Origin of the sequence: Rosenbergiella nectarea (assembly GCF_900111105.1) — a bacterium.
Taxonomy (GTDB): Bacteria; Pseudomonadota; Gammaproteobacteria; order Enterobacterales; family Enterobacteriaceae; genus Rosenbergiella; species Rosenbergiella nectarea.
In genome coordinates, this window is record NZ_FOGC01000003.1 from 204,536 (window position 1) to 262,206 (window position 57,671).

Consider the following 57,671-nt stretch of genomic DNA (forward strand, 5'->3'; position numbering starts at 1 on the left):
CGAATCATATGATTGAGGATCCATGTCGACGACTCACACTCCACGTATGGCGCTTGCCATTCCACTCGGGCTAATGGCCGGCCTAGGCCCACTTTGTATTGACCTCTATTTACCCGCGCTACCCCAACTGGCCACTGACTTAGCGGTCCCTACTGCAAGCGCACAGCTTAGTCTTACTGCCGGTCTGCTGGGGCTAGGTTTCGGTCAGCTTCTGTTTGGCCCCTTGAGTGATAAATATGGGCGGTGTAAACCCTTATTAATTTCGCTATGTATTCTACTTCTTGCCTCCATTGCCTGTTCATTCGCTCAAACACTGCCTCAGCTCTTAACCGCACGCTTATTTCAAGGTTTGGGAGGGGCTGGAGGGGCGGTCTTATCACGAGCAGTCGCTCGCGATCGGTTTAGCGGCCATGAATTAACACGCTTTTTCGCTATGCTACTGTTAGTCAATGGATTAGCCCCTATCCTAGCGCCAATTATTGGAGGGTTTCTCACCGCCTATATGAGCTGGCGCGGGATCTTTCTGGTCTTAGCAGGGATTACCGTTGTACTACTTTACTTAGCCAAAACCAGAATCGAAGAGAGTTTAGTCGTTGAAAAACGTAGTCAAGGCTCGTTATTCAGTGCGTGGAAATTATTGATTGATGTGATCCGTCACCGTCCGTTCATGGGCTTTTGTTTAACACAGGGCTTTATGATGTCCGGGATGTTTGCCTATATCGGTGCTTCGCCCTTTGTGTTGCAAGAAACTTACGGCTTATCCCCCCAAAACTTTAGTTTATGTTTCGCGTTAAACGGCTTCGGGCTGATCCTCGCCTCACAAATCAGTTCTCGACTGTGTCCTAAATTTGGCGAATATACGATTTTACGTTGCGGCTTGATCATCGCTTTTATCGCATCGAGTTGCTTACTGATCAGTGGACTTTTACACGCCAGCTTGCCGGTGTTCCTCGTCGCGCTATTCTTTAGTATTGCCAGTAACGCGATAATCTCTACAACGGCATCGTCACTCGCCATGCAAAGCCAAGGTCACCGTGCAGGCAGTGCTTCCGCCGTCATTGGTGTGACCATGTTCACCTTAGGGTCTATCGCCATTCCCATTACCGGTATTGGCGGTTCTTCAGCACTCGCAATGGGAGCAACGATTTTTGGCTGCTTTATGATGGCAATCATTATGTTTATCTTTGTTGCGAAGAAACCAGAAATCGTGCAAAAAAGACATTAAATTCACTCTCCCTTCTCTATCCGAGGGGAGATCATAGCGTTTCCCTAACGCTCAACCCGCTTATCAGAGGTTTTGCCATGTCTCTACAGCAAGAAATTATTCAAGCCTTAGGCGTCAAACCCACCATCAATCCTGAAGAAGAAGTTAGACGTAGTGTCGATTTTTTAAAAAATTATCTTACGCATTATACTGGCTTACGTTCTTTGGTGCTCGGGATCAGCGGAGGCCAAGACTCTACACTCACTGGAAAGCTGTGCCAATTAGCCATCAATGAATTGCGTGGTGAATTAAACGATCAACGCTATCAGTTTATTGCGGTGCGTCTGCCCTACGGCACGCAAGCCGACGAGCAAGATTGTCAAGATGCCTTAGCGTTTATCCAACCGGATAAAACGTTGGTAGTCAATATTAAAGAGTCAGTGCTCGCCAGTGAACGCGCGTTGAAGGAGGCGGGTATTATCGTTTCAGATTTTGTTCGCGGTAACGAAAAAGCCCGTGAACGGATGAAGACGCAGTACAGCATCGCGGGAATGACCCAAGGGGTAGTGGTCGGTACCGATCATGCAGCCGAAGCGGTGACGGGGTTCTTTACCAAATACGGTGACGGTGGTACAGATATTAATCCATTGTTCCGACTTAACAAACAGCAAGGCAAACAGTGCCTAAAATATTTAGGTTGTCCAGAACACCTCTACCTCAAGCACCCCACTGCCGATCTCGAAGATGATCGCCCTGGTCTTCAGGATGAAGTCGCGCTAGGCGTTACTTATGCTGATATCGATGCCTATCTAGAGGGGAAAACGATTGCCACTGAACGTGCGGCGATTATTGAAAACTGGTATACCAAAACTGAACATAAACGTCGGACCCCGATAACCGTTTTCGATGACTTTTGGCAGAAATAATAATACTGCGGAGATAAACTCCGCAGTAATAGTCATTAGTCTTGCTGAGGTGCCGCATCTGGCGCTGGGTGTTTGAAATTTTTCATTTTTTCATAATTTGCTTGATACTGTTTCTTCTGATCAGCGGTCAATAGATTATAGATTTTACTGTCCGTCTCTAGGCGATTTACCATACGTTGTTTGTCTAACGCTGCGTGACTATCGGCCAGCGATTGAGCTTTTGCTGCATCAAATTTTTCGGCTGTGATCAGGTCAAACGCCGCTTGACGGTCCGCTTTAGAAGGATGAGTCAGATTTTTACGCCCTTCAGCAAGAATACTATGAATCTGTTGTTTTTGAGCATCAGTCAACACAATCCCTTTCATAAGCATCATTTCCGGTGCGCCATGAGGACGCTTTTTCATATGGGAATGTTCATTGGGGGTTGCACTTAATGGAGCCGTCTCCGCGTAGACCATTGATGCTGAACCCATCAATAAAGAACTCGCTAATAATAATGATGTTACTTTACGCATCTTAGTTTCCTTAAATTATCGACAACCACGAGAATGTCGTGAACACGGAAGTAATCTTAAGAGATCCATTGTCAAGCAACGCGCAGTTCAGTAAAAACCTGCAAACATTCGCCCTGCACATTCCACCCTCTTGCAACCATTGCAAAGTCCAGCACATAATTCTGTTAAGATTGCGTTAATAGCGCCAATTATCCTGCATCGCCCTGATTAAAATAATCCGTCTGCTGTGCCGGCGGCTCTGGTTTAAGCGTGATGGTATTCGAGGTTGCACGTTTTTTGCCATTATCCACCGTCACCGCGAGATGATACTCATTCTTCGCACCGGGCGTGTCATCCCATGCAGGCAGGATAATCGTCCACCCCGTTATTTGTTGGGGATTAGCGGGTGGCGTTAAACTGAGTTCCCGCGTATCGCCTTGCCACTCGACATGTTTAATCGATTTATCAGGCGTAGCTTGCACCACTAGGGCAATAGAATCCCCCGAATTAAGCTGCCATGGCGGAGTGGCCAGATAGACCGAGAAGGTTTGACGCTTACGATAGCTCATCACTGGCAGATTATTTCGGGTCACAACATCATACCGACTCCCAAATAGCGAACGCGCCTCAGCCACGGCATAAGGGGACAGTTGTTGCGAGAGAGATTGGCCAAAATGATAGTTGAGATTGAGGCCGAAGACATCTTGACTGGTTCCACCAGAGCCTTCCTTATGGGAGGCTGACACCGTCACCAAGGGGATCGGCGTATAGGTTACTCCCACTGACATGCTGCGTGGATTATTGTAATAATTCCCATCATTGAAGATATCGATACCTTGTCCTAGGTATTGTTGCCACGAAACGGTCACCCCCAGCTGCTGATAGAACGGTAGATAGCCTTGGCTTGTAATATCATAGCCGCGTGCCATACGCTGAGATTGACTCGCGGAGATGTTTTTCCACCCCGATAATGGCGTGTAATAATTCGCTGAGAAACGCAGGAAATGACTCCATAGCTCTGTGCCAAGAGAACCTCGTTGCTGATTATGGGTAAAGAGTTGATCTAAAAACGCGTTATAGCCAAATAACCACTGATTGTTGGAGAAGCGTTGCCCTAGCCCTGCACTGCCTACCGTGCCTAACGTACTTTCGTTAACGGAGAGTTGGCTAAAGGTCAGACGTTGTCCGTTATCACTGAGGGGGGTGAAAAGCGAACCCGTCGATCCCGTGAATTTACCCTCCATGTCCACATTGAGGCTTAAATTCGCCTGACCAAAGGGAGATAAGAGATGTTCCCCTGTACTGTCGACCTTTTCCGTAAGTTTATCCCTGACATGATTGAACGCCCACTCGCTGGCGCTGCGTCCAGTGCTCGTTTCGTCGTCTGAATTTTGCAACGACTTTCCTAAACTGGTGGCGATATCGGTAAGCCGCTGGTCGACTTGAGAGGTGGACGATTGAGACGAACCTAAATCAGGTAGTGCGGCGGTATAGGAAGAATTCTCCATGGTAGAGCTTGACGCCGACGGATGTAGCATACTGCCTTGCGCACGACTGACGACGAGCAATGGAGAAAGCACCAGCAACACCTTAGTTAAGGATGCAGTGTCACGCTTAATGTAAAACAATAGGAGCAACTCCTCATTCAATGAAGCGGAGAGATAGGTCCCTTAAGTATATAAGTCGAGAGGTAGATCACAATATCATCTCATTCCGAAGTTGTAGTGCTCATTTCCATCGATAACCTCATTGCACACTCTGTTAAGGCGGTCATCGTAGGATCGTGAAAGCCATAACGTTGGAAAGTGTCTATCATCTCTTGTAAGTAAGTGATATTCCTACCCAGAGGGCCTTGAGCGCGTGCAATCGTTCTCGCTTTAGAAATAATACTTTCCTCTGTTTTAAACAGAACATGTTGTGGATTCGCGACAAAGACTAAGGCTTCAATAATTTCACCACTCTCGAGGGTAAGAGACTGCCATGACGGTTGATAGCATCCGGTCAACATCTCTCTTTTCCACAGCAAAGCCAGCTCTGTTTCCCAATTTTCACAACATAATTTACACGCGCGGCCAGTTGTTCCCCCCCCCCTTTCACCAGCGCCAGCATACGCCCAGGCGCCTCGGCGGTGCGCCTTCCTGCGATCAAACTTAAGCAAAAATCTCTCGACCATCCTCCTAGATAAGCAGTCACAACACGATCATAATCTCATAGCGGATTCCACATTAACGAACCGTAGCCAAACACCCATAGCGGCCCTTTACTCGGCTTATTCATCAGAAAGGTCTGTAACGAAGCAGTACGTTGTTCTGCAGAAAGCAATAAACTCTCTTCGATAGGGCCAAAAGAAGATTGGCAGTCAGCACTTTTCAAAAACTCTCGGGTTAGCACAACCACACCTCTCCGCTATTAACACCCCCCTTCATGACAAAGTCCGTGATCAGAGTGAAGGCTCAGGCGTTGTAAAATTCGCAAAAAATCATTTCCTATTACTCACGAGAAGGATTTACTGAGCGCGTATCTTAAAAGGATTATTCTAGCCTCTATTTCACCTTTACTGAAACAAACCGGTAAAAACAAAGGTTATAATGACTTTATTACGACATTAATCCTCACCATAACTTCGCTAGGCTAATTTTAAAGGTGTTTATTATCAATCTATTGAGAGGAATATTTGGTTTTTCGAAGGCTTCAAGCTAAGTAAAGCAAAGTAAAACAAAGTGATCTCATTAAAATATTTGCTATAGTTATTATTCCCCCTTTAGGAATATTCTATTGGCGAGTCGACTCTCGCTACACACAGCATAAGGAGAACGGATGCCTGGAAAAGAAAGAACACGTCATAAAGAGTTTAGTTTGGTGCTTCCCATTTTGGCCATCGGTCTATTATTAGGATTTGGGCCCCCAGAGAGCTTACTATTAACCACTGGAATGAATATCATTGCTTTAGTTGCGATTCTCTCCAGTGCCTTTAGCGTCGTTCGTCACGCAGACGTACTCGCACACCGACTCGGTGAACCTTACGGCTCTCTGGTGCTTACTCTTTCAGTCGTGATTTTAGAGGTGAGTTTAATCTCTGCATTAATGGCGACGGGCAGCGCTGAACCCACCTTAATGCGCGATACGCTCTATTCAATTATTATGATTGTGATAGGGGGATTGGTAGGCTTTGCTTTATTGTTGGGCGGGGGGAAATTTGCCACACAATACGTTAATCTCGCCGGCGTGAAGCAGTACCTGATAGCGATCTTCCCACTCGCTATGTTGATTTTGATTTTTCCTAATGCCTTACCCGGTGGTAACTTTACCACGGGACAATCGCTATTGATTGCGGCGCTTTCTGCCGTTATGTATGGCGTTTTTCTGTTAATTCAGACCAAGACGCATCAAAGCCTGTTTGTTTATGAACATGAAGACGATAGCGACGATGGTGACCCTCATCACGGTAAGCCATCTGCTCACAGTAGCACATGGCACAGTATCTGGTTAGTGGTACACCTTATCGCCGTTATCAGTGTGACTAAGCTCAATGCCCCCGTCTTGGAAAACTTACTCCACGCGTTGCATGCTCCTCAGCAATTTACGGGCTTCTTGATTGCGTTGTTAATCTTATCACCTGAAGGATTAGGGGCCATTAAAGCAGTACTGGCTAACCAAGTGCAACGTGCGATGAATCTGTTCTTTGGATCAGTCATTGCAACGATCTCGTTAACCGTACCTGTCATTACGATTATTGCAACAATAACGGGGAGTGAGTTACATTTTGGATTAGACGCGCCGCAAATGGTGGTCTTAGCAAGTGTGTTGATCCTGAGCCAGATCTCTTTCTCAACCGGTAGAACTAATGTCTTAAATGGCGTGGCACACCTTGTTTTATTTGTCGCCTATTTAATGACCGTAATGTTGTAATGCATTGACGTAAAAAAAGGGCCTTTAGGCCCTTTTTTATTAGTTACTGGTATCTAATTCTGGAAAAGATTTTACCAAGTCATCAATTGCTTTCATCTGCTGTAAGAAAGGTTCCAACTTATCTAAAGGTAATGCTGAAGGGCCATCACAACGAGCTTGTGCCGGTTGAGGATGCGCTTCGATAAATAATCCTGCAATTCCGACTGCCATGCCAGCTCGTGCCAGCTCAGCAACTTGGGCACGACGCCCACCTGATGCCGAACCAAACGGATCACGGGTTTGTAATGCATGGGTTACATCAAAGATTACCGGAGAGTTATTAGTGACTTTCTTCATCACATTAAAGCCCAGCATATCCACAACCAGATTATCGTAGCCAAAGTTACTGCCTCGGTCGCACAGGATCACTTTATCGTTACCCCCTTCGGCGAATTTATCTACGATATTTCCGATCTGTCCTGGGCTGACGAATTGCGGTTTTTTCACGTTAATCACTGCGCCGGTTTTCGCCATCGCTTCGACTAGGTCGGTCTGACGGGCTAAAAACGCGGGAAGCTGGATCACGTCAACGACTTCAGAAACCGGCTGTGCTTGGCTCGCTTCATGAACATCGGTAATGATCTTGACGTCAAACGTCGATTTCAGCTCTTGGAAGATTTTCATCCCTTCCTCTAGGCCAGGACCACGGTAGGAATGAATAGATGAGCGGTTAGCTTTGTCGAAAGAAGCTTTGAAGACATAAGGGATCCCTAACTTCTCCGTTACCTTGACATAATGCTCACAGATTTGCATGGCGAGGTCACGAGATTCCAGAACATTCATCCCCCCGAACAATACGAACGGCAGATCATTTGCTACACGGATATCACCGATAGACACAACTTTTTGGACCATACTTTTATCCTTTACTTGGCTGATTGCAGAGGTCACTAATGTAAAGTGACCGACTTATATTCGATAGTATGCATTTGCACTTTAATCATTTCACTGACCGGATCTTCGGGGCATTGTTCCACAAAGTAGGCAAGATCAGTCAACGCAATATGTTCACATTCGAGTTGAGCATAGATTAATCCGCGATCTCGAATTTCGTAAGGGTCATCGGGATCGAGCGCCACTAACACCTTACTAATTTGCAGCGCTAACTCCATCTGGTTCTCTTCCATTAATGAAACTTTAAGCGTTTCAAGTAATTTCCGAATCACCTCTTCAGAGGTTGCCGGCTCCAAATCAATATCGTCGATACCGGAAGTGGGTCCAATGGTTCCCTTCACCCAAACATCCAAGGTGTGTTCATCAAGAGTATCGCCGTTGAAAGGATTGATTAACCACATTTCTCCATCGACCCAGTCCGCGCGTAAAATCAGCTGTGTCGGGAAAATGACCGGAAATAACGGTATCTCAAGTTGTTCACTGAGATACAGCAAGATTGCTCCGAGCGATACGGCACTCCCTTTGCGACACTTCAACACATTATCTAACCAAAGAGCCTCTGAGAGACGATACACACCACTGATGCTGGCAAAGCCCCACTGTTTAAAGAATAAATCGAGCAAGCGGTCCAGTTTCAAATCAGGGTTAGGCTCAACGGCTAAATAATCCTTTGCTTCGCAGAGCAATGATTCCAATTGCTCACGCACCCAGGTTTCTGGGAAATCGTCGCGAACTTGCGCCGTCAGCGCAATCATAGCCTCAGATAACGATCGCTGTGCAGCGGTCATCGTTTCGACGGGAGTCATCATTTTCTCCCTATTGATAAATAAGCCAAGCAACGCAAGGCTCTACTCTGTCGAGATATAGTTTTCAAATAATTCATGATTCACAACAATTTTTTCGATACTTGAGCGAATTTGCCATAAGTCACCCGTGGATTACCACCATAATCAACCCGTGTCGCCACGGCGTCAAATCCTGCCGAGATAAAAAGCGCTTGGACGTGTTGATGCTGCTGCCAGCCATGCTCAGCGAGAAGCCACCCTCCTGGTGCTAACCATTGCGAGGCCTGCTGAATAATAAGCTGTAAGTCAGCGAGCCCATTTTGCGAAGCCACTAAGGCGCTGCGAGGCTCGAAATTAACATCACCTTGCGTCAGATGGGGATCATCAGCATCGATATAGGGCGGATTGGTCACAATCATATCGAAAGCGATTGGCGATAACGCCTCGAACCAGTGACTCAGTTGAAACTGACAATTCTCAATGGCGAGACGCTGCGCGTTACCACGCGCTAAGTCAACCGCGTCAGGGATACGATCCACCCCAATAAAGTGAGATTCTGGCCGCTCACTGGCCAAGGCTAACGCTATCGCGCCTGTCCCCGTGCCGAGATCCAACACCTTAACCGGCGTGGCGGGAAGAAGACTGAGTGCCTGTTCAACTAACACCTCTGTGTCAGGCCGAGGGATTAACGTCGCTGGAGAAACCGTCAAGGGTAAAGACCAAAACTCACGTTGTCCACACAGGTAGGCGATCGGCTCCCCTTGGCCGCGACGCGCGATAAGCTCAGACAAAGTGCTATGCTGCTCAATCGTTAATGCATAATCATCAAAAGCGATTAACCAACTTCTGGGCTTATCAAGTACATGGCTAAGAATAACCTCAGCATCTCGCTTTGCGCTGTCACTGTGCGGCAATAATGGGAGTACGTCGCGTAGCCAGTGACGGATCTGCATTACTCTTGACCTGCTAAGGCCGCCAGCTGATCGGCTTGGTGCTCTTGTACGACAGGTTCGATAAGGCTTTCGAGTTTCCCTTGCATCGTCTCGTCTAAGCGATAGATGGTAAGATTGATACGGTGATCAGTGATACGACCTTGCGGGAAATTATAGGTTCTAATTCGGTCAGAACGGTCACCGCTGCCAAGCAGATTGCGACGCGTAGAAGCCTCTTCTTCATGGCGTTTCGCCATTTCAGCGGCATGAATTCTCGCCCCAAGTACAGAAAGAGCTTTGGCTTTGTTCTTATGCTGTGAACGCTCGTCCTGACACTCGACCACGATACCCGTCGGTAAGTGCGTAATACGAATCGCCGAGTCAGTGGTGTTAACGTGCTGACCCCCAGCTCCCGATGAACGGAACGTATCAATTTTTAGATCCGACGGATTGATATCTGGAAGTTCCGCTTCGGGGATCTCTGGCATCACAGCAACGGTACAGGCCGAAGTATGGATACGCCCTTGTGATTCCGTTTCCGGAACACGTTGCACGCGGTGACCACCGGATTCGAATTTCATCCGCCCGTAGACGCCAACCCCTTCAATCCGAGCGATAATCTCTTTGTATCCTCCGTGCTCGCCTTCGTTGGCACTCACGACTTCCACACGCCAGCGGTTCGCTTCTGCATAACGGCTATACATTCTGAATAAGTCGCCAGCAAACAGTGCCGCCTCGTCACCGCCGGTTCCGGCACGGACTTCCACGAAGCATGAACGCTCATCGTCAGGATCTTTCGGTAAGAGTAAGACTTGCAGCAATTGCTCAAGCTCTTCACTTTGCGCTTTCGCCTCTTTAAGTTCTTCTGAGGCCATTTCGCGCATTTCGGGATCGGCTAACATTTCATTGGCCGTTTCAATATCTTCTTGTACCTTACACCACTGACGGAAACAGTTGGTCACGTCAGTCAGTTGAGCATATTCCCTGGAGAGTGCCCGAAAACGCTCTTGGTCGGCGATAACACCTGCATCACCGAGCATCGCTTCGACTTCCTCATGACGTTCCTGTAAGGCTTCAAGTTTGGCAACAATAGAAGATTTCATGTATGAATTATTTGTCCAATAACAAAAGGGGAAATAGCCTGATCCTAGCTTAGGCCTAGGCTATCACGCAGGATTTGTAAACGTTCAGCATCGCCTTCACGCGCGGCTTGCTGAAGAGATTTTGTGGGTGAGTGAATCAAACGATTAGTGAGCTTGTGGGCCATCTCTTGCATCACCTTCTGCGGATCTTGACCTTGAGAAAGTGCTGATAATGCCCGTTGCATTAACTCTTCACGGATATCTTCTGCTTGATGCCGATAATCACGGATCACATCGACGGCATTTTGTGCTTGCAGCCAAGCCATGAACTCACCGCTCTCTTGCACCACGATGGTCTCTGCTTCAACGGCGGCGGCTTCACGTTGTGCCATATTGTGTTGAATAATCGCTTGCAAGTCATCCACCGTATAGAGATATGCGGAATCCAATTTGCCGACTTCCGGCTCGACATCGCGAGGAACAGCAATATCAACGATCAGCATAGGTTGATGACGTCGTTGCTTTAACGCACTTTCGACCATCCCTTTCCCGATGACCGGCAGCGGGCTAGCCGTGGAAGAGATAATTATATCAGCGGACGCAATGTGTTCAGGTAACGAACCAAAATCAATCACTTCGGCATTCACTTCTTCCGCTAGACGCTGTGCTCGTTCACGGGTACGGTTAGTGATCATCAGGCGTTTGACCTGATGTTCGCGCAGATGACGCGCGACCAACTCAATGGTTTCACCCGCTCCCACTAATAAAACGGTAACTTTCTTTAGTGATTCAAAAATTTGTCGCGCCAAGGTGCAGGCGGCAAAGGCCACGGAGACCGCGCTACTGCCTATCTCGGTTTCAGTCCTCACGCGTTTAGCAACTGAGAAGGTTTTTTGGAACATACGCTCCAGTTCACCATTAATGACGTGGCCCCGCTGTGATTCGGCGTAAGCTTTTTTAACCTGCCCGAGAATTTGCGGCTCGCCCAGCACTAATGAATCGAGCCCACTCGCGACACGCATCAAGTGACTCACGGCAGCATTATTCTGATGCCAGTAAAGGCTATTGAGGACTTCGGTTTCGTCAAGATGATGGTAATTACATAACCACTCGATCAACTGTTGTTGAATATCGTGCTGTTCATCAACACTCAAGTAGAGTTCGGTGCGGTTGCACGTGGATAAGACTACGCCACTGTGCACTGACGGCTGAGACAGTAAGCTGTCTAGTGCGTTGTCTAAGATATCAGGGCCAAACGCCACCCGTTCGCGAAGCGCGACAGGAGCAGTTTTGTGATTTATTCCAAGTGCTAGCAGCGTCATAATGATGTGATTACTTTTACCCTACAAACCTTACAGGCATTTTGTGCGGCCATTCTACAAGATGCTTACTGTCATGAAAAGCCATACAAAAGATAAGTGTGTAATAAGATTCTTTTCTGCCATGTGTTATGCTGAATATAGCATTGATCGTTAAAGTCCGCCGTCATAGACGGCCCCGTCAAGGAGAAAAGCGTGCGAGTTATTCCTGCAAAGCGTTTAAGTGTGGTGATCCCGGTGGTCACTCTGTTGTTAAGTGCCTGTGTTTCTCATCAAGCTCCTCAAGGGCCGGGAAAAAGCCCTGACTCGGTGCAATGGAAACAGCATCAAGCCCAAGTCCGCACCGTGACGCATTTTGAGACTCGTGGCGCCTTTGCCTATCTTTCAGATAAACAAAAAGTTTACGCGCGTTTTAACTGGCAGCAACAAGCGACCGACCGCTACCGTCTATTACTCACCAGTCCTATCGGCAGCACCGAGTTGCAACTCGACCAACAAGGTAATACCGTCCAGCTAGTGGACAATAAAGGCCAGCGTTACATGAGCCACGATGCCCAGGCGATGATTACCAAACTTACCGGAATGCAGATCCCCTTAGATAATTTACGTCAGTGGATGTTAGGTCTACCGGGTAATGCCGATCACTTCACCTTGAACGATAATTACCAGTTACAGAGCGCGGATTACAGCCAAAATGGGGTTACTTGGCATGTCTCGATCAGCAGCTATAACAATACCGTCTCGCCAGCACTGCCTGCGAATGTCGAGTTAACGACTGAGGGGCAACGGATTAAATTACGTATGGATAGCTGGACGACACAATGATCGAACGTTGGCCCTCCCCTGGGAAGTTAAACTTATTTCTCTTTATCACTGGTCAACGTGATGACGGCTACCATAGCCTTCAGACCTTATTTCAGTTTCTGGATTACGGTGATGAAATGACCTTCGCGGTGGATCAGCACGCTCATATTCGACTGCTGAACGAGATTGAAAATGTTCCCTGCGAAGAAAACCTGATCTATCGCGCCGCCCAATGTCTTAAGACTCAAGCCATTGCCGATAAGCGTTGTGAGGAGACCGTGGGGGTCACCATTGGAATTAATAAGATACTGCCAATGGGAGGCGGCCTAGGCGGTGGATCATCCAACGCCGCGACCACGCTTATTGCACTCAATCAATTATGGCATCTCAACTATTCGTTAGCGCAACTCGCCGACTTAGGTTTGGCGCTTGGCGCTGATGTGCCCATTTTTGTGCAGGGCTATGCTGCCTTAGCCGAAGGGATAGGTGAACAACTGACACCGGTACAACCTGTGGAGAAATGGTATCTGGTCGCTCACCCAAACGTGAGTATCCCTACCCCGGTTATTTTCAACGATCCCGAACTGACCCGTAATAGCCCGGTACGTACTGTAGAACAATTAATGCATTCCCCTTGGTCGAATGATTGTGAAGCCATTGCAAGAAAACGTTTTCGTAAGGTTGATGAACTACTCAACTGGCTGCTAGAATACGCTCCGTCAAGACTGACGGGCACCGGTGCTTGCGTGTTTGCTGAATTCGACAGTGAAGCCGCTGCTCGCCAAGTCCTTACCCTCACTCCACCTTGGATGACCTGTTTTGTTGCAAAGGGCGCTACTATTTCCTTATTGCATCGACAGTTATCGGAGTGATTGGCGGCAGGTAACTGGCTCACCCGTTTCAGAGCCTGTACCTGCTGTTACTTACCTATACCTGTGAGATTGCCCGATTACGGTGGGCATTCTTTGGACCCAAAGCCTGAGGTTTAACTCGTGCCTGATATGAAGCTTTTTGCTGGTAACGCCACGCCGGAACTAGCGCAACGCATTGCCAATCGTTTATACACGACTCTAGGAAACGCCGCTGTAAGCCGTTTCAGCGATGGAGAGGTCAGTGTTCAGATTAACGAAAATGTACGGGGCGGAGATGTTTTTATCATCCAATCCACCTGTGCGCCGACCAATGACAACCTTATGGAACTGGTCGTCATGATCGATGCACTGCGTCGCGCCTCGGCCGGCCGTATCACTGCCGTAATCCCTTACTTTGGGTATGCGCGTCAAGACCGCCGCGTGCGTTCTGCACGTGTACCGATTACTGCCAAAGTGGTCGCAGACTTTCTTTCGAGTGTTGGCGTTGACCGTGTACTAACCGTTGACCTGCACGCCGAACAAATCCAAGGTTTCTTCGATGTGCCGGTGGATAACGTGTTTGGTAGCCCAATTCTACTCGAAGACATGCAGCAGCTGGGTATGGAGAACCCGATTGTCGTTTCTCCAGATATTGGGGGTGTTGTCCGGGCTCGTGCTATCGCGAAATTATTAAATGATACCGATATGGCAATTATTGATAAGCGTCGCCCACGCGCCAACGTCTCACAAGTCATGCATATCATTGGTGACGTGGCGGGTCGTGACTGTATCTTAGTCGACGATATGATCGATACCGGTGGAACCTTATGTAAGGCAGCAGAAGCACTGAAAGAGCGTGGCGCAAAACGTGTATTCGCTTATGCCACCCACCCGATATTCTCGGGTAATGCATTAGAGAACTTACGTAATTCAGTGATTGATGAAGTGGTGGTCTGTGACACCATTCCGTTAGCGCCAGAAATCCAAGCGTTGCCAAATGTAAGAACGCTTACCCTATCGGGAATGTTGGCTGAAGCGATCCGTCGTATCAGTAATGAAGAGTCTATCTCTGCGATGTTCGAACACTAATCGCGTAAAAATGGGCCTTTCGGCCCATTTTTTTAAATCCATTATGGATGACGACGCCGATGCGGATGACGTTGGTGAAACCGCAGTAAATAGTATTTTTCGCACACTTTCTCACGGCCGCTTATTTGCGCGCCCATCAGCCAGAAAAACGCACCCAGAAAAATACCCAGCACAGAACCGGTCGCCCAGCTCTCCGTAAATATCGACCCTTGCGCTTGACTCAGTAAAGCAATCAACAGACTACTGACCGATAGCACCAGCCCTACCACCATTAAACTATTGCCTAACAACGAAGTATGTACGCGTTTCATTCGCTTCTCCTTAGCAAAACTCTTACGTTAATTGACAAAAGTTTAAATACTTATGACGTTATTATCTTTAACCGCGATCACAATCTGTGACATTTTTAACACTTTGTGCGGGGTGGCAAAACGCGCTTGCGGGAATGTTTTTGAACTTTCTATAACCCTTGCAGTACACTAGCGGTTTTGCCGCGCATAGGATGATCCCAGTGAGTACCATTAAATTAATTGTTGGTTTAGCGAATCCCGGTGCCGAGTATGCCGCCACGCGTCACAACGCTGGGGCTTGGTATACCGACCTACTGGCCGACCGTTTTCGCCAACCGTTAAAAGAAGAAGCGAAATTTTTTGGCGCGACGGCGCGTCTCTCAATCGCTGGGGAAGACATCCGCCTGCTCGTCCCGACAACTTTTATGAATTTAAGTGGTAAAGCAGTCGCCGCCATGGCGAATTTTTACCGTATTCAACCGCAGGAGATCTTGGTGGCTCACGATGAGATGGATCTCCTCCCTGGCGTCGCCAAGTTCAAACAAGGCGGTGGCCACGGTGGCCACAACGGTTTGAAAGATATCATTAGCAAACTGGGGAATGTTGCCGATTTCCATCGCTTACGTATTGGTATCGGGCATCCAGGTGACCGCAATAAGGTGACGGGCTTTGTATTAGGAAAACCGCCGCTGAGCGAGCAAAAGTTAATCGATGATGCGATTGATGAAGCCGCACGCTGTACGGAAGTATGGTTAAAAGAAGATCGCCTACGCGCCATGAACCGTCTCCACAGCTTTAAAGCAAGTTGAGTGCGCTGCCCTCTTTGCCAAAAGTTGTGTATAATGCGACAAATTTTCTGCTATCCAGCGCGCTGTCGCGCAGCATAATTAACGTAATAAGGTAGTCAAGCATGGGATTCAAATGCGGTATCGTGGGCCTGCCAAATGTCGGTAAATCCACTCTTTTTAATGCACTGACGAAAGCAGGTATCGAAGCGGCTAACTTTCCGTTTTGTACCATTGAACCGAATACCGGCGTGGTCCCCATGCCCGATACTCGTCTCGATCAACTTGCTGAGATTGTGAAACCCCAACGTACCATCGCCACCACCATGGAATTCGTCGATATCGCCGGATTGGTAAAAGGCGCGTCAAAGGGTGAAGGTCTGGGTAACCAATTCTTGACTAACATCCGCGAAACCGAAGCCATTGGCCACGTTGTTCGCTGTTTCGAAAACGATAACATTATCCACGTCTCTGGGACAGTTAACCCTGCTGACGATATCGATGTCATCAACACCGAACTTGCGCTATCCGATCTCGATACCTGTGAGCGTGCGATTCAACGCCTACAGAAGAAAGCGAAAGGCGGCGATAAAGACGCAAAAACTGAGCTAGCCGTATTAGAAAAATGCCTGCCGCATTTAGAAAATGCCGGGATGTTACGCAGCCTTAGCCTCGATGCGGATGAGAAAGCCGCTATTCGCTACTTAAGCTTCCTGACGCTCAAACCGACGATGTATATCGCTAACGTTAACGAAGATGGCTTCGATAATAACCCGTATTTAGATCAGGTTTACGCGATTGCTGAGCAAGAAGGTTCCGTCGTTGTTCCGGTCTGTGCCGCCGTCGAGTCCGATATCTCTGAGCTTGAAGACGACGAGCGTGACGAGTTTATGGCAGAACTGGGGATTGAAGAGCCGGGCTTAAACCGTGTGATCCGCGCGGGTTATCGCCTCCTCAACCTGCAAACCTATTTCACTGCTGGGGTAAAAGAAGTGCGTGCGTGGACCATCCCGGTCGGCGCAACCGCCCCGCAAGCTGCAGGTAAAATCCATACTGACTTCGAGAAAGGCTTTATCCGTGCGCAAACCATCGGTTTCGACGATTTTGTCGCCAATAAAGGTGAACAAGGCGCGAAAGAAGCCGGAAAAATGCGTGCGGAAGGAAAAGAATATATCGTGAAAGATGGCGATATTATGAATTTCTTGTTTAATGTCTAAGTAAAATTTGTTGTCTCATGAGGTTTCGCTGAATCTCATAACAACAGAAAAACCCTATATAATCCACGTAATTGCGTGGATTTTTCATTTCATGCTGTCTTAATTCATCTCGTAACAACGCTATCAAATGAGTACATTGATGAATACGATATTTTTCCGTCTTCATTTTAAGTGAGTACAATAACGGTATAATAATTAAACAAGGCCCCGTTATGCCCATTGATATGCAATGCCGCACTGCTAAGCCGAAAGAAAAATTCTATCGACTCAATGATTTCAATGGTCTCTACCTCGAAGTGAAACCCAACGGCAAAAAGGCATGGCGCTATCGGTTTACACTCAACGGCAAATCCAGCATGTTCGCGCTGGGTGAGTACCCAACGGTCGAACTTGCCGAAGCTCGCGAGAGATGTGAGCAAGCGCGTAAACAAGTCGCGGATGGAGTTAGCCCGACACAGGCTCGCCAGTTAGATAAGATCCGCAAGGTCAACGACGCATCCAACACCTTTGAGCTGATCGCTAAAGAGTAGTTGCAGATGAAAGACTGGGCCGCAATTACCAAAACGCGCCGACTGGATATGTTTGAACGAGCGGTTTTTCCCGCAATTGGTAAGCTGCCAGTCAGAGAGATCACTCCACATCACATTCTTAAAATTCTTCAGGAAACGGCTAAGCGCGGCGCTCCGACCGTTGCCGGTGAAGCCCACCGCACCATTTCATCCGTTTTTGAGCTGGCGGTGGCGACGCTCAGAGCAGATAGCGATCCTGTCTGGCCGGTGCGTAAGGCGATTCCGGCTAATAAGACACAGCACAAACAGGCATTGAGTCCGCAGCAAATAGGGAAGCTATTAAGCTGTTTTCACAACAGTCAGGGCTCGTATCAGGTTAATTATTATCGCCCTGTTTATTTTTCAACGGAATAGCATATTTATCGCATTCATTATCGGCGGCGCGATATCCCCAATAAAATCTAATAACGGGAGATCGGCCTTCCTCAGCTATTTTACGAGGTGGTACGACCCACTCGCTTTTATCATCATTCCAATGAGAGTCATAATAAGTGTTTTGCTTTAACCAAAAGCCTTCATCTTTGTCGAATAAACCTAGTCGTTTATTTAAACCTTCACATAATGACTCTTCAGCACGGTTATACCACTCACCTTCAGAATTTACGCCATGAACAAAAATAACTAAGCCGGGCAACTGTAAGGGAGGCTGAACCTCAGCCCGTGTTTTTACATTTTTATGCGAAGTCATCGAATATGAATATGGCATCCCATTATCAGTAACATGGACATCTGTCTTTCTGGTTGGCTCTGATAAATTAGTATTCATTTTCCTATGCCTCCTACCGATCATTTGGGCTCCAACTTCCGGTCACACTGAATATTTATTTGTTTTACCTTAGAGATATCGACCATGGGTAATTCTTTCTGATAAACAGGCCCCGTCACCCCAGGATAGGCTGGATTTGAATCTTTGGTTGCTGGATTAAATGTCCACTTATTTACAGAGCCATTTGTAGAGCTCCTATGACCATACCAAAACTTAATCATGTAAAAACCTTCATCAGTCACCAGCATGTCATAGTCTTTTGTATTACCGTTAGGATCCTGCGTATTTGAGCCATAAGTCACCGAACGCATTGTTTTCCCACCATCAGTTGTTACTGAAACAATATTCAGACACCCTTTATCAGACCCCATGCAAGCAGCTTTGTTATTATTTCTTGTCATAGGGAAAGCCAGATAGTCATCGCGGGTTGACAACCAAAATAGTCGTCCTTTAAATAAATAACCTGAAGAAGGTGCTATCTGGGTATGAATCCCTTTCGCCTTGTTGTTATAAAATGTTTTACCGTTTTCACAACGGGTGTATTCTTCCAGCGTAAAGTAACGGTCTTTATCAATCCGATAAATTACCTGTGGGGGTCCGAACACCTCGGGTTGCTGTTTTTTCTTTTCCGGCGCTGGCTGTGTATTAGTCATAGCAGGAAAAGGATTCACAAAAGCAACACCTCCACCATAAGGGCCGGCCACACATCCACACAGAACAAACACACTGTATATAAAGCACATCCGCATAATTAGATTCATCATAATTCTATTCCTTGATTTATTTTTTCAATACGATTTTCAGTCCATCAACCGCTTTTGACATTATTAATGATGAATTGCCTGAGCTATCAGTGACACCAGATAAAATCTTTCCATCCGGCATATGAATATCATAGTTCTGATTTACCAGCGGTTTACCTGTAACGGGGTGGGTAATAACAAATTTCTCATCAAACGTTGATGGCTCAAATGACTTCATCACGCCCTGCATACTACTGGAGCCCGCTTTCTTGATACCCGTATTCTTGATAAGTAGTTTGCCAGGCCCACCAATCTCAACATTTCCGCCTTTGATTTTGATATAGCCGCCGCCGCATATCAGCGTCAGCTCATCCTGTGCCGTCACGACCAGTTTCTTGCCGCTAGAAATATGCGTGTCCTGTGTGGACCAGGTGGTGATATTTCCGCCCTGCGCCTGAATATCAATATCGTTGTTCGAGCTGAATAGTTTTGCACCCTCACGGCTGTACAGACTGAGTTGCTTACCCGCAGCCAGCGTGAAATTCTTCTGGGCCCCGATATCCAGTTGTTTGCCTGCAGTCAGCGTCAGATTATCACTGGCCGATAGCTGCATATCTTCACCACTCACCAGCGCCATCCCTTTCGGTGCACTGCCCAGGATGACCTCTTCATGCAGCTGTTCGATTTTCTGCTTGAGGAGTTTTTGTTGACGGCTGACATCAGCAGCCAGTGCCTGGGCTTTCTGTGCGCTGGCAGCGAGCGATTCCATTTCCACTAATGCTGCTGACAGCCTTGCGAGTGCCGCCCCCATCTCCAGCACTTGACCCTGTGCTTTCGTCTGACCATCAGCGCTGATAAATATCCCTTTCTGTGCCCGAATGGCGCCCCAGCTGTCGGTTCTTAGCTCAAATCCCTCACCGCGCTGTTGCTTATCGCTGTCCACCAGATGCCCGAGATTCAGCTGGCTCTTGCCGCCGTACTCCGTGGAGACCTTGATATGCTCCTGACCGCGGCTGTCATCCAGGCGGATTTTGTTGTTCGCCGGGGTGCGCAGCACGTTACGTTTGTAGTTGCGGAGGGTGACAGGGTCACCGTGTGCCGAGTCGTGCAGTACGCCGGAAATGTATGGTCTATCCGGGTTACCGTCCTCAAAGCCAATCGCCACTTCGGTGCCCGCCAGCAGTGGCAGGTGCAGGCCGTAAGTGTCGCCGGCATAGGGGCGAGACTGGCGGACCCACAGGCTCTCGAACCCGGTCTCCCAGTTATCACGGTCAAACAGCATATTGACGCGATAGCGGCCGTCTTTATCGATGTGGCCGTAGATGTCGTTCTCGGTGGTACTGGTAACGCGGGCCGGTAAGGTGCCGGCCATCACCGGGCGTGAGCCAGGGTCAGGGCGGAAACAAAAATCCGTGCTGTCCGGGATCCCGTCAAACCTGACGCCAAAATCTTCATCACGCCGCGCATGGCTGTGTATCGCCGTGATGATCACGCCTTGAGCAAACACCTCTGCCACGTCGTCACCACCGGTGACTTTCAGCACCTGCCCCGGAGAGAGGGTCGGACAGCTGGTGATGGCATGGATCTGCGTCTGACCATTCAGATAACGTTCATGACGAATGCGAGCATAGAAGGCTCCAGACTCCGGGGGCGGATTGCGGTCATAGGGACTGCCCGCTATTAAATAGTGATCCGCATAGTGATAGGCATCACCATAGGTGGTGGTATCCCCGCGGGTCGCATCGACCTGGGTGTTCAGGTCATCCGTGGCCTGGCGGTAATTATAATCACGGGTGCTGACCTGTTTTTGCACCACGCGATGATGGCTCTCCATGCCCCAGACCGAGTCCGCGCCTTTTGAATGCTGTCCTGATGGCGGAATCGACGGCAGGATCAGGCCTTTCTCGAAACCCTGCTGGCTGTCGTAAAACTCCACCACATCAATGTTCAGGCGCGTATCAGTGGTAAAGCGGAACCAGATACCGACCTCGCCCAACAGACGGGTAATAAAGTGCAGGTCATCCTCGCCGTACTGCATCACCTGCTCACGGCGCGGGTACTCTTTTGTCAGTGAGAACAGAAAATCCTGACCGCGCATGGTGTGACGCTCACGCAGAATTTTTTCCACGATCTGCGGCACCGACATATCCTGATAAATCGCGTTCTGATGCGAGCGGTCAAGCAGCGCCAGGCGTGGCTGCAGCGTCAGGGCATAGTGAGTTTCATCTTTTGAGGTGTTGAGACGTTCAAAGCCGCTCACCACCCCCTGAAGGATGCGCACGGCCTGCTGTATTTTGATGCCGTAACCCTGGTCAACCGGGGCCTGCAGCGTCAAGGAGGCCGCTTTCCTCAGCATCATTTCTTTGCTGAGGGCATGGTCAGAACTGGTGAATTCAATACGGTAACTGAACGGCGTGCTCAGGGACTCTGAGCCTTCAAAGGCCAGCACATCGAGTACAGACTCGCAGTCTTTCACTGCCAGCAGGTGGTGGTTATGGCTAAATCTTAGTGGAAAATGACTGCTCATCCCGACACTCCTTGTGCAAGATCGAACGCGAGTCCAATCCCCTCTTCCTCACTCCAGCTAAGCGTCAGGCGTTGGGGTTTCTGCTTCGCTGCCATGTGGGTCAGCAACTGCTGATTCAGCACCGGCAGGATTTGTTGTTTGAGCAGTCAGTTAATTAACCTGGCAGAAATAAAAAGTATCTATATTTAAACAATTTATTACCCTGATAATATCTAAATGAAACTCTATAGATTTGATTGATATCAATATTTAATAGATTTAAATCCCCATCCCCCACGAAAATAGAGTGGCCCCGTTCATTTGGTCACCTTAGTAGAGGTGATGTTCTCGCCTCAATACAACACGGGGGACTTAACGAATAAGGTATTTTAACGTACCTCTACCCCTGATTTCAGTCTTAAATGTGTACAGCAAATTGTCGATAAGGACGGCTCACCTGGTCAAGCAAGTGAGTGATAAAATTTACCTTAACGCAATTGCCTCACTCAATAATACCCACTAAGCCTTTCATCATCGGAACCGTTTCATTGAGGAATTGCCTCGTAGCAGGATCACTGCCCTTCTTATAATTTCCCCGTTCCCACGCTAAGCGATAGAGTCTTGGTGCAATATGCATTACACTGCGCGCAGTGAAGAAAGTCAGAAATAAGGTAGGACAACATGGCATTAAACGGCACCATCACCACCTGGTTTAAAGAGAAAGGCTTTGGCTTTATCAAAGATGAGATGGGTGATAACCGTTATTTCCACGAGGTTAAAGTCGCTAACCCCGAGTTAATCAAAAAAGATGCGGCGGTCACTTTCGAACCGACCACCAATAATAAAGGCCTGTCGGCCTATGCCGTAAAAGTGATCCCGCCGAGTAAATATCTATTTATTGCCGGTGAGCGTGTCAAACTCACGGCAATCAAAAACTATCGGTTGTACACCGAAGAGGTTCCGGCGAACCAAAGCATCGACAAAGCGAACACTATTTTAAGTGTTGGGATGTTAATGAACACCATTCGCCCTAAAACCGATCAGAGCCCAGATGCTACCCGTACTTTGCGTAAAATCGCTATCACCACCTTCCAAGGGGAAACTTTGGTCTTTAGTGAAGATGAGGTCGATATTGACGAGACGGTGAAACTGCTCAAATTCAAATAACCCCCCCCCCCTCTCTGGCCGACCCTAAAACCCTAGGATTGACCGTAGTAGGCGTGCTTGCCATGTTTTCGTAGATAGTGTTTGTCGAGTAACGTGGCTTGCATAGCCGATAACCGTGGCTGTAACTGCTGGCTGAAGAGTGCCATATAGGCGACCTCTTCTAGCACAATAGCCGTTTCCACCGCATGGGCCGGATCCTTGCCCCAAGTAAAGGGCCCATGGGAATGGACTAAGATACCCGGCATCTCGTCAGGTGGATACTGATGGGCGCGTAGCGTTTCCGCGATCACCGCGCCGGTTTGCCACTCGTACTCCTCGCGGATTTCAGCGTCCTGCATCGCCCGTGTACAGGGGATCTCGCCATAGAAATAATCTGCATGAGTGGTACCGAACGCCGGTAAATGACGCCCTGCTTGCGCCCAAATCGTGGCATGCCGCGAATGAGTATGCACAATACCACCCAGCTGGGGATAGGTAAGATACAGATAGCGGTGCGTGGGTAAATCAGAGGAAGGGCGATAGCGCCCCTCCACTACTTCGCCACTCTCCAGACTCACCACCACCATATCTTCCGCGGTCATGGTTCGATAATCGACGCCAGAAGGCTTTATCACTACCCACTGTCGCGTCTCATCCACCCCACTAACGTTTCCCCAGGTTAAGGTCACCAGATTATGCTGGGGTAAGGCTTGGTTTGCCGCAAACACTTGTTGCTTTAGCGCGTCAAGCATAAGGACTCCTCTCTATTCAACGTTGAAAACGGAAATAAGCGTCGTTCCAACGTAACTGGTCGCGGAAACTTGCTAGGGTGGTGTGCTGATCGATTACCGCCATCTCAATCCCGTAGAGATCGGCTAAGCGACGTGTATCCTCAATGGTTAAGGCCTGACTAAATACGGTATGGTGCGCCCCGCCGGCAATCATCCAGGCTTCAGAGGCCGTCGGCAGATCGGGCTGAGCGCGCCATAGCGCATTGGCGACCGGTAACTTGGGTAGCGCATGCGGGGTCTCGATCGCCTCGACTTGATTGACCAGTAGTCGGAATCGATCGCCGAGATCAATCAGGCTAACGTTGACCGCCGGACCCGTTGCGGTAGAGAAGATTAAACGTGCCGGGTCGGCCTTACCGCCAATGCCTAAAGGTTGAACATCGAGAATTGGTTTATGTGGCGTGGCAATCGTCGGGCAGACCTCAAGCATATGCGAGCCCAGCACTAAATCATTACCCTCTTCGAAGTGGTAAGTATAATCTTCCATAAAAGAGGTTCCGCCCGGTAACCCTATGGCCAGCACTTTCAGCATTCTGACTAAGGCGGCCGTTTTCCAATCCCCTTCGCCGGCAAAACCATATCCTTGTTGCATTAAGCGTTGCACCGCCAGTCCGGGCAGTTGCGCCAGTCCGTGTAAATCCTCAAAGGTCGTAGTAAAGGCGTGAGCCTCACGCTCTTCAAGAAACTGTTTGATGCCCAATTCAATACGGGCGGCATCGATCACATTTTGCCGTTTATCCCCCTTAGATTGCGCCGCTGGGGTGAATTGATAGGTCGCTTCATACTCCTCGATCAAGGCATTGACTGCCCCTTGGCTCACCTGATTAACCCCCGCCACCAGGTCCCCCACGGCCCAAGTATTCACAGAGTAGCCAAAGCGGATTTGTGCCGCGACCTTGTCCCCTTCAGTGACCGCCACCTCACGCATATTATCGCCGAAGCGTACCACTTTAAGAGATTGGGTATCTTGCTTAACAATCGCGGTTCGCATCCACTGCGCGAGGCGCTGTTGGGTTGCGGGTTGCTGCCAATGGCCAGTGACTACCTGATGTTCTCGCTGCATTCTCGCGCCGATAAACCCAAATTCCCGCCCACCATGCGCCGTTTGATTGAGATTCATAAAGTCCATATCAATCTCGCCCCAAGGTAAGGCGGCATTATATTGGGTATGCAATTGTAGCAGCGGTTTATGCAGATCCACTAAGCCATTAATCCACATCTTCGCCGGTGAAAAAGTATGCAGCCAGACCACGATCCCTGCACAGTGAGTAAGATAGTTGGCCTCGCGCGCCAAGGCAGTCACTTCTTGTGGCGTGGTGACCAGCGGTTTTAACACTAACTGGCAAGGTAATCTTTCGGACTGATTAAGCGCATGAACCACCTTTTCACCCTGAGTAAATACCTGCTTTAAGGTCTCTTCGCCATAGAGGTGTTGGCTACCGATCACAAACCAAATTTCATACTGCTCAAAAATATTTTTCATCATTCTCTCCTGCTACGCGGCATCATGTTTGCGCGGATTACGATAGTGTGACTCTACGCTCACCGCCCACTGGCGGTAGCGTTGAAAGAGGTGCTGATAGGCTTCGACATTATCGGGTTGCGGTGATAGCGTTTTCTCAATCCCGCTGGCCATCACGCGTTGAGCACTGGCGATATCGGGATAATGACCCGCTGCTACCGCGCCAAAGATCGCAGCACCCAAGGCACAGCACTGGTCGGAGGCAACGATTTGTAATGGGCGATTCAACACATCGCAGCACACCTGCATAATCGCCGGGTTTTTGCGTGCAATACCGCCCAGCGCCATAATATGGTCGATGGCCACCCCTTGGTCGATAAAACAATCCATAATGGCGCGCGCACCGAAAGCTGTGGCAGCGATCAATCCCCCAAACAACGCGGGTGCGTCCGTCGCCAAGGTTAAGCCGGTGATCACCCCTTTCAGACGCTGGTTGGCAACCGGCGTGCGTCGACCGTTAAACCAATCGATAATGAGGGGCAGGTGGTCAAGCTTAGGATCTCTTTGCCAAGCGTCAGTCAGGTCACTAAGTAGGCGTTGCTCATAGTGTTTAATGTCTGGCACTAAAGCTGGCTGTTGGACGGCCAACTGCTGCAGGGGCCAGCGCAATACGCGCTCGAACCATGCATAAATATCGCCAAAGGCCGATTGGCCTGCCTCTAACCCGATCAATTCAGGTACCACACTTCCTGGAACCTGACCGCAAATCCCCTGAATCGTTTTCTCACCAAGTTGCGACGGCTCAATTGTGACAATGTCACATGTTGAGGTACCAATGACTTTGACAAGCGTATTAGGCTTGGCTCCTGCCCCGACGGCTCCCATATGGCAATCGAAAGCCCCGCCACTGATCACCACTTGCGTGGACAATCCCAGCCTTTCTGCCCAGTCTGCACTGAGCGTGCCGACGGCCTGCTCAGCCGTAGCGGTATCATGATAGAGTGGAAATTGAAGATGTTGAGATAATGTGGGTTCGATTGTCTCGAAGAACTGTTGTGGCGGTAATCCCTGCCAATCGTTATGCCATAACGCTTTATGGCCTGCACTGCAGCGGCCCCTTACCAGTTTTTCGGGGGTTAATTGGTTTGTTAACAGTCCAGGGATCCAGTCGCACAGTTCCACCCACGATGCCGCGTGCTGTGCGACCTGTGGATCGTGGCGCGTAATATGGATAATTTTGGCCCAAAACCACTCGCTAGAATAAACGCCCCCTGTGTACGCGGTATAGTCCACCGCCCCGGCAGCCTGACACTGCGCGGTGATCTCTTCGGCTTCTTGCACAGCGGTATGATCTTTCCAGAGCAAGAACATCGCGTTGGGGTTATCCGCAAACTCAGACCGTAAAGCCAGAACCTGACCACTGGCATCGATCGGTGCCGGTGTCGAGCCGGTGCTATCGACGCCTATGCTGATAACGCTTTGCCGTTGAGCGGGTGTCAACTGCTGCAAAGTGTCAATTATCGCCTGCTGTAACGACTCAATGTAGTCGTTGGGATGATGACGAAATTGTCCATGTGCAGGTTGGCAATAGTGGCCTTGCTGCCAGCGTGAATAATAGGCAACGCCACTCGCGACTTCTGCGCCATTCTCACACTCTACTGCCAACGCCCGTACTGAATCACTCCCAAAATCAAGACCTAAGCTTATAGGCATGATCGGCTCCCCTTTTGCTAAATTCTTTATTCACCTTACGGGACGCCGAGTACCAGGAGTAAGGGCTTGGATGCTGAGGATATGGAGAAAAACGCTATCACCCGATGAAATGTGACGGAGTCCTAATTTTTGCTAAGAGGCATACCCCCTTCTCGGTAAACCTTTCTACTATGCGATAACCCTGATGCAAAAAGATTATCGGTAACCGCCCTATTTCATGGCTAAGGATTAATGATGTTACGGACACTTACCCAGCGTCACACAGCGGAACCCCAGCTCGATCCACTGTTACCAGGTTATTCGTTTAATACCCATCTCGTTGCTGGGCTTACACCGATTGATAAAGAGAGTTATCTGGATTTTTTTATCCACCGTCCTGAGGGAATGAAGGGCTACATCATCAATTACACCTTAAAGGGTGAAGGGATCATCTTAGAAGGAAACACGTCTCACCCTTGTCGAGCGGGCGATCTGTGGCTCTTTTCGCCTGAGGCGGTCCATCATTATGGACGTCACCCTGATGCCCCCTGCTGGCACCATCAATGGGTCTACTTTCGACCGAGAGCCTATTGGCGAGAATGGCTTAAATGGCCATCATTAATGGCACATACTGGCTTCTATCGCCCGCAAGAGAAAGACGGAGAGATTTATAGCACCCTTTTTGCACAAATCATTGAAACAGTAAGTCTTGGTGGACTCTATTCTGAAATGCTCGCGATGAATCTCTTGGAGCAATTATTAATCCGCCGCCAACAATCCGTGACCGACCCGCTGCAGCGACAACTGGACCCTCGCATTCATGCCGCTTGCCAATATATGAATGAGCACCTGAGCGATAATCAGTTGGAAATTAGCGATGTCGCCGAGAGTGTCTGCTTATCCGCGTCACGCTTATCACATCTTTTTCGTCAGCATTTAGGCGTGAGTGTCTTAAAATGGCGGGAGGACCAACGTATTAATCAAGCAAAACTATTGCTAAGTACCAGTCAATTGTCTATTGCCGCGATTGGTAGCAGTGTAGGATTTGATGACCAGCTTTATTTTTCACGGGTATTTCGTAAATGTACCGGTAGCAGTCCCAGCGAGTTTCGAGTGAATCGTAGCCACCAACTGTTAAGCAAAGAAGAAGGCCAGCGCTCATTACGCTGGCCATCCTAAGTTAGACCCCGATATTTCGTAGCTTTTCGCCACGCATCAAGCGTCGCTCGATAAATTCTAGCGTAACATTCTTGGTTTCAGGGATGAGCCAAAGGGTGATAATGATAAAGGCAATATTCATTATCGTGTATAGCCAGAAGGTTCCTGCAGCGCCAATGGCATCCAGTAGGGTCAAGAAGGTTGCGCCGATAATCATATTGGCGACCCAGTTGGTGGTAGTCGAACAGGTGACGCCAAAGTCGCGACATTTCAGTGGTTGAATTTCTGAGCAGAGGATCCAGACAACGGGTGCGGCGCTCATCGCATAACCGGCAATACAGAGCATGGTCATGCCGACAGAAAGCCAAGGTAACAGCGGTGACGCATGACCTTGCTCGAATAATTTTAAGCAATAACCCAAGACAAAGGTACCGAGCGACATCACACAAAAACCGATAATTAAGGCCGGCTTGCGCCCCGCTTTGTCCACCATGAAAATAGCGATAAAGGTAGCAAACATAAAGGTCAGCCCTACCACTAAGGTCGCAATCATCTGCTGCTCAGTGGTGGTAAAGCCCGCCATCTTAAAGATCCGCGGCGCATAGTACATAATGATATTCATGCCCGTGAATTGCTGCATCGCTTGCAGCAACATACCGAGGAATACCACGCGGCGTACGTTACGGTTTGCTAAAAACAAGCGCCAGCCACCTTGTTTGATGCGTAAGCTTTCGCGAATTTCATCTAGCTCATGACGCGCCTGGGCGGAACTGTCGCGTAACAATCGTAACACCTTTTCAGCTTCACTATCTCTGCCCTTTTCCGCTAACCAGCGGGGACTGTTAGGTAAGAAGACCACCATAATAATGAGTGCTACTGCCGGGAAGGCCAACACCCCGAGCATCATCCGCCAGTTTCCTGAGTAGCTAAATGCGGTATCAGATAAAAAGGCCAGTACAATCCCTAAGGTGACCATTAATTGGTACATGCTAATCATCTTGCCGCGAACATGCTCGCTCGCCATCTCCGAGAGATAGAGCGGAGCGGTATAAGAGGCGATACCCACCGCCACCCCTAATAGCACACGCGCGATCAATAACAGTTCGATATTGGGTGCTAATGCAGAACCGATTGAGCCGATGGCAAACAAAATTCCACCGATCAATAAGCTGTATTTGCGTCCTAGATGAAAAGATAACCAACCATTACCCAGCGCGCCGATAGCCGCTCCCAACATCATGCTACTGACGACCCACTCTTGTAACCGATTACTGAGCGTAAAATGATCAGCAATGAACGGCAGCGCGCCAGCGATTACCCCGATATCTAATCCAAACAGTAGGCCAGCCACTGCGGCCGCCACAGAAACAAATAGGGTCATTCGACGCGTCTCCTGCCCCCCTTTTTTAGTCGTCTCAGCAATATTCATGATTTATGCCTATAGCGGTTATGAAAACGTCTCCACCTTAAGCCAATCTGCAACGGCTGATCAGAGCAAGAAACTGCGAAGATATGGACAAAACAGCTGTCACTTCACGTTTTGTGATCTCCCTTGGAGTTCGGCAGATTACGAAAGGCTATAGGATCCACCACACTGACTATTTGCTGTGCCCGGTTTGGCTTTTTGCTAGACTAACGGCAAGCATAAAAAGGGGATGATATGGCTTCACTTAAAGACGTTGCTCAGTTGGCAGGAGTATCAATGATGACGGTATCCCGGGTGATCAATAATGCCCCGCGTGTTACTGCTATGACCCGTCAACGCGTAGAAGAAGCCATTAACACGCTACATTACGTGCCCGACCTGTCGGCACAGAAAATTCGCGGGCAAGCCAATAGGCCCCGTACTCTTGCCGTACTGGCTGAAGATACCGCCACCACCCCTTTCTCTGTTGATCTATTGTTAGCCATCGAGCACACCGCGCAGCGGCTCGGTTGGAACAGCTTCATCATTAATGTTTCTGCGGTGGGTGACAGGCAACGCGCCGCCCGCGAGGTGTTGGCACACCGGCCTGATGGCATTATCTACACCACTATGGGGCTTCGGAAAATCCGGCTCCCCGAGGCATTACTTGGGCTACCAGTGGTATTAGCCAACTGTATATCGGATGATACGCACCTCGCCAGCTATATTCCTGATGATTATCATGCGCAGTATCAAGCCACTCAATATCTACTCGCACGTGGCTACCAACGTCCTCTCTGTTATTGGTTACCCGAAAACGAGCTTGCGCCGACGGCCAGGCGGCAAGGCTTCGAGCAGGCGTGGTTTGACGCCGGTAAAAACTTGGACGAGGTGACCCAATGCCATATGCCGAAAGGCGATGAGGGATATTTACAGTTGGCTGAAGTACTGGCGACGCATCTCACGCCCCCTTCACTCGCCCACGATGTACTGATTTGTGGTAATGATCGGGCCGCATTCGTGGCTTACCAGCAACTGCTGACAATGGGAGTCAAGATCCCGCAAGATATCGCGGTGATCGGTTTCGATAATCTCGTGGGGGTAGGTCATCTATTTTTGCCGGGATTAACCACCTTACAGCTGCCCCATTACCAAATTGGCGAGCAGGCGGCTCGCCATCTTATTGAACAGTGGGACAAACCTGGCGTTCATTCGCTGGCCTGCCCACTGTTAGAGCGTCACTCTATCGCCGACCGTAACGGCCAGTAGTGCAGCGTATCAACTGCCACGTCTCCGCCTTGACTAAACAGCTTAAGCTGGCGGTCACCCTCGGTGGGGTAAATCCGGCTACTGAGAACCGCTTCACCGTCATTGATAAACACCTCGATCGAGGAACGATCGATATAGATCTGCCACTGCATCGCGGTGGCGTCGCTTATCTCGACTCGCCGTGAGTCCACTAGTCCCTCCGTCGAATAGTCACGCGTCAGTGATAAACGTCGTTCGGCAACCTGATAACTTAAGGTGAGGCCCTGACCTATTTTCAGACCAAAGGCCGTGGCGCTAACTCGCTGGAGATCCCAATGAAGACTCACTTCTGCTGCCTCTACTGACTCTTGCAGCAACTTTTCCTCGATAAGTAACTGAGGTGGCCAGTAGCTACCCTCGCCGCGTAGATTCTGTAGCTCGCGAATTGGACGCTGCCGCAGTAGTCCCTTTTCTTCCGTCAACTCACGCGGCAGCGTAAAACATCCACACCATCCCTCGGCCTTAGTTGGCATCGGTGACTCCCACATATCCATCCACGCCATGATAATCCGGCGGCCATCCGCGGCGACAACACTTTGCGGTGCATAAAAATCGTGGCCATGATCGAGCTCTTTAAAGGCTTGCTGATCGGTAAAATCGCCTCCCGCAGACCAGTGTCCGGTAATTATCCCACTCTGAAACAGATTCATAAATCTGTCGCCCTGTGCGGCGATCCCCTGAGGGGAACAGAGCAGATAATGATGCCGCCCCAGAGCAAAGAAATCCGGACACTCCCACATATAGCCCTCACCGGCGTCAGCCTGAGCTAAAACACGGTCGAAGGTCCATGCTGTCAAGGAGTCGCCGCGATAGAGCAACACTTGCCCCCGCTGCTGCGTGTCGCGTGCGCCTATCACCATCCACCAGCTTCCTGCCTCATGCCACACCTTCGGATCGCGAAAATGCATAATACCTGCTGGGGGCTGTAGAATGACGCCTTGTTTAGTGAAAGTGATGCCATCTTGACTGGTAGCTAAACACTGAACTTCACAGATCTGACTGTCGTCTCCGACCTCGCCCAACCAACGATGCCCAGTATAAATTAACGCTAATTGGCCATTATCGACCACCGCACTGCCAGAAAAACAGCCATCGCGATCCGCTTCGCTGTCTGGGGCTAAGGCTATCGGCTGATGATGCCATTGCACCATATCATCGCTGGTGGCATGGCCCCAGTGCATCGGCCCCCACTCCACACTAAAGGGGTGATGTTGATAGAAAGCATGATAACGTCCGTTGAAATATACCAGTCCATTAGGGTCATTCATCCATCCGGCACGAGGGGCAAGGTGAAATTGGGGGTAGTACTGGTTGCGGCGCAGAGGATATCGCGCGTCTAACGCCTGTTGGCCCTGTTCTAACGTATTCATAGCAAGCTCCTAAACTGAATTACTGCCATTGTTAACGTTAACCTGCCGAACTGCAAAGAGATCATCATCTTAAAATGTGCGTTAAGTCACATATGTTAACGTTAACCAAGGATAAGTGTGATGAAGATTACGCTTTCGCACTCGGCATATTCTCAAAGCGTCAAAACAGCGTATCACTATCCCTAATCGACGCATTTGGGAGTCTATGATGGTGCTTTCAATCCCTTTTAAAAACCCTAATTACCGCATTGCCTCGGGCTATTCTGCCCTTTTCTTTATTTGCTGGTCGCTATGGTGGTCGTTATATGCCATCTGGTTGAAGCAGCGTATCGGCCTTACCGGCGCGGAGCTGGGAATGCTCTATGCCCTGAATCAAACCACCAGTATCGTCTTTATGCTCGGTTACGGCGTGATACAAGATAAGTTGGGTTTACAAAAAACCTTGATGTGGGTGATCAGCGCAGCACTGGTGCTAACTGGCCCCTTTATGACCTTTATCTACCAACCTCTGTTGCTCAATGCATTCTACGTTGGGGCAATCATTGGTGCGCTATTTCTCGGTATTGGTTACTTGGCTGGCTTTGGATTGGTGGAAGCATTTTCTGAAAAGATCAGCCGTCATTTCCATTTTGAATACGGTACGGCAAGGTCATGGGGTTCGTTAGGTTACGCCTTGGGGGCGTTTGTGGCGGGTATCCTGTTTAGTCTTGATCCTAACCTTAACTTTTGGCTAGTTTCACTGTTCGGCGTGGGCTTCGCTTATCTTAATTTTCGTTTTACCCCACCCAGGCAGGTGATCCAGCAGCAGAAAACGATTACTCGCCAAGATTTTACCGCCGTGCTTAGCGATAAACATTTTTGGCTGTTCGTCATATTCGTTATTGGGACATGGTCATTTTATAATATTTTTGACCAACAGCTATTCCCGATTTTTTATACCCAGCTTTTTAGCTCGGCGACCTTGGGGGCAAAAGTTTATAGTTACCTGAACGCGTCACAGGTGATCCTTGAAGCCTTATTTATGGCGATCACCCCGCTTTTAGTTAACCGTATCGGCGCCAAAAATGCGTTACTATTGGGCGTAATGATTATGGCGGTAAGGATTTTCTCCTGTGCGGTCAGCGTCAATCCCTATCTGATTTCAGCGGTAAAATTGCTTCATGCTTTAGAAGTCCCGCTATGTGTGATTGCAGTATTTAAATACAGTACGCTCTACTTCGATAAACGCCTCTCATCAACGATTTTTTTGATCGGCTTTCAAGTGGCCAGTTCGATCGGCGTAGTCGTCATCTCTTTTCCGCTCGGTGCGTTACACGACCAGTATGGTTACCAACACCTGTTTTGGATCATCTCAGCAATAGTCAGTGTCATGCTGCTGTTTGGAGGGATATTTTTAGGGAGACGCAAATCGCCGCCGCTAAGGGATAAGGAAGTGACACTGTAACGAAAACCACCCCATATTCATGATGACTCTGGGGTGGAGCTCACTCTTAACTATTCTTTTTCACAAACTCTGATTTCAATTTCATCGGCCCAAAGCCGTCAATTTTACAATCGATATTGTGGTCACCTTCAACTAAGCGGATACTTTTGACTTTAGTCCCGATTTTAAGGGGCGTGGAGCTACCTTTCACTTTTAAGTCTTTGATGACGGTCACCGCATCGCCATCACTCAGTAAATTACCATTAGCATCTCGAACGATGAGTGTCTCATCATTTTCTAGCGAGGCAGTGGTAGACCATTCGTGACCACACTCAGGACAGTTTAGTGTACCCTCGTTTTCCCAGGTAAAAGTCGATTGGCATTGGGGGCAAGGAGGAAGTGCTTGCATGAAAAACCTCATTCAAAAAATAAAAACCCTATACTTTGTGGGTATAGGGTAACTCTTTTTCATCACAAACACATTAAAATAAACGACGAGACCGTCGCTTAGAATTGCTTAGTGATTTCAGAGTAGTAAGGTAGCGCAGTCATCGCGCCTTTGGCAGTGGTGGCTAATGCCCCGCAGACCTGCGCCAAAGCGAGTACGCTCTCAAGTTGCGAGCTTGATTGCGGGAATCCCCGCGTTGACAAACCGTAAAGTAGCCCCGCGACAAAGGCATCGCCAGCCCCAGTCGTATCGACGCTCACCACCGGTTTTGCTTCGTGATAGCTTAGGCTCCCTTGATAGAATGCAGTCACGCCTTCTTTACCACGCGTAATGACGAGAAGCTCAGGTTGATAAGCGTCCACAACCCGTGCAATACCTTGCTCAAGTTGATGGCTGCCACTGATAAACTGCAATTCATCTTCGGAAAGTTTAATCACATCGGCGAGGGTCAGCGCTTGCGCTAAGGTGTCGCGTAGTACTTGTTCGTTAGGCCAAAAATCTTCACGAATATTCGGGTCGAAACAGACTTTTCCACCGGCGCGGCGGATCCGCGCCATCGCTTCGAGGGTCGTGGCACGACTCGGCTCACGGCTCAGTGCGATTGAGCAACAATGTAACCACTCTTCTGCTTGAAAGCCTGGCAAATCTTGATTCACTAAAAACAGGTCAGCACTCGGTTTTACCATAAACGTGAAAGAACGCTCGCCGTCCTCGTCCAGCCCCACTACGACCGTCGACGTTCGTTGTTCCGTGTCAAAATGCATATAGTCAGTAGAGACTTGCTCTTTTTTTAGCGTATTTTGTAGAAATTTACCAAAGGGATCATCCCCTACTCGCCCGATAAAAGCACTGTTACCCCCTAAACGGGCGATACCCACCGCGACGTTGGCAGGCGCGCCACCGGGGCATTGCAATAGACGACCTTCACTTTCTGGTAGTAGATCGATTACCGCATCGCCTAGTACCCATACTTTCTTACTCATAGTGACTCCATCAATCGTTCTAACAGTAATCAAATTAATGTGATAGATTAGCGGCCTTTTTCAATTTAACCAGGATAATCAATTCATCGATGGCAAGATTTTGGTCAAAAGAAGCTACTCTATGGGGTTTTGCCCTTTACGGTACAGCGGTAGGCGCAGGAACATTGTTTCTCCCTATCCAACTCGGTTCCGCTGGGACGCTGGTCCTCTTCCTCACTGCCCTTGTTGCGTGGCCACTGACCTATTGGCCGCATAAAGCCTTAAGTCAGTTTATCCTCGCGGCTCCTGCGCGTGAACCCGGAGATGGTATCACTAATGCGGTAAAATATTACTATGGAAAGCGTGTGGGGAATGTCATTACCTTCCTCTACTTTATCGCTTTCTTTGTAATTATCTTAATTTACGCCGTCGCAATCACGAATTCTCTTATAGAGCAAATCTCTACCCATTATCCCCTGTCACATCTTGCTAGAATAGGCTTGAGTTTCTTGGTGGTCGTGCTATTGAATTTGATCTTCTTGATGGGACGCCAAGCAACGATTCGCGTGATGGGCTTTTTGGTCTTTCCAATACTGGCTTACTTCTTCTTTTTGTCATGCTATATGGTTAAAGATTGGCATCCAGAGTTACTGTCACTTAATGGCGAATTCTCGACGGCCAGCCTGCACCAAATATGGTTGTCACTGCCGGTAATGGTCTTCGCGTTCAGCCATACGCCGATTATCTCAACCTTTTCGGTGGCACAACGTGAAGCCCACGGCGACCAGGCCATCTCTAGTTGTGAACGCATTATGCGTTGGGCATATTTGGTCATCAGCCTGAGCGTATTATTTTCGTTTTCAGTTGTTATCTATCTATCCCTAACGCGTATATTCACGAGGCGAAGGATAAAGGATTAACGATTTTATCAGCACTGTCGATGAAGCCGGACTCACCTGCTTGGTTAGCGTTATCTGGGATTGTCGTTGCCATTGTCGCGATGTCGAAATCGTTCCTGGGGACTTACTTCGGGGTGATTGAAGGGGCAACAGAACTGACACGTACTACCCTCAAACAAATGGGTGTTACCCGTAGTCATCGATTTAATCGCGCGCTTTCGGTCTGTATTGTGTCACTGATTACGTTTGGGGTGTGCAGTATCAATCCTAATGCACTATCGATGATTTATGCGATCAGTGGTCCATTGATTGCAATGATTCTGTTCATCATGCCTACTCTTTCAACTTGGTTAATAAAAGAATTAAAACCCTATCGCAGCGTAGGCAATTTTATTACGCTAATTGTGGGGATCCTTTGTGTATCGGTGATGTTCGTTCATTAATCGATCAGGGCGGCCACTGGCCGCCCTACTTATCTAAAACAGCCCCAAAGGCTTCACGCCATAACTCACGAGTAGATTTTTTGTCTGATTAGATGCAAATAAATACGAAGTAAAAACCCCGTTAAGCCCACGACTTAGCCAGCCTACTCTAAATCGCCTTTACAGATTTTTGCATTTTTGTGCCGATTTGTGTCTCTCGTTTGACACAAAATTGACACACCTAAAATCTAAGCGAAGGATGCTACCACAAGTAGAAACATTTCCCTATCCGTCAAGATGGTAATCCTCTCCCTCTCCTCTCGGTATCTCCTTCACCATAAAAGTCACCACTCCTAACACTCTGGCATCTTCTTGAGCGTAATCCTATCAGCTATAAATCCAACGAGACTTCTTGCTAACTTTATTGAAGGCTTTTCAATTAGAAAATTTAATAAATATGCCAGTAAAATACTAATGATTATGGATGTAATAAATAAAACAGAATGGGGTAGAGTATTAAACAAGAAACCATGTTTATCAGTAATAAACATCATAACTGGGAAGTGAACCAAATAGATTGAGTATGAAACATCACCTAGGAATGATAACGGCTTAAAGTTACAATATTCACTGAGATATTCAGAGATAACTAAAGAAGTAACAATCAACACCGCTAATGTCATCCCACCCTCAACACCGAAAACTTGAGGACCAACAACGAATGATGAAATTGAACTTATAGCAAAGATAAACAAGAAAACTCTAGACACCGGTAAGGATTTAAATGTGTGAATTTTTTTTAAAACCTCATGCAAAAGCATACCTATTATAAACTCAATAAATATAGTGTTGCTTAGAATTTTCAGAATGCCTCCCCACCAACTAAAACTGATGGTTCTGAGTGAAGCCTGCGAAGACCATGCAAAACTTTCGTTGAAAAACATCTGTAGAGATGTCATCAGCGAGAGAATTATAAGAATGCAAATTGAAACTCTATGCCTATAGCTTATTATCATAGATAGCATAAATATGATGTAGAAAGTTATCTCATAAGTAAGTGTCCAGGGTGGACCCAATGGGCTATATCCAAAACTTGGCCCCGGTGAATTAAAGTTTTGGAGACAGAAATACAATGCACAAACAGTTTTATCCGCATTATCCCACTTATATACAATAAGCGTTGAAAGCAGCCATACAACAAATAGACATGGCCAAATTCTAAAGACTCTTTTTATTGCAAATGTTATAGGCGGTTCATAGTGCTGGCTTGTTATGAAAGCTATTATGAATCCGCTGATGATAAAAAAAATATCAACACCTAGTGCTCCTGGGATGATTTTTGAAATCGAGCCCCCTAACAAAAATGAGTTGTGAGCGATGAGAATCAGTATCGCCGCCATCCCCCTTAGATACTGTATTGAATAGAGCTTCAATCTACCCCCTTTTTTTGTTCACCAAGTAAGAATTTATACACTGTAAAGTATTAATAATGTTTTTTCCAACATTTGGACCACTAGCTACTGCTCATTATCGTCAGGAAGTAGACTCCTACTGACACCATCGTTTACTGATCTACTTTGATTAATTGCAAAAGAGAGTCCCTATGATTGATTCGTGCTTCAACGTAATTTATTGCGGGGGATGGGAATGCCACGGCTACCTCTTACTGTTCAGCGTATTCACTTTCATCTGGAATAAGTGTAGCAAATTCTTTAAGCGCTGACTGCTTATCTGCTTCTGACAGTAACGAGTCGGCTAAAGTAAGTAGTGCTTTGCGCTGAATGAATCAGAACGATTGTTCTGGAAAAACTCTAAAGCCGTGGCCAATTTTTGTTGACCACTACACACGGACTTCACCAAGCTATCTAGACCTAAAATGAAATTTGTAAACTAATGAATTAAAAGGATATTAATTCATTAAAATAGGCCTAATGGTTCGATACCATAACTCACGAGTAGATTTTTTGTCTGTTGGTAATGGTCCAGCATCATCTTATGGGTCTCACGCCCTATCCCTGACTGCTTATAGCCGCCAAACGCCGCGTGTGCTGGATAGAAGTGGTAGCAGTTGGTCCAGACCCTACCTGCTTGTACCGCGCGTCCTACTCGGTAGGCACGGTGAGTATCTCGCGTCCATACCCCTGCCCCTAAGCCATAAATCGTATCGTTGGCGATGGCAATGGCTTCTGCTTCATCTTTGAAGGTGGTAATACCAATAACGGGTCCGAAGATCTCCTCTTGGAACACCTGCATACTATTGTCGCCTTTCAGCAGAGTCGGTTGAATATAGAAGCCGGATCCTAACTCTCCTGATAAGGTTTCAGCGTGTCCACCGGCAAGTACTTCAGCTCCTTCTTGCTTTGCAATATTCAACCAAGAGAGAATTTTTTCGAATTGTTGTTGTGATGCTTGCGCGCCGACCATCGTCTCCGTATCCAGCGGGTGACCTCGTTTAATGGTCTGCATGCGTGTCATCACCACCGCCATGAAACGGTCGAAGATTGAGGCTTGTACTAACGCGCGCGATGGACAGGTACAAATTTCGCCTTGATTTAAAAAGCCCAGCACTAAGCCTTCTGCGGCTTTTTCGATAAAACTTTCTTCAGCATCCATGATATCCTCAAAGAAGATATTCGGTGATTTACCGCCAAGCTCGACAGTAGAAGGGATAATATTTTTGGCCGCAAGCTCCAATATATGGCGACCGGTGGCAGTCGAGCCAGTGAAGGCGATTTTCGCGATTTGTTTATGACCGGCTAATGCCTCACCGGCTTCCCGGCCGAAGCCATGGACGATATTCAATACCCCTTTAGGCAGTAGATCATCCACTAACTCCGCAAACAGCGTAATCGATAAGGGTGTTTGCTCTGCGGGTTTCAGTACCACGCAGTTTCCCGCCGCAAGAGCTGGAGCTAATTTCCATGCCGCCATGAGCAGCGGGAAGTTCCACGGGATAATTTGTCCCACCACCCCTAGGGGCTCATGAAAATGGTAACTTACCGTGGTTTCATCAATTTCCGCACAACTGCCCTCTTGGGCTCTCAGGCACCCAGCAAAATAACGGAAGTGATCGACCGCGAGTGGGACATCAGCCGCTAAGGTTTCACGCACTGGTTTACCATTATCCCACGTCTCATTCACCGCGAAACGTTCGCTAGCCTGTTCCAGCCTGTCGGCGATTTTCAATAAAATCTCAGAACGCTGCTGAACAGAGACTTTACTCCATCCCGTAAACGCTTTAGAGGCTGCTTCTACCGCTAAATCGATATCTTCAGCCTGTGAACGAGGAAACTCACCAATGACTGATCCATCTATTGGAGAGGTATTCGTAAAGTAGTCGCCCGATTTAGGGGGGATGAATTGACCATCGATATAATTAGCGTAACGGTCTTTTAATTCAATTAATGATGCCTGCTCTTTCGGTGTCGCGTAGCGCATAAAACCCCCATACACATGTTGAATAAGTGTTAAATTATCCTGGGTAATGCGTTTTGTCACAAACTAAAGGTTTTTTTGTGAGTTAGTTAAGAATTTTTTGACGAATTTGCTTACAGACTAATCTTATAAAGCATAAAAAAAGAGTTCTATTCTGGCACTTTCACTCTACACTGAAGACTAAGTAGTTCATTGAGTACTAACAGGAGGTTGATATGCTGGCTTCAGCAATAAATATGTTCCGTTCAAAAGCTGGATTCGTGCAACAATTCATCAGAAATCCTCGCGCAATTGGCAGCATAACCCCCTCATCTCTCATACTTTGCGAAACGATGGCGCAGTGCGCCGATTGGCCAAAAGTCACACGTGCAGCAGAATTAGGCGCAGGTGACGGCGTGTTAACGCGCGTGTTGCTGCAACATCTGGCCACGAATGCTTCACTGGATGTCTTTGAAATTAGCCCACCCTTAGTTAAAAAATTGCGTCAAATTCAAGATGACCGCATGTCAATCCATTCGCACTCTGCAGAACACCTGACTGGACATTATGATGTGATCTTTTCCGGGCTACCACTGTTATCCTTACCGGCGAAAATTCGCCACGCTATCCTAGGAAAAGTGCATGAGACTCTGGCGCCGGGCGGTGTATTCATACAGTTTCAATACACCTCCCTAACGCAACCCGAGCTATCTCGCTATTTTATTTGGGAAAGACAACGCGTGTTAAAGAATGTCCCACCTGCCTGGGTGTACCGGTGCCAACGTAACTGGTCCGATAAAACCCTAGGCTAATTCCATCAATATTTAGCGACGATATCCTGCACGCGCATACGCAATAGTGAGCCACCAATCGATACCTTGACCAATGACTCCATCATCAAAATCGTACTCAGGATGGTGGCACATTGGTTTATCACCTAGTCCGAGGAAGCCGTAGACCCCTGGTGCGTAGTCGAGGTAGAAGGCGAAGTCCTCAGAAGGTCCAACCGGGCTATTCGCTAAATAGCAGGACTCACTGCCTCGCCATGACTGCAGCGCTATCACTAATTCCCCTGCTAACTGCGCATCATTGATTACCGCGGGACAGCCTGCAAGATAAGTGATTTCCCCCCTTCCACCAAAACCTTGAGTTATGCTATCGAGTAACTGCTGCATACGCTGCTTCACTTCAACTCGGACTTGCGGATCATAAGTTCGTACCGTTCCCGTCAGGGTCACCTGATCAGGAATGATATTGTGAGAACTCCCGCCCTGAATGGAACCAAAGCTAATGGTCGCCGTCTGTAAGGGGCTAATAGACCGGCTGACGATCGTTTGATAATCCGCGATTAAGCGCGCAGCCATAACAATAGGGTCGATACAGCGCTCAGGGACTGCACCGTGCCCGCCTTTACCCAGTAACGTTAAGCTGAAAATATCACTGGCGGTCAGGGTTGCCGCTTGGTTAACTTCTATGATTCCGCGTGGACGACCCGGCATGTTATGCAGGCCATAAATTTCTTCGAACGGAAAGCGCTGATGAAGTCCATCATTTAGCATTGCCGGGGCGCCAAGTAAATTCTCCTCCGCACACTGGAAAATAAAGACTAGCGTTCCGGCAAAATCACGGTGTTGGCCCAATATCTTCGCAGCCCCCAGCAACATAACGGTATGACCATCATGGCCACAGCCGTGAAATCTCCCCGCAACGGTTGAACAGTATGCAACCTGAGACGCATCGTGCCCCTCTTGCATCGGTAACGCATCCATGTCCGCGCGCAGCGCGATCATTTTACCGGGCCGATTACCTTTGATAAGCGCGACAATACCCGTTTTACCGATACCTGTATGGATTTCGTCCATATTGCACTGTGTTAAGTAGGCTTCTACGGCAGCAGCAGTGGCCACTTCTTCGAAAGCAGCCTCAGGATGCTGGTGCAAGGTATGACGTAGTGCCACTAACTCATTGATAAATCCAGTTTCATATTGCATCTTACTGCTCCTCTTCGTCGTCGAACTCTTCAGTCTCGATTAGCTCCTCTGCCATAGCCTGCACAGCGCCACGGGTCGTCATGGCAAGGGCACGATAAAATCCGGTCTGCGCGTGTGCCTCTACTTTTCCTAAGAATGCGCCACACCAAGGTAGCAGTAACGTCTCAAATAAAATAATAATGGCTTGATTTTCATCGTCCGCAGCATGGTCTTCTAACCATGAGGCCGCAAGGAGGAGTAAACCAACATGGTCTGCAGGCGTATCAGAAAGAGGCATACCACGAGTGGTTAAGAAGTTTTTGACCTCGGCTTCAGCGGGACCTTGTGGCCATTGATGACCAAAGGGAGTCACTGCCGGTGATTCCCCCCTGAATAATGCGTCGTAATCGGCACATAAACTGTCACGCTCGTAGGGACGTTGTAGCTGCGCCAAGAGTTCATCCTGCTCGAGAGGCCAGTGTTGATTAAGTTTACCTTGTGCGAGAAGATCCCAGAGTGGCTCGACCACAGGATCGTTTGGGTGGCGATAGAAAAGCGTGCCTAAGATTCGACAAAGTAAAGAGAATTCATTCATGAGTTTGGCCTATGATTAGCAATTGCGTTGAGCAATTGTAACATGAAGGCAAACACCTGCAGTGATTCGTGATCACTAGACATAAAAAAAGGCCATCCTAAGATGACCTTTTTTATTCGTCAGAATTTAGCTTCTGATTTTGCGGTAGATCCACAGCACGACGATTGAGCCGATAACCGCGACCACAAAGCTTCCGAAGTTGAAGCCGTCAACGCGACCCTGCCCGAAGAACGTGCTGATCCAGCCACCAACGACCGCACCCACAATCCCAAGAATAACGGTGACGATAAAACCGCCGCCATCTTTACCTGGCATAATCCATTTCGCAAGGATCCCTGCGATCAGACCAAAGATAATCCACGAAAGAATACCCATTTACTGCTCCTTATCTGACAAACATCAATTTAGTTATTCACAAAGTGATTAATGAATATTTTTAAACACTGTCAAAATTATTATAGGCAACAATTTTAACAGTGGCGAATAAAAATTGATAAAAACTTTATTATTTATGATGTTAACTGTCTTGGTAAGCTTCAGTTACCTTCCGCAGATAGCGTGGCGCTTGGGCTGCAGGGTGTTCGCGCTGTACATAACTGATAAATTGCTCTGGCGTCATGTGGTTAATTTTGGCAATCGCCCGCTCACGACTTGATGAAAAAATACGCATCAACGCCCCCGCACCATTCGCATAAGACACAATGGTGGCGTAGCGAAGCGTCACCGGATTTTTAATTCCCGATAACTCATTTTCTTGTAGCAACTTCAAATAAGCTGTACCAATTTGTATATTCTTTGCCGGATCTTTAAGTTCATGTCCACTCGGTTGCCCACGACGGCCAGTCGCTTGATAGACAGCACGCCCCGCGGTCGAGGCTTTTATCTGCATCAAACCGATAGCGTTGGAGTGACTGACCACTTTCGGGTTTCCACCGGATTCGACACTAATAATGGCGCTGACGAGCTTCGGGTCAACGCCATAATGACTGGCGGCATCTTGGGTATAACGGGACCAATGATCGTTGGTGATCACTTTCCCCGGTTTGGCGATCGATTGAGGATCAAGTAGAAATTTAGAGCTTTGGACAGAAGATGTTTCAGTGGTCTGTGTCGGATGCTGTGAACAGGCTGACAGCGTGAGGACCGTCAACAGCAAAAGTTTGCTTTTCACGTCATGGAGTTCCTAGATAATGAATTGCGAGCTATGTTACTCAGCAGCAAAAATTTAAAAATGGCAGTTTGTCTTAAAAAAACGACATCCATTGCCTCATTAATCAGAATTTTTTCATGATTTTAAGGGTTTTTAGCATAAAAAGCAGAAAGATCCTAATTTTGATTCCCCATCATCAAATTTTTTAGAGAGTTCTTGCCTTCAATGGATGACTCACTCATCATAAATTTTTACCCAAAATTGAGTACACGTATGTCGACTTCTCGCACTATACGCCTGATAGCGCCCTCGGGTTATTGTCAACATCAATCGGCCGCCGAACGCGCCCTTGAACGGCTCAGCGGCGACCATCGGGTCGAGAACACTTCGGTAATCCAACGTCGGTCACAACGCTTTGCCGGCACCGATGCTGAACGACTTAAGGACATCAATGAATTGGTCACCCTGACTGAACTCCCAGATATTGTTCTTGCGGTACGAGGGGGATATGGAATGAGTCGACTGCTGCCGGATATCGATTATCCAGGGTTACACGCGCGGCTGAGTCAGCAACCTGCTTTACTCTGTGGTCATAGCGATTTTACCGCGTTACAGCTCGCTCTCTTAGCCAAAACAGGATTAGTGACATTTAGTGGTCCAATGTTAGCAGGTAATTTCGGCGCAGAAACGCTGTCAGCGTTTACCGATACACATTTTTGGTCGCTACTTTCCCAGCCTGAATACAGTCTTAACTGGGAAGATAATCACGATCTTTCTGGCCATTGGCAAGGGCAGCTGTGGGGGGGGAATTTGGCAATGATCTGCTCTCTCGTCGGAACGCCTTGGCTACCGAAAATTAGTCAAGGGATCCTCGTAATAGAAGATATTAACGAAAGCCCCTTCCGTGTCGAGCGGATGTTACTACAACTGCACCACGCCGGAATTTTGGCTCAACAAAAGGCGATTATCACCGGTAGCTTTACTCATGGGGAGCCCACCGCCTACGATGATGGCTATCAACTGGATACAGTGTGGGAATATCTGCAGCAAAAAACCGGTGTTCCTTTTATCAATAATCTGGATTTTGGACATAATGCCGATACTGTCACCTTGCCAATCGGTGCGCAAGCCACCTTAATTGCGCAACAAAAGCAACGACAATTACAACTGACCGACTATCCTTATTTGCAACCCTGATTGACTGATACCGCTGCGACGCTACAAAGGGAGTTTTGATGCGAGGAATGATTTATGTAGTTCCCATGATGGTTTTACTGTCTGCCTGTAGCCATAAACCCTATGGTCGACTCTGTCCCGGCGAGGTATCCACCCTAAGTGGACAAGTGACTGGACAGTCTCAAGCCTGGGTATTCGACGAAATTCAACGTTTCACGGTAACCGATCATGGGACGACTATGCAGAGTGGCTATCTGCATAGTGCGAATCGTTCTCTTTACATCCCCAGTGCGACAACCTCTGAGGGTTTCCTGGCTCAGCGGCTTTCGACAGACCGCTTTAGAATTATCGATCCGGGACACGATGCAATGGTTACCTGGACTTGCCCGGTTTCCGCTACGGCGCCTTAAAATGCTATTTACTTAGGAAAAGTCCGTAAGCGCACCATAATTTTTTTTCTTTGCTATAGTTTAATCATTAACATTACATCAGCCTACCAAGGAGCATTTCAATGGTTAGTAAAATCCAAGATAAAGTTGAAGAATATGCAGGTGCAGCGCAAGAAGCCTACGGTGATGTCACTGATCAAGGTGACCACTATGCACGCGGCGCAGCGCGTAAATATGCTTCGCAAGCAAGCTATGCTGTTAAAGACGCGGCTGACACTATCAAGCAACAAGTTTCAGACAAGCCTTATGCAGGCCTAGCGGTTGCTGCAGCGGTTGGCGTTGCATTTGGTTACCTGTTAGGCAGAAAATAATTCTATCTAGCGGTAAAAAAAGCACCTTAGGGTGCTTTTTTTATGTCTAGGGTCCCTAATAACGTTGCAAAACGTGCGTTGTGGCACTATTTTGAGGGGACGGAATACTTTAGTAATTTAATCAAGTATTCCCCTAACTTACTCACATTGCTCTAGTTATCTTGCCCGCGTTTTGCGGGCTTTTTTTTATCAATGGATTATCCTTCCTAGCATGCGAACCATTGATAATTTGTATGATATAGTCCGCGCCCACTTATTATTTCGACACTAAACAGGAGCATTATGGACGTTAGAAAACAACTTGATGGGACTGCGGTTATCGCAATGCTATTGATTTGTCTTGTTTGGAGTTCACAACAAGTCATTTTGAAAGAAATAGCCGGTAATTTCTCCCCGCTACTTTTATTGGCCTTTCGTTCAGGTATCGCCGCATTAATGCTAGGAGTACTAATGACGATACAACGCCAACGCTTCCCTATGGCCAACGGCATGTGGCTAATGGGCGGTTTGGTTGGGCTACTGTTCTCGCTAGAGTATTTCTTCGTTTCGGAAGCCGTCAAATATACCACAGCGGGTCACGTCGTTGTTTTTCTCTACACGTCGCCAATATTTGCTGCGGTGGGCTTAAACTTTGCCATCAAAGATGAGCGTTTATCCGGATTACAATGGGTCGGTATTGTCTTCTCCTTTATTGGTATCTGCGTCTCCTTCTCCGGTGGATTTGGTGATAGCACTATGCTTAAGGGTGACTTTTTTGCATTACTTTCTGGCTTAATGTGGGGCGCGACCACGGTGGTTGTTCGCAGTTCTCGTGTTAATCAGATGGGATCGCGTCCTATCCTGCTTTACCAATTAATTGTCTCATTCATTATTTTATTATTGGCAAGCTGGTTAAGTGGTAATACGCTCTTTGAACCGACGCTAAAGAATATCACCGCATTAACCTTTCAGTCTGTGGTCATCTGTTTTATCAGCTTTCTGGCTTGGTTTGCGCTACTTAAAAAATATGTAGCCTCACAATTAGGCGTGCTCACTTTTATGACGCCCCTGTTTGGCGTGATTCTAGGCGCATTGTTATTGCACGAAACCATTCAAAATAGTTTTGTTTGGGGAGCGAACTTAGTCGTGATTGGCATTATTTTAGTGACGGTAAAAAGTGGCGGTATCCGAATTTTTAGACGTCGTCGTCCGCTTTAACGGCTAATCAACGTTAAGCCCCGCGAGTAGGCCTTACAGGTCTACTCGATTCCCCTCCTTTCCCCCTCCGCACTTTCAGTTAAGAAAAAGAAATTTCAATTTTTGTAAAAAACACAGCCGTCATCTGATTGTCACACTATAGTTGTTATATGGAGTAAGGAACTATCAATTATGAAGACAAAATTCCTAATTCCTATTCCCTAACGGGATCGTAAAGTCAGTCTGGTATTGAACAATCCGAGGAGAAGACGAATGTTTACCTTAACACGAAACGAATTTGAATCGATTAATCCCGACTACCGTGGTGTATGGCAAAAAGAGTGTACTGAGCTTCCCAAATGGCCACAGATTCGTGAGCAATATGTAGGAAAGCGCACTATCTTGCGTCAAGGCGCATTACTGATTGAAGATATGCACTTCTCTATCATGACTTGACCGCTCCACCCCCACGAGAAAAGGTAAAGCGTACTCAACCTTTACCTTTTTTATTCGTCTAAAGGAATGACCTCAACCCCACTAAACAGTGCACGGCAAAGAATACGATAACTGTCGCCGTCGAAGCTATTTTCATGTTGCGTCTGCGGTACGACCGTTAAGGTATCAACCGTATTGATATAGCGCCAGTGATCGATAATGTGGTAGTCATTAAATCCTTCACGCTGCTCGTGAATCGCCACTCTTCCTTTGTAAGGCCACATTTTTATCTGCCAAGCAGACAAGGCTTGAATGACTCGGCGACTATGCTGTTCAAGGGTTTCTTTACCTTGGCACACCCCCCGGCATTTCCCTAACATTGACCGAAAGCATCCCCTACCCCGTTGAGCGGTCTCGACACCTAAGGTGGCTAAGCAGAGCTGATGCTCGTCGGCCAAGTTTTGGATGAACTCCATCGCCGAGCGTTTATTTCGAAACAAACCGTATAGGTTAGGCGTGCGAGCAAAGTTGTGTTCGGTAGAGCTGACGAAAGCGATACGAGGCTCATTCCATTGCAAGGTGAAGAGCGACCGTTGTTTTCGTAGCTGTTTATTGTGTAAGGGGATGAGCTGCTTGATAAGTGTTGCTTCAAGCAGCTGCGCGCCGATATCCCCTGCCGTCTCGGTATAAGTGATCCTATCCGTCTGCCGCAGAAGCTTTGCCTCTCGCACGGTACGCAGATGCGAAAGTACACGAGAACGAATATTGACACTTTTACCAATATACAAGGGCACATGGCTGTTCGATGCCCAAAAGAAATAGACGCCCGGCGTCGAGGGAAGGTGCGCTAACGTATCGCGAAGTTGTTGCGGGTAACGGTAAAGTTCAGTGTCATGTTCACGGGCCATAGAGCGTCTCATCATTATGCTAGGGAATAAGTGTAGCAAATTGACAACACTTGATGATCGGCATATTCGAAACCATTATTTGAGAGCATCTGTATGATGTATAGGGATTTTACAAAGCTAAGCCAGCATTTTGACTTCGGTTACGGTATAATGCCCGCCATATTGTTAAAATTTATTTAGATGATCAGGGTTTATAATGACCATTTTGCCTAAGTTTACTCGCCAATTACTGCATCCACGCTATTTTCTCTTATGGTGTGGTATTGGCGCGCTTTATTTAGTCGTACAGTTACCCTATAAATTCTTGAACACGCTCGGTCCGTTAGTTGGACGCTTAGCGATGAAAGTCATGACCGACCGCGTGTATGTCGCTGCGCGCAACTTACACCTCTGTTTTCCCGAGAAGTCAGAGCAAGAAAGAGAGAAGCTGCTCAAAGAGAACTTTGAATCGGTGGGGATGGCGCTATTTGAAACCGGCATGGCGTGGTTTTGGTCAGATGCGCGAGTGAAAAAGCACTTCGCGGTGACAGGCCTCGAGCATATATCGAAAGCCCAACAAGAGGGTAAAGGCGTATTATTATTGGGCGTCCACTTCCTGACGTTGGAGCTTGGTGCCCGCATTTTCGGAATCTACAACCCAGGGATTGGTGTCTATCGCCCCAATAATAATCCCGTTATAGATTGGCTGCAGACCTACGGTCGTATGCGTTCCAATAAAGATATGATTAACCGTCGCGATGTAAAGGGCATGCTACGTGCCCTCAAGCAAGGTGATATTCTATGGTATGCCCCTGACCATGATTACGGCCCGAAAAGCAGTGTGTTTGCGCCCTTTTTTGCTGTCGATAAGGCAGCCTCAACCAAAGGCAGCTATATGCTAATCCGAATGAGTAACCCTGCAATTATTCCTTTCTTAGCTCGGCGTTTGCCGGGTAATAAGGGTTACGAAATGGTGATCCTACCTGCTGCGGAAGATATTCCCGTGGATTCTGATATGAATACCGCCATCGCACTGAATAAATTAGTCGAGCGGTGTGTCATGATGGCCCCAGAGCAGTACATGTGGCTGCATCGCCGCTTTAAAACGCGTCCCCCCGGCGCGCCTTCTTTGTATTAACGCTTCGGGCCCGCCTTCTCTCGGCGGGTTAGCCTTATGGCTTACGTGAACGATAAAAACACCATAATGGCAACGGTAGACTGGTTAATAGTAGGATCCACAATAGGGTATAAACAGCCTCCACTCCCCCATTTTGCAAATTAACATAAAGTTTGACTGGGATACCCTGCGGGAAATAACAGAAGATCATCACAATCCCAAATTCCCCTAATGCCCTCGCCCACGCTAAAGAGAGACTATTGAGTAAGCCGCGCCTAGCGAGCGGTAGCGACAAGCGCCAGAAAAGCTGCCAACGGTTTGCCCCCAGCGTCTCTGCCACTTCGGTAACGGCCGTCGGTACCGCCTCGAACGCATTGCGAGCCATTAATACGTAAAAAGGTAACGCTGCGTAGAGTTGAGCGAGGATAAAAGCCGCAGGCGTGTTGGTGAGATTGACACCCAGTCGGGCAATTATTTCGCCTAACGTGCCATAAGGCCCATATGCCGCCACCAGCAAAATTCCCATCGCTAAGGGCGGGGTCAATAAGGGAATGAGTAGCCCTATTTCGATCCCAAATCGCCATGAAGATCGCGTATTCGCTAACCACAACGAGACAGGTGTGCCGAGTATCACGATTAGGGGTAAGCTGAGTAGACTTAAACTTAATGATGTCCAGACGGCGCGCGCATCGCCATAAGCTAAGGCAAAATGATGCCAGGGAGTGACCAGTAATAGGGTGATAAACGGCACGGCAAGCAAGCACAGTGCCGGAAACATCAAACTGCGTAACAACATTAGCGACAACGCAGAGGGTTATTGCGCGTAAAGGGCTTTTCCTTTCGGCTGATCATAGCCATTATCCTTAAAAATCTGCTGAGCCGGTGCACTGGTTAAGTAATGGATAAACTGCTGCGCCAATTGAGGATGTGGCGCATTTTTTAGGACCGCGGCATAAAATACGAGAGGCTGAGGATGATAGGTTTTCAGCTGCCCAGTGTGATCGGCCAAGGTGAAGTTCACCTTGTCATACCATTGCTTGCTGTAATCAGGATTGCTTAAGTTGATGTGATCGGGCAGTACCACATAGGGCAGTTTCGCAGAACGGGTAGCGCTTTCGTAGCCAGAGGCGGCGTCGACTTGTCCCGCTTCTAAACGCGCTAATAATCCCCCTTCTGCCGCAATCTGCTGCGGGTTAATCAATTCACCCATAATGGTTTTCGCCAGGCCCGGTTGCTGATAATAGCGTTCCGCCAGTTTTAGCGTGAAAATGATATTTTGGCCTTGCGGATCGCTGGTTGGATCGGTACGACCAAAGCGTAGATCGGTTTCAGACAAAATTTTCCACCACGGCGTCTGTCCGTCATCACCCGATCGGGCAAACTGCTGTGCAAAACGACTATGGGGATTATAAGCGATAACCATGCGTGTACTGGCCACGGGTTGGGCATGATCGACAAGCCCTGCTTGCTTCAAAACATCGATAGGTCCGGGCGTTATCGAAACGAAGACATCGGCAACGACTTTTTTAGCAGCCAACAAGCGCGCCATACCGTACGCCCCCTGCCCTTGACCTTGGTAATCAATATGATTTTTTTTGGCGAAGTCCGGCCCTAATCCGTTATCCATGACCACACCCATCGACCCGGCATAGGTGACCGTTAGCGTGTCGGCAATCGCCGATTGGCCTGAACAGCCGACGCTGAAAAGAAACAGCAAAGACGCTAAGTGACTCTTTTTTGCAGTAAAACGTGATGGGGTCTGCACGGAGGGAATACTCGCTCAGAAATAAGATCTTTACACCATAATCGGCTTAAAAAACTAAATCAAGTTGCTTGTCGAGGTTCTTTTTGGCGAAGATCCCTGCTAACGTATTATATTAGTTAAAATATTTTAACATTTACCTTACATAAAGGACGCAAAATGACTCAGGTTCTTCAACAAACCGTTCCCCGCATCAAGGTTGCGTTAATCGGTTATGGCTTTGTCGGTAAAACCTTCCATGCCCCATTAATCAGCGCAATTGAAGGGTTAGAGTTATTTATTATCGCCTCGAGCGACAGTGAAAAAGTACACCACGACTATCCAGCTGTCGAGGTGATTGCCAATGCTGAAGCCGCTATCACGCATCCAGAGGTAGATTTAGTGGTGATCGCAAGCCCGAACGCCACCCATGCTCCCCTCGCCAAACTCGCCCTAGAGACTAATAAGCATGTAGTGGTCGATAAGCCTTTCACCCTTGATTTGGCGGAAGCACGTGAACTCATCGAGGTCGCCAACCGGCAACAGCGTCTACTATCCGTCTTTCATAATCGCCGTTGGGACAGTGACTTTCTGGCGATAAAAACGTATTTACTAGCAGGTAAAATCGGCTCCATCGCCCATTTTGAGTCTCATATGGACCGTTTTCGCCCACAGGTTCGCGATCGCTGGCGCGAGAAAGCACAACCGGGAAGCGGCTTATGGTTCGACATCGGTCCACATCTGGTCGACCAGGCGCTACAGCTATTCGGATTACCACAATCCGTAGAAGGTAATATCTGTTTATTACGCGAAGGGGCGCAAATTGATGACTGGGCACACGTGGTATTGAACTATACTCAGCATCGGGTGATCCTTCACTGTTCAATGCTTGCCGCAGGAGGCAGTTTACGCTTTGTCGCGCATGGAACCGAAGGCAGTTTAGTCAAAGCGGGCATCGATCAGCAAGAAGCCCAGCTTGCTGCAGGCGTCCTACCGACAAGCGACACTTGGGGTCAGGATGATGATCAGGTGATCTATTATTGCTCAGAAGGCAAGGCACACTCGCTCGCGACGCCAGCCGGCGATCAAAGTCGCTACTATCAAGGTATTGCTGACGCGTTACGCCAAGGGGCCCCTAATCCGGTTTCTGGTGTAGAAGCCCTAGCGGTAATGGCCGTGATTGAAGCAGCCGTCGCGGCTTCGCAAAGTGGTCAGCGCCAGGTGTTAGCGCTAACCGAACACGAGATCGCTCAACTTCGCTAAATCTCACTGTCGAGCGAAGGGTGCGTTCTGCCCCTTCGCGTCGACGCAGTTTAAAAACCCTCTAAGACAATTTTACCCTTCGCCTTGTGGCTTTCTAGCATCGCATGCGCCTTACGTAAATTTTCCGCATTAATGACACCATAGTGTTCTGCCAACGTTGTTGTTAATACCCCCTGGTCGATCAGGCTAGCTACACGAGTCAGGATCTCATGTTGGCGGATCATATCGACGGTTTCGAAAAGCGAGCGGGTAAACATCAGTTCCCAGTGTAGAGAGATGGCTTTGCGTTTCAGCGGCAGTGCGTCCAGGGTTTGCGGATCATCAATTAAGCCCAATTTCCCCTGTGGGGCCAGTAATTCAATAATCTCGTTATAGTGACTATCGGTATGCGTTAGGCTAGCCACATAATCGACTTGCTCAATGCCCAGCTTGCCACAGCCTTCGACGAGGGAGTGCGAGTGATCAATCACCTCATCCGCGCCCAGTGCTTTGACCCACTGCGCCGTTTCGGGTCGTGAGGCGGTAGCAATTACGCGTAGCTGAGTCAGTTTACTGGCCAGTTGTGTTAAGAGAGAGCCCACCCCGCCTGCTGCGCCAATGATGAGCAAGGTTTTAGGCTTATCAGTCTCGACGGCTAAACGGTCAAATAACAGTTCCCACGCGGTCAAGGCGGTCAGAGGCAACGCTGCGGCTTCCGCATCTCCACACTGGGTGGGTTTTTTGGCGACAATACGTTCATCCACCAGGTGGTATTCAGCATTGGTTCCTGGACGGATCAACGAACCGGCATAGTAAACTTTATCACCGGGAGCGAATAAGCTGACTTCATCGCCAACCGCCACCACTTCCCCCACCGCGTCCCAACCGAGGATACGAGGTTCTGCCGTATTGGCCGTCCGCCGTATTTTCGTATCGATTGGATTAACAGAGATAGCCGCGATCTTAACTAATATATCGCGCGCCCTAGGAGTGGGTTTTTCTGTCTCAATTTCATACAGCGCTTGAGGGTCGGTAATAGGTAATTGATGGTCACGATAAACGATGGCTTTCATAAGGTTCTCCACTGGATAGTAAAATTGATTTTTTCATTATTTAAGGATAGTGGATTATCCTGACACAGACTGCTGATGATTTCGAGAAATGCCGCCCACTGAAGTTAAAAGCCCTACTTGACAACGACTTAACGCCTAGGCACTATACTGTTTATCTATACAGTTATTGGGTGGGTTATGTACGTAGAATTGGTGTATGATAAAAGAAATGTTGCCGGGCTCGATAACGCTGCAGAGATTATTCTGCAAGAATTAACCCTACGAGTAAGACGACTGTTTCCTGATGCCGAAGTACGGGTTAAACCGATGCAAATGAATAGCTTAAACAGTGATGCCAGTAAGAGCGATCGTGAGAAGCTTAACCGACTGCTAGAAGAGATGTTTGAAGAAGCCGATATGTGGCTGGTCGCAGACTAAATTTTATGGCGAAGGTGACCTCAATCACCCTCGCCGTTTCGTTATTTACCGATATCGCGTAAGGCCTTACCCTGCATCAAGTTACGTTCAATATGCTCTAACGAGACATTTTTCGTTTCCGGAACCCACCATAATGTAATCACAATAAATAGCAGGTTTGATCGGGGTTTAGTGCTCAGTAGAGCGAAAGCTCACGCTAAGCGTCCTCTGCCGGGGCACGGCGCGACGGTGATATCCCGGCAGCTCGGCATTGCCCGCTCCACGCCTTAGAAAATCCTGAACGTAGCATAATGATCTGCCGCCTTCCCTGTCCCGACTCAACGTTTGTTTCTGGACAGAAGATTACGATCAGAAAAAAAGATCCCAAGAATATCCTTATTGTCAGCCTGAATAGTGAGATCAGAACGCATTATTCCTGAGACGGAAAGAGCCTGTGATACGGTCCCATATTTCCACCAGTTCGCTATCGCTGTAAGTTGGCGGTGGCAGCGTATGGTTGCTTAATGTTAGGTCAATAATCGGATGTCGAAAATCCACTATTTTTTCATTAGCGATGGCGTTGAAAAGTAGCTGTCCGGACGGATGACCGGGTGATTTTTCTGATGGGGCAACGTTCAGCCACTCATCGGCCTCAAATCCCGCTATTTGTGTTTTACTCTTCCGCAGCGTCTTTGCCTTAACTTCTGTCAGATAAGGCTGAATTTCATGGCTTCGCTCCAGCATGCTCTTCGGATCGCCAAGATAAGTGTTCGTGGAAACCGACAGGGAAAATACCGGGTTATGCGGATAGACAAAGGTAATATCCTCCTTTGGCTTCGCACTTCCATCACGGATAAACCCTTGCGAAATACAGGTTCCCGGTTGCGTCGGAATTTCATCATCTTTCCGTCCGCTCAGGCGTGACATTAAGTCCTGTAGCTCCGCCAGTTTCTGAGGCTTAGTGTTAAGTTTACTTTCAGCCATCCCTCCATTCAAATACTCGACGCGGTCCTGTTTATATTTAGGGTCTGATACATCTCTTATCTCTGAAGAAATTATAAATGCCACCCCGTCAACGTACAGGTGCCCTTCCAGAATGCGCCCAAATCCCGGCACGCTCTCATTTCTATTACGGTCAAAGATCACCGCATTCTCACTGACCCGGTACACCTGTTTGAGAAAAGGCTGATCTATCAGATCAACTGTATGGCTGTTTTTCAGCACCTCCTCCCGCAGCCGGATACGCTGCACAAACGCCGGGCGGTAGAGTCGCTTGCTGCTGATACTGACCTCATTAATCCGGGCGCGGTCCGTCAGGGTGTTTTCAAAAGAGGCCGGTACCTCAAAAACATAGCGCCCCACACACTGGGCTTTGGTGGTGGTAAACAGGGTATCGACCATATGTTTTTCCTTATCCGTTAACGCCGGTGGCGTATGCACAAACGTCACATAGTGGTGAATATATAATCCTGCCGCCAGCAGCAGCAACGCCAGCGGAATAAGTAGGTGAAACGGAAATTTTTTCATGGGGCCGGCACCTGCTGCACGATTTTCACTACCGAGCGGACCGTAAACATCAGCGCGTCGGACAGGTCGCTGTAAACCGAACGGGAGCGGTCCACCGGGTCCACAGCATAGGCACCCTCATGGTCAACATCAGTGGCCAGTATGCCGCGAATTCGCGGGAAGGTGGTCCGGATGGCCGTTACCGGCACCGTTTGCAGCTGCGCTTTCCTGAAGTAATTATCCATCAGGATATCGTCATCGCTGAGCAGGTACTGCAAGCGGTCAAGCGCCTCCCCGTAGCTCTTGTAAAACGCACTTCCCCATCCCCGCTTGCGTCGCGACGGAAATTTTTTCCCGTCAGCATCGTTGTTTAAAATCTTCCCGCTGTCGTCAACCATTGTGGTTACAGGATCCAGAAGCCCCTTTCTTTTTTTTGCGTTGGCCAATGGCCATTTTTTAAGCGACGAAAAGCTAAACTGCCAGACTTTACTCTTTCCGTTTTTCAGGTTTGACCCCATCACCCCCGGAATAAAAATCACCGGGATCACTTTGTCGTCCGGCTTGAGGCAAACCGCCACGTAATTTTTTGCTTTCGCCTGGGGAATGATTTCATAATAAAACCGCCCGTCGTCATTCCACACTGGCCGGTGATAAGCACTGTTTTCGTTGTCATCCATGAGCTAAATTCCTGTTATTGGTGGGGCTGATGCTCAGTGGAGCGAAAGCTCACATTAAGAAGCTTCATCTGCCGGGGCACGGCGCGACGGTGATATCCCGGCAGCTCGGCATTCCCCGCTCCACGCTCTAGAAAATCCTGAACGTAGCATAATGATCTGCCGCCTTCCCTGTCCCGACTCAACGTTTGTTCAAACAGGGGCAGGTATCCTGTCTTATCTCAAATATCAGAAAAAGCAGAGAGTTAGCATGATAATCAGCCCGCTGGGAGACTATCACCAACCGGGACGGATCCGGCAGTTGCGCGGATAGCGACCGTAAGCACTAATATTGCGGTTCAATCGAGGAGTTATCGTATTTGTACTGATAATAAATGGTTATACTGGGTATTTTATTGTCTGTCTTAAATGGCCGCAAAAATAAAAGGTATCTTCATCGTATTCACCCTTAAATCACAATGTATAGGCTTGGTCATAAATGCGAACCCACTGATTGGCGCGGCGCCCATTTTCTGAATATAGAGCACCTGTTATAGCCTGGGTATCATTTCTAGCATTACTATTTATATAGACAAATTTATCACCAATCCGTTTAAGAATCCCCGTGTAACTAAATATTCCAGTTCCTCTTGGTTAGTATACGTTTTCGTTCAATTGCCCCCTTAAATGTTTAATCTAGTTGAAAGGAAATATTGATCGTGCAATACCACTCTTGGCTTCTGATCAGTTTGCTCATAGTTGGCTGTTCAACTCCCCGAGTCAAACAACGTCGGTCAACTTCCGCTTGCCTCGCTTACCAACGGATGATGACCACCCCTTTGCCTCCCTATCAACACGAGCAGCTTCAAGAACAATGTGAACGTTCGCGAGCCGATACGAACGTTTCTTAGAGTGGCCGTGTTGGAAGTTGACTAATTTGTTTGAGTTTTTTTAACACCACAAAGGATTTGACGTGGCTAATGACTTCGCTGGCCAATAAGGTGTGAGAGATAAAATCAGCCAATTGCTCTAAATTGCTCGCGATAATCTTTAATAAATAGTCAGCTTCACCGCTAACCATATGAACTTCCTGAATCGCCGCTTCACCATCGATAATTTGTTGAAAACGCTGCATCGATTTAGGTTCGTGGCTGTGTAAATTGATGTGCACGTAGGCTAATACCTGTAAACCAATCGCTTGACCATTTACCCGCGCGGAGTAGCCCTGAATAATCCCTGCTTCTTCCAGCGCGGTTCAGCGGCGCGAACACTGCGAGGCGGATAAACCCACCTTTTCGCCTATTTCTTGGTTAGTGAGACGACCATCAAGCTGCAACGCCGAAATAATTTTCCAATCGAAGTTATCCATCCTTTCCCCGCACGATTTATGTAACTCAAGCCATTTCAATACAAAACACGCACACTTCTTGTGCCGTTTTCCCGTTAGACTGATTAGAAATATTTATTCTCTGCACAAATCATTCATCACTTTTAGCACGAGGTGACATCGATGCAAATGCCATTAGGACAATTTTTACTGCGGCGATTACATGAAGTCGGCATCAACCATCTCTTCGGTGTACCGGGCGATTTCAATCTCTCTTTCCTTGAACAAACCCTACAGCCTTCCCCAATAAGATTTATTAATAATTGTAATGAGTTGAATGCCGCTTATGCAGCGGATGGCTATGCCCGTAGCAATGGGCTAGGGGCTTTCGTTACCACATGGGGAGTGGGTGACCTGAGCGCACTGAATGGTTTAGCGGGTGCCTATGCTGAAAACATTCCTGTTGTGCATATCAGTGGCTTACCGCGGTTGCATGCCGTCAATGAACGCGCCTTACTTCATCACACATTAGTCGATGGCGATTACGATAACATCGGTCGCTGTGTCGCAGAGTTTACCGTGGCGCAAACACGTCTAACCCCCGCGAATGCGGTCATTGAGATCGACCGCCTGCTACAGTGCTGTTGGCTGGAGCGACGGCCCGTTCATCTACAACTACCGTCCGATATTACTCACCTGATGATTGAAGTGCCGACGCAGCCCCTGTGCTTAATGGAGCCAACGAGTGACCCACTGCAAGTCGAACGCGTTATTTCGCGCCTGCAAGCGCAATGGCGACCAGAAAATAGCCCGGTCTTCTTACTCGATAACGATGCGGTACGCTTTGGGGTCATCGATGTTATTCGCACGATCGCCGAAAAGATGGCAATCCCTTATGCGGTACTGCCTAGCGCCAAAGGGATTATGGATGAAGATTCTGCACTGTATCTTGGTGTTTACGCAGGTCAGGCAAGTTTACCTACCGTAAGTCATGCTATTCACCATTCAGATTGCGTGATAGGGGTCGGCCTACGCCTGACGGATTGTAATACCGGGCTATTTAGCCAGCTTATCGACAACTCGCGACTCATCTCGCTAAGACGCTTCGATGTGGCCATTAAAGGGGCACAATTTCCGGGAGTCATGCTCAAAGAGTTATTAACAAAATTAGCTGAACAGGTCACCGATCGCGAAGCTCGGCCTCTGCCCCCTCGACCTTCCTTACCGCTATCGACTGAGGCGCAGACGACATTTTCTCAGGCCTATTTCTGGCAAGCTATTCAAGCCTTCATTCAACCGGAAGTTATAATTTTTGGTGAAGCGGGCACCGCACACAGTGGTGCATCAAGCTTACGGCTACCGG

55 protein-coding genes and 4 pseudogenes (1 of these 59 cut by a window edge) are annotated in these 57,671 nt (G+C 48.2%); 24 read left to right on the forward strand and 35 right to left on the reverse strand.

Annotation, left to right across the window (positions count from 1 at the left end; genetic code table 11):
- The first annotated feature begins 22 nt into the window (after positions 1-22).
- Positions 23-1,225, forward strand: coding sequence for a multidrug effflux MFS transporter (locus tag BMX14_RS05585; protein ID WP_092673985.1), 1,203 nt, complete (start codon positions 23-25; stop codon positions 1,223-1,225).
- Between the two features lie 77 nt (positions 1,226-1,302).
- Positions 1,303-2,130 carry an ammonia-dependent NAD(+) synthetase gene (nadE, locus tag BMX14_RS05590; protein ID WP_092673988.1) on the forward strand — a complete coding sequence of 276 codons (828 nt, stop codon included), beginning with the start codon at positions 1,303-1,305 and terminating at the stop codon, positions 2,128-2,130.
- 35 nt (positions 2,131-2,165) lie between these two features.
- Here nadE and BMX14_RS05595 read toward each other — a convergent pair whose 3' ends face one another.
- From BMX14_RS05595 to BMX14_RS16805, 4 genes and pseudogenes are all read right to left on the reverse strand, one after another.
- Complete coding sequence (locus tag BMX14_RS05595; protein ID WP_092673991.1) at positions 2,166-2,645, reverse strand: Spy/CpxP family protein refolding chaperone; 480 nt, start codon at positions 2,643-2,645, stop codon at positions 2,166-2,168.
- Between the two features lie 188 nt (positions 2,646-2,833).
- Positions 2,834-4,252, reverse strand: a complete 1,419-nt coding sequence (locus tag BMX14_RS05600) for a YchO/YchP family invasin (RefSeq protein WP_092673994.1) — start codon at positions 4,250-4,252, stop codon at positions 2,834-2,836.
- Between the two features lie 80 nt (positions 4,253-4,332).
- A pseudogene (locus BMX14_RS16795) lies at positions 4,333-4,817 on the reverse strand (gamma-glutamylcyclotransferase).
- A 15-nt stretch (positions 4,818-4,832) separates the two neighbouring features.
- Entirely contained in the window at positions 4,833-5,021 is a 189-nt protein-coding gene (locus BMX14_RS16805) for a hypothetical protein (protein WP_230527312.1), read from the reverse strand.
- A gap of 420 nt (positions 5,022-5,441) precedes the next feature.
- On the opposite strand from BMX14_RS16805, the gene chaA reads away from it, so the two are divergent.
- Complete coding sequence (chaA, locus tag BMX14_RS05610) at positions 5,442-6,533, forward strand: sodium-potassium/proton antiporter ChaA (protein WP_092673997.1); 1,092 nt, start codon at positions 5,442-5,444, stop codon at positions 6,531-6,533.
- 39 nt (positions 6,534-6,572) lie between these two features.
- Here chaA and kdsA read toward each other — a convergent pair whose 3' ends face one another.
- The 5 genes from kdsA to hemA form a co-directional block, all read right to left on the reverse strand.
- On the reverse strand, positions 6,573-7,427 hold the full coding sequence (gene kdsA / locus BMX14_RS05615) for a 3-deoxy-8-phosphooctulonate synthase (protein ID WP_092674000.1): 855 nt from the start codon (positions 7,425-7,427) through the stop codon (positions 6,573-6,575).
- A 35-nt stretch (positions 7,428-7,462) separates the two neighbouring features.
- Positions 7,463-8,272, reverse strand: coding sequence for an invasion regulator SirB1 (gene sirB1 / locus BMX14_RS05620; protein ID WP_092674003.1), 810 nt, complete (start codon positions 8,270-8,272; stop codon positions 7,463-7,465).
- A gap of 80 nt (positions 8,273-8,352) precedes the next feature.
- Positions 8,353-9,204, reverse strand: coding sequence for a peptide chain release factor N(5)-glutamine methyltransferase (prmC, locus tag BMX14_RS05625; protein ID WP_092674006.1), 852 nt, complete (start codon positions 9,202-9,204; stop codon positions 8,353-8,355).
- A complete protein-coding gene (gene prfA / locus BMX14_RS05630) occupies positions 9,204-10,286 on the reverse strand; it encodes a peptide chain release factor 1 (protein ID WP_092674009.1) in 1,083 nt (360 codons plus the stop codon). The genes prmC and prfA overlap by 1 nt, the downstream gene beginning before the upstream one ends.
- A gap of 44 nt (positions 10,287-10,330) precedes the next feature.
- Complete coding sequence (hemA, locus tag BMX14_RS05635) at positions 10,331-11,587, reverse strand: glutamyl-tRNA reductase (protein ID WP_092674012.1); 1,257 nt, start codon at positions 11,585-11,587, stop codon at positions 10,331-10,333.
- 192 nt (positions 11,588-11,779) lie between these two features.
- Between hemA and lolB the strand changes: the two genes are divergently transcribed.
- The 3 genes from lolB (at position 11,780) to prs (ending at position 14,328) form a co-directional block, all read left to right on the forward strand.
- A complete protein-coding gene (lolB, locus tag BMX14_RS05640) occupies positions 11,780-12,409 on the forward strand; it encodes a lipoprotein insertase outer membrane protein LolB (RefSeq protein ID WP_092674015.1) in 630 nt (209 codons plus the stop codon).
- Positions 12,406-13,260, forward strand: a complete 855-nt coding sequence (gene ispE / locus BMX14_RS05645; protein WP_092674018.1) for a 4-(cytidine 5'-diphospho)-2-C-methyl-D-erythritol kinase — start codon at positions 12,406-12,408, stop codon at positions 13,258-13,260. Before lolB ends, ispE begins: the two co-directional genes overlap by 4 nt.
- 120 nt (positions 13,261-13,380) lie before the next feature.
- Positions 13,381-14,328, forward strand: coding sequence for a ribose-phosphate diphosphokinase (prs, locus tag BMX14_RS05650; protein ID WP_092674021.1), 948 nt, complete (start codon positions 13,381-13,383; stop codon positions 14,326-14,328).
- Positions 14,329-14,369: 41 nt separating this feature from the next.
- Here the strand turns inward: prs and BMX14_RS05655 are convergent, their stop codons facing one another.
- Positions 14,370-14,639 (reverse strand): DUF2583 family protein, encoded by a 270-nt coding sequence (locus BMX14_RS05655; protein WP_092674024.1) that lies wholly within the window; start codon positions 14,637-14,639, stop codon positions 14,370-14,372.
- Between the two features lie 191 nt (positions 14,640-14,830).
- Between BMX14_RS05655 and pth the strand changes: the two genes are divergently transcribed.
- From pth to BMX14_RS05675, 3 genes and pseudogenes are all read left to right on the forward strand, one after another.
- Entirely contained in the window at positions 14,831-15,427 is a 597-nt protein-coding gene (gene pth, locus BMX14_RS05660; protein WP_177173093.1) for an aminoacyl-tRNA hydrolase, read from the forward strand.
- Between the two features lie 101 nt (positions 15,428-15,528).
- Complete coding sequence (gene ychF / locus BMX14_RS05665; protein WP_092674030.1) at positions 15,529-16,620, forward strand: redox-regulated ATPase YchF; 1,092 nt, start codon at positions 15,529-15,531, stop codon at positions 16,618-16,620.
- 212 nt (positions 16,621-16,832) lie between these two features.
- Positions 16,833-17,513: pseudogene (locus BMX14_RS05675) on the forward strand (tyrosine-type recombinase/integrase); the annotation flags it as partial.
- On the opposite strand, the gene BMX14_RS05680 reads toward BMX14_RS05675, so the two are convergent.
- The 3 genes from BMX14_RS05680 to BMX14_RS05690 are packed head-to-tail and all read right to left on the reverse strand — an operon-like array spanning position 17,506 to position 21,225.
- Positions 17,506-17,979 carry a T6SS effector phospholipase Tle3 domain-containing protein gene (locus BMX14_RS05680; RefSeq protein ID WP_442638226.1) on the reverse strand — a complete coding sequence of 158 codons (474 nt, stop codon included), beginning with the start codon at positions 17,977-17,979 and terminating at the stop codon, positions 17,506-17,508. The pseudogene BMX14_RS05675 and the gene BMX14_RS05680 sit on opposite strands and share 8 nt — an antisense overlap.
- A complete protein-coding gene (locus tag BMX14_RS05685; RefSeq protein ID WP_092674036.1) occupies positions 17,976-18,719 on the reverse strand; it encodes a T6SS immunity protein Tli3 family protein in 744 nt (247 codons plus the stop codon). The genes BMX14_RS05680 and BMX14_RS05685 overlap by 4 nt, the downstream gene beginning before the upstream one ends.
- Positions 18,720-18,735: 16 nt before the next feature.
- The gene (locus BMX14_RS05690) at positions 18,736-21,225 is read right to left on the reverse strand and encodes a type VI secretion system Vgr family protein (protein WP_092674039.1); all 2,490 of its coding nucleotides are present in this window, start codon (positions 21,223-21,225) and stop codon (positions 18,736-18,738) included.
- Between the two features lie 660 nt (positions 21,226-21,885).
- Here BMX14_RS05690 and BMX14_RS05700 point away from each other — a divergent pair.
- Positions 21,886-22,371 carry a cold-shock protein gene (locus BMX14_RS05700; protein WP_092674045.1) on the forward strand — a complete coding sequence of 162 codons (486 nt, stop codon included), beginning with the start codon at positions 21,886-21,888 and terminating at the stop codon, positions 22,369-22,371.
- Between the two features lie 32 nt (positions 22,372-22,403).
- On the opposite strand, the gene araD is transcribed toward BMX14_RS05700, so the two are convergent.
- The 3 genes from araD to BMX14_RS05715 are packed head-to-tail and all read right to left on the reverse strand — an operon-like array spanning position 22,404 to position 26,316.
- Positions 22,404-23,102, reverse strand: a complete 699-nt coding sequence (araD, locus tag BMX14_RS05705; RefSeq protein WP_092674047.1) for an L-ribulose-5-phosphate 4-epimerase — start codon at positions 23,100-23,102, stop codon at positions 22,404-22,406.
- Between the two features lie 16 nt (positions 23,103-23,118).
- The gene (gene araA, locus BMX14_RS05710) at positions 23,119-24,624 is read right to left on the reverse strand and encodes an L-arabinose isomerase (RefSeq protein ID WP_092674050.1); all 1,506 of its coding nucleotides are present in this window, start codon (positions 24,622-24,624) and stop codon (positions 23,119-23,121) included.
- A 12-nt stretch (positions 24,625-24,636) separates the two neighbouring features.
- Positions 24,637-26,316 (reverse strand): ribulokinase, encoded by a 1,680-nt coding sequence (locus tag BMX14_RS05715; protein ID WP_092674053.1) that lies wholly within the window; start codon positions 26,314-26,316, stop codon positions 24,637-24,639.
- Between the two features lie 234 nt (positions 26,317-26,550).
- Between BMX14_RS05715 and araC the strand changes: the two genes are divergently transcribed.
- Positions 26,551-27,474 carry an arabinose operon transcriptional regulator AraC gene (araC, locus tag BMX14_RS05720; RefSeq protein ID WP_092674056.1) on the forward strand — a complete coding sequence of 308 codons (924 nt, stop codon included), beginning with the start codon at positions 26,551-26,553 and terminating at the stop codon, positions 27,472-27,474.
- Position 27,475: 1 nt separating this feature from the next.
- Here araC and BMX14_RS05725 read toward each other — a convergent pair whose 3' ends face one another.
- Complete coding sequence (locus BMX14_RS05725; protein WP_092674059.1) at positions 27,476-28,882, reverse strand: sugar porter family MFS transporter; 1,407 nt, start codon at positions 28,880-28,882, stop codon at positions 27,476-27,478.
- 231 nt (positions 28,883-29,113) lie between these two features.
- Between BMX14_RS05725 and BMX14_RS05730 the strand changes: the two genes are divergently transcribed.
- Positions 29,114-30,127, forward strand: coding sequence for a LacI family DNA-binding transcriptional regulator (locus BMX14_RS05730; protein ID WP_092674062.1), 1,014 nt, complete (start codon positions 29,114-29,116; stop codon positions 30,125-30,127).
- Here BMX14_RS05730 and BMX14_RS05735 read toward each other — a convergent pair.
- Positions 30,097-31,536, reverse strand: coding sequence for a glycoside hydrolase family 32 protein (locus BMX14_RS05735; RefSeq protein ID WP_092674065.1), 1,440 nt, complete (start codon positions 31,534-31,536; stop codon positions 30,097-30,099). The two genes, BMX14_RS05730 and BMX14_RS05735, sit on opposite strands and share 31 nt — an antisense overlap.
- A 208-nt stretch (positions 31,537-31,744) precedes the next feature.
- On the opposite strand from BMX14_RS05735, the gene BMX14_RS05740 reads away from it, so the two are divergent.
- Positions 31,745-32,980 (forward strand): oligosaccharide MFS transporter, encoded by a 1,236-nt coding sequence (locus tag BMX14_RS05740; protein WP_092674072.1) that lies wholly within the window; start codon positions 31,745-31,747, stop codon positions 32,978-32,980.
- 46 nt (positions 32,981-33,026) lie between these two features.
- On the opposite strand, the gene BMX14_RS05745 is transcribed toward BMX14_RS05740, so the two are convergent.
- Complete coding sequence (locus tag BMX14_RS05745) at positions 33,027-33,368, reverse strand: zinc ribbon domain-containing protein YjdM (protein WP_092674075.1); 342 nt, start codon at positions 33,366-33,368, stop codon at positions 33,027-33,029.
- Positions 33,369-33,466: 98 nt separating this feature from the next.
- On the reverse strand, positions 33,467-34,390 hold the full coding sequence (locus BMX14_RS05750; protein WP_092674078.1) for an aminoimidazole riboside kinase: 924 nt from the start codon (positions 34,388-34,390) through the stop codon (positions 33,467-33,469).
- Between the two features lie 89 nt (positions 34,391-34,479).
- Here BMX14_RS05750 and BMX14_RS05755 point away from each other — a divergent pair.
- Positions 34,480-35,711 (forward strand): annotated as a pseudogene (locus tag BMX14_RS05755) (amino acid permease).
- Between the two features lie 332 nt (positions 35,712-36,043).
- Here BMX14_RS05755 and BMX14_RS05760 read toward each other — a convergent pair.
- Both BMX14_RS05760 and exaC read right to left on the reverse strand, forming a co-directional pair.
- Positions 36,044-37,123, reverse strand: a complete 1,080-nt coding sequence (locus BMX14_RS05760; protein ID WP_092674081.1) for an acyltransferase family protein — start codon at positions 37,121-37,123, stop codon at positions 36,044-36,046.
- A gap of 484 nt (positions 37,124-37,607) precedes the next feature.
- Entirely contained in the window at positions 37,608-39,128 is a 1,521-nt protein-coding gene (exaC, locus tag BMX14_RS05765; RefSeq protein WP_092674084.1) for an acetaldehyde dehydrogenase ExaC, read from the reverse strand.
- Between the two features lie 212 nt (positions 39,129-39,340).
- On the opposite strand from exaC, the gene BMX14_RS05770 reads away from it, so the two are divergent.
- Positions 39,341-39,916 carry a class I SAM-dependent methyltransferase gene (locus BMX14_RS05770; protein ID WP_092674087.1) on the forward strand — a complete coding sequence of 192 codons (576 nt, stop codon included), beginning with the start codon at positions 39,341-39,343 and terminating at the stop codon, positions 39,914-39,916.
- Positions 39,917-39,928: 12 nt separating this feature from the next.
- Here the strand turns inward: BMX14_RS05770 and BMX14_RS05775 are convergent, their stop codons facing one another.
- From BMX14_RS05775 to BMX14_RS05790, 4 genes are all read right to left on the reverse strand, one after another.
- Positions 39,929-41,095, reverse strand: coding sequence for an amidohydrolase (locus BMX14_RS05775; protein ID WP_092674090.1), 1,167 nt, complete (start codon positions 41,093-41,095; stop codon positions 39,929-39,931).
- Position 41,096: 1 nt separating this feature from the next.
- A complete protein-coding gene (locus tag BMX14_RS05780; RefSeq protein WP_092674093.1) occupies positions 41,097-41,669 on the reverse strand; it encodes a TorD/DmsD family molecular chaperone in 573 nt (190 codons plus the stop codon).
- 126 nt (positions 41,670-41,795) lie between these two features.
- Positions 41,796-42,044, reverse strand: coding sequence for a GlsB/YeaQ/YmgE family stress response membrane protein (locus tag BMX14_RS05785; protein WP_092674096.1), 249 nt, complete (start codon positions 42,042-42,044; stop codon positions 41,796-41,798).
- A 142-nt stretch (positions 42,045-42,186) separates the two neighbouring features.
- Complete coding sequence (locus BMX14_RS05790) at positions 42,187-42,840, reverse strand: transglycosylase SLT domain-containing protein (RefSeq protein ID WP_092674099.1); 654 nt, start codon at positions 42,838-42,840, stop codon at positions 42,187-42,189.
- A 252-nt stretch (positions 42,841-43,092) separates the two neighbouring features.
- On the opposite strand from BMX14_RS05790, the gene ldcA reads away from it, so the two are divergent.
- From ldcA to BMX14_RS05815, 5 genes are all read left to right on the forward strand, one after another.
- Positions 43,093-44,016 (forward strand): muramoyltetrapeptide carboxypeptidase, encoded by a 924-nt coding sequence (ldcA, locus tag BMX14_RS05795; protein ID WP_092674102.1) that lies wholly within the window; start codon positions 43,093-43,095, stop codon positions 44,014-44,016.
- A 38-nt stretch (positions 44,017-44,054) separates the two neighbouring features.
- The gene (locus tag BMX14_RS05800; RefSeq protein WP_230527318.1) at positions 44,055-44,405 is read left to right on the forward strand and encodes a hypothetical protein; all 351 of its coding nucleotides are present in this window, start codon (positions 44,055-44,057) and stop codon (positions 44,403-44,405) included.
- Between the two features lie 101 nt (positions 44,406-44,506).
- Entirely contained in the window at positions 44,507-44,755 is a 249-nt protein-coding gene (locus BMX14_RS05805; RefSeq protein ID WP_092674105.1) for a glycine zipper domain-containing protein, read from the forward strand.
- Positions 44,756-45,037: 282 nt separating this feature from the next.
- Complete coding sequence (locus BMX14_RS05810; RefSeq protein ID WP_092674108.1) at positions 45,038-45,952, forward strand: DMT family transporter; 915 nt, start codon at positions 45,038-45,040, stop codon at positions 45,950-45,952.
- 252 nt (positions 45,953-46,204) lie between these two features.
- Positions 46,205-46,387 (forward strand): hypothetical protein, encoded by a 183-nt coding sequence (locus BMX14_RS05815; RefSeq protein ID WP_092674111.1) that lies wholly within the window; start codon positions 46,205-46,207, stop codon positions 46,385-46,387.
- Positions 46,388-46,437: 50 nt separating this feature from the next.
- On the opposite strand, the gene BMX14_RS05820 is transcribed toward BMX14_RS05815, so the two are convergent.
- Complete coding sequence (locus tag BMX14_RS05820; protein ID WP_230527320.1) at positions 46,438-47,274, reverse strand: endonuclease; 837 nt, start codon at positions 47,272-47,274, stop codon at positions 46,438-46,440.
- Between the two features lie 196 nt (positions 47,275-47,470).
- Here BMX14_RS05820 and BMX14_RS05825 point away from each other — a divergent pair, with 196 nt between their 5' ends.
- Positions 47,471-48,391, forward strand: a complete 921-nt coding sequence (locus tag BMX14_RS05825) for a Kdo(2)-lipid IV(A) acyltransferase (RefSeq protein WP_092674117.1) — start codon at positions 47,471-47,473, stop codon at positions 48,389-48,391.
- Between the two features lie 34 nt (positions 48,392-48,425).
- On the opposite strand, the gene BMX14_RS05830 is transcribed toward BMX14_RS05825, so the two are convergent.
- Together BMX14_RS05830 and BMX14_RS05835 are read right to left on the reverse strand one after the other, a co-directional pair.
- On the reverse strand, positions 48,426-49,166 hold the full coding sequence (locus BMX14_RS05830) for an ABC transporter permease subunit (protein ID WP_092674266.1): 741 nt from the start codon (positions 49,164-49,166) through the stop codon (positions 48,426-48,428).
- A gap of 18 nt (positions 49,167-49,184) precedes the next feature.
- Entirely contained in the window at positions 49,185-50,135 is a 951-nt protein-coding gene (locus tag BMX14_RS05835) for an extracellular solute-binding protein (RefSeq protein ID WP_408011861.1), read from the reverse strand.
- 156 nt (positions 50,136-50,291) lie between these two features.
- On the opposite strand from BMX14_RS05835, the gene BMX14_RS05840 reads away from it, so the two are divergent.
- A complete protein-coding gene (locus BMX14_RS05840; RefSeq protein ID WP_092674121.1) occupies positions 50,292-51,374 on the forward strand; it encodes an oxidoreductase in 1,083 nt (360 codons plus the stop codon).
- Positions 51,375-51,424: 50 nt separating this feature from the next.
- Here BMX14_RS05840 and BMX14_RS05845 read toward each other — a convergent pair whose 3' ends face one another.
- The gene (locus tag BMX14_RS05845; RefSeq protein WP_092674124.1) at positions 51,425-52,426 is read right to left on the reverse strand and encodes a zinc-binding alcohol dehydrogenase family protein; all 1,002 of its coding nucleotides are present in this window, start codon (positions 52,424-52,426) and stop codon (positions 51,425-51,427) included.
- A gap of 177 nt (positions 52,427-52,603) precedes the next feature.
- Here BMX14_RS05845 and BMX14_RS05850 point away from each other — a divergent pair, with 177 nt between their 5' ends.
- A complete protein-coding gene (locus tag BMX14_RS05850) occupies positions 52,604-52,843 on the forward strand; it encodes a DinI family protein (protein ID WP_092674127.1) in 240 nt (79 codons plus the stop codon).
- A gap of 41 nt (positions 52,844-52,884) precedes the next feature.
- Here BMX14_RS05850 and BMX14_RS16810 read toward each other — a convergent pair.
- The 5 genes and pseudogenes from BMX14_RS16810 to BMX14_RS16820 form a co-directional block, all read right to left on the reverse strand.
- Positions 52,885-53,001, reverse strand: a pseudogene (locus BMX14_RS16810) (hypothetical protein); the annotation flags it as partial.
- Positions 53,002-53,242: 241 nt separating this feature from the next.
- A complete protein-coding gene (locus BMX14_RS05855; protein ID WP_092674130.1) occupies positions 53,243-54,349 on the reverse strand; it encodes a T6SS immunity protein Tli4 family protein in 1,107 nt (368 codons plus the stop codon).
- The gene (locus tag BMX14_RS05860; protein ID WP_092674133.1) at positions 54,346-55,005 is read right to left on the reverse strand and encodes a hypothetical protein; all 660 of its coding nucleotides are present in this window, start codon (positions 55,003-55,005) and stop codon (positions 54,346-54,348) included. Before BMX14_RS05860 ends, BMX14_RS05855 begins: the two co-directional genes overlap by 4 nt.
- 883 nt (positions 55,006-55,888) lie before the next feature.
- Positions 55,889-56,152: an Lrp/AsnC ligand binding domain-containing protein gene (locus BMX14_RS16815; RefSeq protein WP_230527322.1), complete on the reverse strand. Its 264-nt coding sequence runs from the start codon at positions 56,150-56,152 to the stop codon at positions 55,889-55,891.
- Positions 56,153-56,236: 84 nt separating this feature from the next.
- The gene (locus BMX14_RS16820) at positions 56,237-56,350 is read right to left on the reverse strand and encodes an Lrp/AsnC family transcriptional regulator (RefSeq protein WP_230527324.1); all 114 of its coding nucleotides are present in this window, start codon (positions 56,348-56,350) and stop codon (positions 56,237-56,239) included.
- A gap of 141 nt (positions 56,351-56,491) precedes the next feature.
- Between BMX14_RS16820 and BMX14_RS05875 the strand changes: the two genes are divergently transcribed.
- Positions 56,492-57,671: the 5' portion of an alpha-keto acid decarboxylase family protein gene (locus BMX14_RS05875; RefSeq protein WP_092674136.1), read on the forward strand. 503 nt of this gene lie beyond the right edge of the window; only the first 1,180 of its 1,683 coding nucleotides appear in the window; it begins with the start codon at positions 56,492-56,494; its stop codon lies beyond the right edge, outside the window.

Coding starts and splice junctions, on each gene's coding strand:
- BMX14_RS05585 (WP_092673985.1), top strand. CDS start 23: ATGTCGACGACTCACACTCCACGTATGGCGCTTGCCATTCCACTCGGG.
- nadE (WP_092673988.1), top strand. CDS start 1,303: ATGTCTCTACAGCAAGAAATTATTCAAGCCTTAGGCGTCAAACCCACC.
- BMX14_RS05595 (WP_092673991.1), bottom strand. CDS start 2,645: ATGCGTAAAGTAACATCATTATTATTAGCGAGTTCTTTATTGATGGGT.
- chaA (WP_092673997.1), top strand. CDS start 5,442: ATGCCTGGAAAAGAAAGAACACGTCATAAAGAGTTTAGTTTGGTGCTT.
- kdsA (WP_092674000.1), bottom strand. CDS start 7,427: ATGGTCCAAAAAGTTGTGTCTATCGGTGATATCCGTGTAGCAAATGAT.
- sirB1 (WP_092674003.1), bottom strand. CDS start 8,272: ATGACTCCCGTCGAAACGATGACCGCTGCACAGCGATCGTTATCTGAG.
- prmC (WP_092674006.1), bottom strand. CDS start 9,204: ATGCAGATCCGTCACTGGCTACGCGACGTACTCCCATTATTGCCGCAC.
- prfA (WP_092674009.1), bottom strand. CDS start 10,286: ATGAAATCTTCTATTGTTGCCAAACTTGAAGCCTTACAGGAACGTCAT.
- hemA (WP_092674012.1), bottom strand. CDS start 11,587: ATGACGCTGCTAGCACTTGGAATAAATCACAAAACTGCTCCTGTCGCG.
- ispE (WP_092674018.1), top strand. CDS start 12,406: ATGATCGAACGTTGGCCCTCCCCTGGGAAGTTAAACTTATTTCTCTTT.
- BMX14_RS05655 (WP_092674024.1), bottom strand. CDS start 14,639: ATGAAACGCGTACATACTTCGTTGTTAGGCAATAGTTTAATGGTGGTA.
- pth (WP_177173093.1), top strand. CDS start 14,831: ATGATCCCAGTGAGTACCATTAAATTAATTGTTGGTTTAGCGAATCCC.
- ychF (WP_092674030.1), top strand. CDS start 15,529: ATGGGATTCAAATGCGGTATCGTGGGCCTGCCAAATGTCGGTAAATCC.
- BMX14_RS05680 (WP_442638226.1), bottom strand. CDS start 17,979: ATGATCGGTAGGAGGCATAGGAAAATGAATACTAATTTATCAGAGCCA.
- BMX14_RS05685 (WP_092674036.1), bottom strand. CDS start 18,719: ATGATGAATCTAATTATGCGGATGTGCTTTATATACAGTGTGTTTGTT.
- BMX14_RS05690 (WP_092674039.1), bottom strand. CDS start 21,225: ATGAGCAGTCATTTTCCACTAAGATTTAGCCATAACCACCACCTGCTG.
- BMX14_RS05700 (WP_092674045.1), top strand. CDS start 21,886: ATGGCATTAAACGGCACCATCACCACCTGGTTTAAAGAGAAAGGCTTT.
- araD (WP_092674047.1), bottom strand. CDS start 23,102: ATGCTTGACGCGCTAAAGCAACAAGTGTTTGCGGCAAACCAAGCCTTA.
- araA (WP_092674050.1), bottom strand. CDS start 24,624: ATGAAAAATATTTTTGAGCAGTATGAAATTTGGTTTGTGATCGGTAGC.
- BMX14_RS05715 (WP_092674053.1), bottom strand. CDS start 26,316: ATGCCTATAAGCTTAGGTCTTGATTTTGGGAGTGATTCAGTACGGGCG.
- araC (WP_092674056.1), top strand. CDS start 26,551: ATGTTACGGACACTTACCCAGCGTCACACAGCGGAACCCCAGCTCGAT.
- BMX14_RS05725 (WP_092674059.1), bottom strand. CDS start 28,882: ATGAATATTGCTGAGACGACTAAAAAAGGGGGGCAGGAGACGCGTCGA.
- BMX14_RS05730 (WP_092674062.1), top strand. CDS start 29,114: ATGGCTTCACTTAAAGACGTTGCTCAGTTGGCAGGAGTATCAATGATG.
- BMX14_RS05735 (WP_092674065.1), bottom strand. CDS start 31,536: ATGAATACGTTAGAACAGGGCCAACAGGCGTTAGACGCGCGATATCCT.
- BMX14_RS05740 (WP_092674072.1), top strand. CDS start 31,745: ATGGTGCTTTCAATCCCTTTTAAAAACCCTAATTACCGCATTGCCTCG.
- BMX14_RS05745 (WP_092674075.1), bottom strand. CDS start 33,368: ATGCAAGCACTTCCTCCTTGCCCCCAATGCCAATCGACTTTTACCTGG.
- BMX14_RS05750 (WP_092674078.1), bottom strand. CDS start 34,390: ATGAGTAAGAAAGTATGGGTACTAGGCGATGCGGTAATCGATCTACTA.
- exaC (WP_092674084.1), bottom strand. CDS start 39,128: ATGCGCTACGCGACACCGAAAGAGCAGGCATCATTAATTGAATTAAAA.
- BMX14_RS05770 (WP_092674087.1), top strand. CDS start 39,341: ATGCTGGCTTCAGCAATAAATATGTTCCGTTCAAAAGCTGGATTCGTG.
- BMX14_RS05775 (WP_092674090.1), bottom strand. CDS start 41,095: ATGCAATATGAAACTGGATTTATCAATGAGTTAGTGGCACTACGTCAT.
- BMX14_RS05780 (WP_092674093.1), bottom strand. CDS start 41,669: ATGAATGAATTCTCTTTACTTTGTCGAATCTTAGGCACGCTTTTCTAT.
- BMX14_RS05785 (WP_092674096.1), bottom strand. CDS start 42,044: ATGGGTATTCTTTCGTGGATTATCTTTGGTCTGATCGCAGGGATCCTT.
- ldcA (WP_092674102.1), top strand. CDS start 43,093: ATGTCGACTTCTCGCACTATACGCCTGATAGCGCCCTCGGGTTATTGT.
- BMX14_RS05800 (WP_230527318.1), top strand. CDS start 44,055: ATGCGAGGAATGATTTATGTAGTTCCCATGATGGTTTTACTGTCTGCC.
- BMX14_RS05805 (WP_092674105.1), top strand. CDS start 44,507: ATGGTTAGTAAAATCCAAGATAAAGTTGAAGAATATGCAGGTGCAGCG.
- BMX14_RS05810 (WP_092674108.1), top strand. CDS start 45,038: ATGGACGTTAGAAAACAACTTGATGGGACTGCGGTTATCGCAATGCTA.
- BMX14_RS05815 (WP_092674111.1), top strand. CDS start 46,205: ATGTTTACCTTAACACGAAACGAATTTGAATCGATTAATCCCGACTAC.
- BMX14_RS05820 (WP_230527320.1), bottom strand. CDS start 47,274: ATGGCCCGTGAACATGACACTGAACTTTACCGTTACCCGCAACAACTT.
- BMX14_RS05825 (WP_092674117.1), top strand. CDS start 47,471: ATGACCATTTTGCCTAAGTTTACTCGCCAATTACTGCATCCACGCTAT.
- BMX14_RS05830 (WP_092674266.1), bottom strand. CDS start 49,166: ATGTTGTTACGCAGTTTGATGTTTCCGGCACTGTGCTTGCTTGCCGTG.
- BMX14_RS05840 (WP_092674121.1), top strand. CDS start 50,292: ATGACTCAGGTTCTTCAACAAACCGTTCCCCGCATCAAGGTTGCGTTA.
- BMX14_RS05845 (WP_092674124.1), bottom strand. CDS start 52,426: ATGAAAGCCATCGTTTATCGTGACCATCAATTACCTATTACCGACCCT.
- BMX14_RS05850 (WP_092674127.1), top strand. CDS start 52,604: ATGTACGTAGAATTGGTGTATGATAAAAGAAATGTTGCCGGGCTCGAT.
- BMX14_RS05855 (WP_092674130.1), bottom strand. CDS start 54,349: ATGAAAAAATTTCCGTTTCACCTACTTATTCCGCTGGCGTTGCTGCTG.
- BMX14_RS05860 (WP_092674133.1), bottom strand. CDS start 55,005: ATGGATGACAACGAAAACAGTGCTTATCACCGGCCAGTGTGGAATGAC.
- BMX14_RS16820 (WP_230527324.1), bottom strand. CDS start 56,350: ATGGATAACTTCGATTGGAAAATTATTTCGGCGTTGCAGCTTGATGGT.